47 protein-coding genes and 3 pseudogenes (1 of these 50 running past the window's edge) are annotated in these 57671 nt (G+C 71.7%); 28 read left to right on the top strand and 22 right to left on the bottom strand.

From position 1 onward, the window contains the following. Together LPA42_RS34365 and LPA42_RS05520 are read left to right on the top strand one after the other, a co-directional pair. Window positions 1–71 carry the end of an ABC transporter ATP-binding protein gene (locus tag LPA42_RS34365; protein ID WP_144082531.1) on the top strand. Its footprint begins 1879 nt before the window's first position, so the window shows 71 of its 1950 coding nt (coding positions 1880–1950); its start codon lies beyond the left edge, outside the window; it ends in the stop codon at window positions 69–71. After that, window positions 68–1858: an ABC transporter ATP-binding protein gene (locus LPA42_RS05520; protein WP_077935956.1), complete on the top strand. Its 1791-nt coding sequence runs from the start codon at window positions 68–70 to the stop codon at window positions 1856–1858. Before LPA42_RS34365 ends, LPA42_RS05520 begins: the two co-directional genes overlap by 4 nt. 6 nt (window positions 1859–1864) lie before the next feature. On the opposite strand, the gene LPA42_RS05515 is transcribed toward LPA42_RS05520, so the two are convergent. The 3 genes from LPA42_RS05515 to LPA42_RS05505 all read right to left on the bottom strand — a co-directional run bounded on the left by LPA42_RS05515 (window position 1865) and on the right by LPA42_RS05505 (window position 5088). Beyond that, window positions 1865–3067: a hypothetical protein gene (locus LPA42_RS05515; protein ID WP_077935955.1), complete on the bottom strand. Its 1203-nt coding sequence runs from the start codon at window positions 3065–3067 to the stop codon at window positions 1865–1867. A gap of 117 nt (window positions 3068–3184) precedes the next feature. Next, entirely contained in the window at window positions 3185–4348 is a 1164-nt protein-coding gene (locus LPA42_RS05510; protein WP_077935954.1) for a cytochrome P450, read from the bottom strand. Continuing rightward, window positions 4345–5088 (bottom strand): phytanoyl-CoA dioxygenase family protein, encoded by a 744-nt coding sequence (locus tag LPA42_RS05505; protein ID WP_158229376.1) that lies wholly within the window; start codon window positions 5086–5088, stop codon window positions 4345–4347. The genes LPA42_RS05510 and LPA42_RS05505 overlap by 4 nt, the downstream gene beginning before the upstream one ends. 406 nt (window positions 5089–5494) lie before the next feature. Here LPA42_RS05505 and LPA42_RS05500 point away from each other — a divergent pair, with 406 nt between their 5' ends. The 9 genes from LPA42_RS05500 to LPA42_RS05460 are packed head-to-tail and all read left to right on the top strand — an operon-like array spanning window position 5495 to window position 14669. After that, entirely contained in the window at window positions 5495–6697 is a 1203-nt protein-coding gene (locus LPA42_RS05500) for an aspartate aminotransferase family protein (protein WP_077935952.1), read from the top strand. After that, complete coding sequence (locus tag LPA42_RS05495; RefSeq protein ID WP_077935951.1) at window positions 6694–8232, top strand: beta-N-acetylhexosaminidase; 1539 nt, start codon at window positions 6694–6696, stop codon at window positions 8230–8232. The genes LPA42_RS05500 and LPA42_RS05495 overlap by 4 nt, the downstream gene beginning before the upstream one ends. Next, entirely contained in the window at window positions 8225–9238 is a 1014-nt protein-coding gene (locus LPA42_RS05490) for a Gfo/Idh/MocA family protein (RefSeq protein ID WP_077935950.1), read from the top strand. The genes LPA42_RS05495 and LPA42_RS05490 overlap by 8 nt, the downstream gene beginning before the upstream one ends. A gap of 28 nt (window positions 9239–9266) precedes the next feature. Continuing rightward, window positions 9267–10052 (top strand): LamG-like jellyroll fold domain-containing protein, encoded by a 786-nt coding sequence (locus LPA42_RS05485; protein WP_077935949.1) that lies wholly within the window; start codon window positions 9267–9269, stop codon window positions 10050–10052. Window positions 10053–10078: 26 nt separating this feature from the next. Next, complete coding sequence (locus LPA42_RS05480; protein WP_158229375.1) at window positions 10079–11218, top strand: glycosyltransferase family 2 protein; 1140 nt, start codon at window positions 10079–10081, stop codon at window positions 11216–11218. Next, on the top strand, window positions 11215–12006 hold the full coding sequence (locus LPA42_RS05475) for an inositol monophosphatase family protein (RefSeq protein WP_198956437.1): 792 nt from the start codon (window positions 11215–11217) through the stop codon (window positions 12004–12006). The genes LPA42_RS05480 and LPA42_RS05475 overlap by 4 nt, the downstream gene beginning before the upstream one ends. Continuing rightward, window positions 12003–13001 carry an alpha/beta hydrolase gene (locus tag LPA42_RS05470; protein WP_077935947.1) on the top strand — a complete coding sequence of 333 codons (999 nt, stop codon included), beginning with the start codon at window positions 12003–12005 and terminating at the stop codon, window positions 12999–13001. The genes LPA42_RS05475 and LPA42_RS05470 overlap by 4 nt, the downstream gene beginning before the upstream one ends. 20 nt (window positions 13002–13021) lie before the next feature. Then, on the top strand, window positions 13022–13930 hold the full coding sequence (locus LPA42_RS05465) for an aminoglycoside phosphotransferase family protein (protein ID WP_077935946.1): 909 nt from the start codon (window positions 13022–13024) through the stop codon (window positions 13928–13930). After that, window positions 13920–14669, top strand: a complete 750-nt coding sequence (locus tag LPA42_RS05460; RefSeq protein WP_077935945.1) for an SDR family NAD(P)-dependent oxidoreductase — start codon at window positions 13920–13922, stop codon at window positions 14667–14669. The genes LPA42_RS05465 and LPA42_RS05460 overlap by 11 nt, the downstream gene beginning before the upstream one ends. Before the next feature lie 39 nt (window positions 14670–14708). On the opposite strand, the gene LPA42_RS05455 is transcribed toward LPA42_RS05460, so the two are convergent. The 9 genes from LPA42_RS05455 to LPA42_RS05415 all read right to left on the bottom strand — a co-directional run bounded on the left by LPA42_RS05455 (window position 14709) and on the right by LPA42_RS05415 (window position 28741). Next, entirely contained in the window at window positions 14709–15863 is a 1155-nt protein-coding gene (locus LPA42_RS05455) for a glycosyltransferase family 2 protein (protein WP_158229374.1), read from the bottom strand. A gap of 50 nt (window positions 15864–15913) precedes the next feature. Beyond that, window positions 15914–17893 (bottom strand): translation factor GTPase family protein, encoded by a 1980-nt coding sequence (locus tag LPA42_RS05450; RefSeq protein ID WP_096761568.1) that lies wholly within the window; start codon window positions 17891–17893, stop codon window positions 15914–15916. Window positions 17894–18056: 163 nt separating this feature from the next. After that, window positions 18057–19247 (bottom strand): DegT/DnrJ/EryC1/StrS family aminotransferase, encoded by a 1191-nt coding sequence (locus LPA42_RS05445; protein WP_228986375.1) that lies wholly within the window; start codon window positions 19245–19247, stop codon window positions 18057–18059. Window positions 19248–19312: 65 nt separating this feature from the next. Beyond that, on the bottom strand, window positions 19313–20308 hold the full coding sequence (locus tag LPA42_RS05440) for a TauD/TfdA family dioxygenase (protein ID WP_077935942.1): 996 nt from the start codon (window positions 20306–20308) through the stop codon (window positions 19313–19315). Window positions 20309–20327: 19 nt separating this feature from the next. Further along, window positions 20328–21662: a thymidine phosphorylase gene (locus tag LPA42_RS05435; protein ID WP_077935941.1), complete on the bottom strand. Its 1335-nt coding sequence runs from the start codon at window positions 21660–21662 to the stop codon at window positions 20328–20330. Beyond that, the gene (locus tag LPA42_RS05430) at window positions 21659–22999 is read right to left on the bottom strand and encodes an aspartate aminotransferase family protein (protein ID WP_077935940.1); all 1341 of its coding nucleotides are present in this window, start codon (window positions 22997–22999) and stop codon (window positions 21659–21661) included. The genes LPA42_RS05435 and LPA42_RS05430 overlap by 4 nt, the downstream gene beginning before the upstream one ends. Window positions 23000–23001: 2 nt before the next feature. After that, window positions 23002–23751 carry a thioesterase II family protein gene (locus tag LPA42_RS05425; protein ID WP_077935939.1) on the bottom strand — a complete coding sequence of 250 codons (750 nt, stop codon included), beginning with the start codon at window positions 23749–23751 and terminating at the stop codon, window positions 23002–23004. Then, the gene (locus tag LPA42_RS05420) at window positions 23748–25727 is read right to left on the bottom strand and encodes a non-ribosomal peptide synthetase (RefSeq protein ID WP_198956436.1); all 1980 of its coding nucleotides are present in this window, start codon (window positions 25725–25727) and stop codon (window positions 23748–23750) included. The genes LPA42_RS05425 and LPA42_RS05420 overlap by 4 nt, the downstream gene beginning before the upstream one ends. A 53-nt stretch (window positions 25728–25780) precedes the next feature. Next, on the bottom strand, window positions 25781–28741 hold the full coding sequence (locus LPA42_RS05415) for a type I polyketide synthase (protein ID WP_077935938.1): 2961 nt from the start codon (window positions 28739–28741) through the stop codon (window positions 25781–25783). Between the two features lie 236 nt (window positions 28742–28977). Between LPA42_RS05415 and LPA42_RS05410 the strand changes: the two genes are divergently transcribed. Further along, complete coding sequence (locus LPA42_RS05410; RefSeq protein WP_158229373.1) at window positions 28978–32079, top strand: non-ribosomal peptide synthetase; 3102 nt, start codon at window positions 28978–28980, stop codon at window positions 32077–32079. A gap of 54 nt (window positions 32080–32133) precedes the next feature. Continuing rightward, window positions 32134–33078 (top strand): phytanoyl-CoA dioxygenase family protein, encoded by a 945-nt coding sequence (locus LPA42_RS33770; protein ID WP_077935936.1) that lies wholly within the window; start codon window positions 32134–32136, stop codon window positions 33076–33078. 73 nt (window positions 33079–33151) lie between these two features. Here the strand turns inward: LPA42_RS33770 and LPA42_RS05400 are convergent, their stop codons facing one another. Continuing rightward, entirely contained in the window at window positions 33152–34216 is a 1065-nt protein-coding gene (locus LPA42_RS05400; RefSeq protein ID WP_077935935.1) for an integrase core domain-containing protein, read from the bottom strand. A gap of 694 nt (window positions 34217–34910) precedes the next feature. Between LPA42_RS05400 and LPA42_RS05395 the strand changes: the two genes are divergently transcribed. Continuing rightward, window positions 34911–35387 (top strand): hypothetical protein, encoded by a 477-nt coding sequence (locus LPA42_RS05395; protein ID WP_077935934.1) that lies wholly within the window; start codon window positions 34911–34913, stop codon window positions 35385–35387. Window positions 35388–35394: 7 nt separating this feature from the next. After that, the gene (locus tag LPA42_RS05390) at window positions 35395–38247 is read left to right on the top strand and encodes a M48 family metallopeptidase (RefSeq protein ID WP_158229372.1); all 2853 of its coding nucleotides are present in this window, start codon (window positions 35395–35397) and stop codon (window positions 38245–38247) included. Window positions 38248–38286: 39 nt separating this feature from the next. Here LPA42_RS05390 and LPA42_RS05385 read toward each other — a convergent pair. Continuing rightward, window positions 38287–39179 (bottom strand): annotated as a pseudogene (locus tag LPA42_RS05385) (IS5 family transposase). Window positions 39180–39337: 158 nt separating this feature from the next. Here LPA42_RS05385 and LPA42_RS05380 point away from each other — a divergent pair. Beyond that, window positions 39338–39529: a hypothetical protein gene (locus LPA42_RS05380; RefSeq protein ID WP_077935932.1), complete on the top strand. Its 192-nt coding sequence runs from the start codon at window positions 39338–39340 to the stop codon at window positions 39527–39529. 125 nt (window positions 39530–39654) lie between these two features. Then, window positions 39655–39789 (top strand): hypothetical protein, encoded by a 135-nt coding sequence (locus LPA42_RS33765; protein ID WP_255378718.1) that lies wholly within the window; start codon window positions 39655–39657, stop codon window positions 39787–39789. Window positions 39790–40196: 407 nt separating this feature from the next. Here LPA42_RS33765 and LPA42_RS05375 read toward each other — a convergent pair whose 3' ends face one another. Continuing rightward, a complete protein-coding gene (locus LPA42_RS05375) occupies window positions 40197–40991 on the bottom strand; it encodes a response regulator transcription factor (protein WP_077935931.1) in 795 nt (264 codons plus the stop codon). Further along, complete coding sequence (locus LPA42_RS05370) at window positions 40988–43222, bottom strand: histidine kinase (protein ID WP_228986374.1); 2235 nt, start codon at window positions 43220–43222, stop codon at window positions 40988–40990. The genes LPA42_RS05375 and LPA42_RS05370 overlap by 4 nt, the downstream gene beginning before the upstream one ends. A 119-nt stretch (window positions 43223–43341) precedes the next feature. Here LPA42_RS05370 and LPA42_RS05365 point away from each other — a divergent pair, with 119 nt between their 5' ends. The 3 genes from LPA42_RS05365 to LPA42_RS05355 all read left to right on the top strand — a co-directional run bounded on the left by LPA42_RS05365 (window position 43342) and on the right by LPA42_RS05355 (window position 45660). Next, a complete protein-coding gene (locus LPA42_RS05365; RefSeq protein WP_228986373.1) occupies window positions 43342–44622 on the top strand; it encodes an alpha/beta fold hydrolase in 1281 nt (426 codons plus the stop codon). Window positions 44623–44807: 185 nt separating this feature from the next. After that, the gene (locus tag LPA42_RS05360; RefSeq protein WP_077935160.1) at window positions 44808–44981 is read left to right on the top strand and encodes a putative ATP-grasp target RiPP; all 174 of its coding nucleotides are present in this window, start codon (window positions 44808–44810) and stop codon (window positions 44979–44981) included. 169 nt (window positions 44982–45150) lie between these two features. After that, complete coding sequence (locus LPA42_RS05355; RefSeq protein WP_077935923.1) at window positions 45151–45660, top strand: O-acetyl-ADP-ribose deacetylase; 510 nt, start codon at window positions 45151–45153, stop codon at window positions 45658–45660. A gap of 172 nt (window positions 45661–45832) precedes the next feature. Here LPA42_RS05355 and LPA42_RS33760 read toward each other — a convergent pair. The 4 genes and pseudogenes from LPA42_RS33760 to LPA42_RS05335 form a co-directional block, all read right to left on the bottom strand. Beyond that, a pseudogene (locus LPA42_RS33760) lies at window positions 45833–45985 on the bottom strand (transposase); the annotation flags it as partial. A gap of 135 nt (window positions 45986–46120) precedes the next feature. Continuing rightward, window positions 46121–46324 carry a cold-shock protein gene (locus LPA42_RS05345; RefSeq protein ID WP_013283833.1) on the bottom strand — a complete coding sequence of 68 codons (204 nt, stop codon included), beginning with the start codon at window positions 46322–46324 and terminating at the stop codon, window positions 46121–46123. Window positions 46325–46933: 609 nt separating this feature from the next. Then, complete coding sequence (locus LPA42_RS05340) at window positions 46934–47254, bottom strand: helix-turn-helix domain-containing protein (RefSeq protein WP_077935922.1); 321 nt, start codon at window positions 47252–47254, stop codon at window positions 46934–46936. Window positions 47255–47989: 735 nt separating this feature from the next. Then, window positions 47990–49195: a glycosyltransferase gene (locus LPA42_RS05335; protein ID WP_077935921.1), complete on the bottom strand. Its 1206-nt coding sequence runs from the start codon at window positions 49193–49195 to the stop codon at window positions 47990–47992. Window positions 49196–49422: 227 nt separating this feature from the next. On the opposite strand from LPA42_RS05335, the pseudogene LPA42_RS34710 reads away from it, so the two are divergent. Beyond that, window positions 49423–49761 (top strand): annotated as a pseudogene (locus LPA42_RS34710) (DDE-type integrase/transposase/recombinase); the annotation flags it as partial. A gap of 113 nt (window positions 49762–49874) precedes the next feature. Here LPA42_RS34710 and LPA42_RS05330 read toward each other — a convergent pair. Continuing rightward, on the bottom strand, window positions 49875–50585 hold the full coding sequence (locus LPA42_RS05330; protein ID WP_077935929.1) for a PBS lyase heat domain-containing protein repeat-containing protein: 711 nt from the start codon (window positions 50583–50585) through the stop codon (window positions 49875–49877). A gap of 225 nt (window positions 50586–50810) precedes the next feature. On the opposite strand from LPA42_RS05330, the gene LPA42_RS05325 reads away from it, so the two are divergent. From LPA42_RS05325 to LPA42_RS05315, 3 genes are all read left to right on the top strand, one after another. Beyond that, a complete protein-coding gene (locus tag LPA42_RS05325) occupies window positions 50811–51617 on the top strand; it encodes an SAM-dependent methyltransferase (RefSeq protein ID WP_077935920.1) in 807 nt (268 codons plus the stop codon). Beyond that, a complete protein-coding gene (locus tag LPA42_RS05320) occupies window positions 51614–53467 on the top strand; it encodes a bifunctional diguanylate cyclase/phosphodiesterase (RefSeq protein ID WP_077935919.1) in 1854 nt (617 codons plus the stop codon). Before LPA42_RS05325 ends, LPA42_RS05320 begins: the two co-directional genes overlap by 4 nt. 135 nt (window positions 53468–53602) lie before the next feature. Continuing rightward, entirely contained in the window at window positions 53603–53866 is a 264-nt protein-coding gene (locus LPA42_RS05315; protein WP_077935918.1) for a hypothetical protein, read from the top strand. Between the two features lie 253 nt (window positions 53867–54119). On the opposite strand, the gene LPA42_RS05310 is transcribed toward LPA42_RS05315, so the two are convergent. Then, window positions 54120–54695 carry a TetR/AcrR family transcriptional regulator gene (locus LPA42_RS05310; RefSeq protein ID WP_228986371.1) on the bottom strand — a complete coding sequence of 192 codons (576 nt, stop codon included), beginning with the start codon at window positions 54693–54695 and terminating at the stop codon, window positions 54120–54122. Window positions 54696–54796: 101 nt separating this feature from the next. On the opposite strand from LPA42_RS05310, the gene LPA42_RS05305 reads away from it, so the two are divergent. The 4 genes from LPA42_RS05305 to LPA42_RS05290 all read left to right on the top strand — a co-directional run bounded on the left by LPA42_RS05305 (window position 54797) and on the right by LPA42_RS05290 (window position 57642). Beyond that, complete coding sequence (locus LPA42_RS05305; protein WP_077935917.1) at window positions 54797–55675, top strand: aldo/keto reductase; 879 nt, start codon at window positions 54797–54799, stop codon at window positions 55673–55675. 160 nt (window positions 55676–55835) lie between these two features. Next, window positions 55836–56693 carry an MBL fold metallo-hydrolase gene (locus tag LPA42_RS05300; protein ID WP_077935916.1) on the top strand — a complete coding sequence of 286 codons (858 nt, stop codon included), beginning with the start codon at window positions 55836–55838 and terminating at the stop codon, window positions 56691–56693. Window positions 56694–56695: 2 nt separating this feature from the next. Beyond that, a complete protein-coding gene (locus LPA42_RS05295) occupies window positions 56696–57205 on the top strand; it encodes a MarR family winged helix-turn-helix transcriptional regulator (RefSeq protein WP_228986370.1) in 510 nt (169 codons plus the stop codon). Next, complete coding sequence (locus tag LPA42_RS05290; protein WP_077935915.1) at window positions 57202–57642, top strand: carboxymuconolactone decarboxylase family protein; 441 nt, start codon at window positions 57202–57204, stop codon at window positions 57640–57642. The genes LPA42_RS05295 and LPA42_RS05290 overlap by 4 nt, the downstream gene beginning before the upstream one ends. Window positions 57643–57671: the final 29 nt, after the last annotated feature.

The raw sequence follows: 57671 nt of genomic DNA, 5'->3' as shown, positions 1-57671 counted from the left end.
TCCAGTCCGAGCGCTTCGCCGCCGGTCTGGACGCCGAGGGCAACGTGGTGGATGCGGAGGAAAACCCATGATCGCTTCGCTGCGCGGCTGCCTGAGCCTGCTCCTCGAGTTGTGGCGGGTCGACCGGAGGCGGCTGCTGGTCTCCCTGGTGCTCATGATCGGAAATGCGCTGGCCCTGCCGCTGTCCGCGCTGGCCCTGGGGGCCCTCGTGGATGCCGCCGTCGCGCGCGACACGAACGACGCCGTGACCGCGGCGGCGGCGGTGGCGGTGCTGACCATCGCCGCCCTGACCCTCGGTCACTTCGCCCACATCGTGTACTTCGAGCTCGGTGAGCTCAACACGCTGAACCTCGAACGGCAGCTCGTCGACCTGTCCAACGGGTCGATCGGCCTGGACCACCACGAGCGGCCCGACTACGCCGACCGCTTCCAGGTGCTGCGCCAGGAGATCCCCCGGATGGGCTGGAGCAGCACGACGGCGCTGATGTCCGGCGTCAGCCTGTCGGTGGGCATCGTCATCACGGCGGTGCTGCTGGCGCGGGTCAACCCATGGTTGTTGCTGCTGCCCCTGGCGGCGGTGCCGCCGGTGCTGCTGGGTCGCTCCGCCGAGGCGGTGCTGGAACGCTGTCGCGTCGACACCGCGCACCTGCGCCGGCGGGCGTTGCACCTGTTCAAGCTGTCGGTCGATCCCGGAGCCGGCAAGGAACTGCGGGTCAGCGGTGTGCAGAGCGAGCTGCGCCGGCGACACCTCGCGCTGTGGAACGAGGTCAGCGACCGGCAGTGGCGCGCGGAGTTGCGGGCGGCCGCCCTGCGTACGGCGGGCCTGCTCACGTTCGGTCTCGGGTACGGCGCGGGAACGTTGCTGGTGGTCCATGACGCCGTTGCGGGCCGACGGAGCATCGGGGCGGTGGTCCTCGCGATCACGCTCGCGGTGCAGGTCAACCAGCAGGTGGTGGTGGCGGTGTCGCTGCTGCAGCAGTTGCAGCGGACCGGCTCGGCGCTGGAGAACCTGCGGTGGGCCCGGAAGCTGGTCGGTGCCGGACCTCGCCCGGTGGCCGACGCCGAGGTGCCGCAGCGGATCGAGCAGGGCATCCGCCTGCGTGGGGTGACGTTCCGCTACCCGTCCTCCGACACGGCTGTGCTCAGCGACGTGGACCTGCTGCTGCCGGCCGGGTCGACCGTGGCGATCCTGGGGGAGAACGGCGCCGGCAAGAGCACGCTGGTCAAATTGCTCTGCCGGTTCTACGAACCGGCCGAGGGCGCCATCGAGATCGACGGCACCGACCTGCGGCGGATCCCGGCCGAATCATGGCGACGGCACGTGGCGGCCGGGTTCCAGGACTTCGCCCGGCTGGAGTTCCTCGCCCGGGAAACCGTCGGCGTGGGCGACCTTCCCCGCATCGCCTCGACTGCGGAAGTGACGGTAGCGCTGGAGCGGGCCCGGGGCGCCGATGTCATCGACCGGATGCCCAGTGGTCTCGAAAGCCCGCTGGGCCTTTCCCAGCCTCGCGACGGCGTCGAACTGTCCGGCGGTCAGTGGCAGAAGCTGGCCCTGGGCCGGGCGATGATGCGGACCACGCCGCTGCTGCTCGTGCTCGACGAGCCCACCGCGAGCCTGGACGCGGAGTCGGAACACCAGCTCTTCACCGAGTACGCCACGGCGGCGAGGCGGATCGCCGGGCAAACCGGTGGCATCACCCTCCTGGTGTCGCACCGATTCTCGACAGCCATCAACGCCGACCTCATCCTCGTAGTCGAGGGCGGACGGGTGGCCGAATCCGGCGACCATCAGCAGTTGATGGCCGCCGGTGGCCTCTACGCGGAGCTGTACGGACTCCAGGCCGAGGCGTACCGCTGACGCCCCTCAGCGTTCGGTGTCGCCGCGGCCCGGGGTCGGCACGGCAGCGGACAGCACGTCGCGGTGCGCCCGCGACCACTGCTCGCCGCTGCGCACGCCCTCGACGACGAGGGGCTTCAACAGCCGGCTGGCGACGTCGTACTGCGACTGGGGCAGCACGTTCCGGAACGCACCCATGGCCATGGTGGACAGCGCCTGGTCGGCGACGGGGGTCGTGTAGTCCAGTCGGGATGCGGCGTCGGTGCCGGTGGTGATCTGCGCCGCCCGCATGCCGAGGCTGAACGCGGCGATCCAGAACTCGGTCAGCAGGTAGTCGCCCAGGAGCCGCGTGGCCTCGGCCCGCCCGGGGAACCGGGCGAGAGCCTCGTCGGTCATCGCCGCCAGATCGGCCGCGGAGACGCCGAGGTCCGCGAACACCGGACGGGCCGGGACCTTGCGCCACCGGCCGGGCTTTCCGTCGCGCACCCAGAAGTGCGCGCCGGTGTCCACCGGGGCGTCCGGGTCGAGCGACGGGGCCTCCGGGACGACCCGCATGGCGGACTCCGCGTCCTGGCCCGGCCGGTAGGAGTATGACATCGACGGCATGAGGTCGAGGTCGCTGAGCCCCCGGGAGAGCGTCTGCGCGGTCGCCGCGCCGGGCATCCAGCAGACGGATCGGCGCAGCCCGTGGTGGTCGTTGCCGGTGAGGCTCGGCCCGCTGTCGTGCTCGACGACGTTCGGGACGGCCAGGATGGGGGTGACGCCCTGCGACTGGAGGAAGCCCATCAGCGCCCAGTCGTCCGGCTCCTGCCGGGTGAGCGACTCCCGCAGATGGGTGTCGGCGGAACGCGCCAGGTCGGCCGGCATTACGATGCCCTGACTCGGGATGTACTCGTCGACGACGTCGACCCAGCCGGCACCGGCCAGTGCGGCGATGCGGGCGGCGGAGGCGCTCCAGGCGCCCCACTCGACGAAGAGGCAGATCACCGCGTCGGGCCGGCTCTCCAGCAACGGGAGCAGCGTCTGCACCATGTCGGGAGGCAACTGGACGTCGTCCTGCAGGACCATGTGGTGGGTCGCCCCGGGCCGCACGGCGGCCCACGCCTTCCGGGCAGACCGCAGCGATCCGGCCTCCCCGCACACGCCGTCGTCAGCGCAGATCCGCAGGTCCAGCTCCGGATGCTCGTTGCGCAGCGACAGCGCCATGTCGTACCGGCGCTGGTGGGTCATTACCGCAGCAGACAGCTGTGGCCGCACGACGCTCATCTCCCCCCATGACGAGGTCGGCTGCCGGTGGTCGCCGACACACCGCCTCCACCTTGGATCGCCCCCCCCGGACGAATCGATCTATCTTAGCGTGGCCCGCATCGGCAGGCGGGCCGGACCAGCGACCGCGATGGAGGCCGCCCGGACCGGCGCACCGGCTGCCCGGATCGCCGACGCCGAGTCCAGCACGTGGGAGAGCACGAGCTGCATCTGGCTGCGCGCCAGCCTCGCGCCGAGGCAGAAGTGCTCGCCGGAGCCGAGGGCGAGGTGGCGGTTGGGCGTACGTCCCACGTCGAACCGGTCCGGCTCGGTGAAGATTCGCTCGTCACGGTTGCCGGACGGCACCCACAGAACCACCCAGTCGCCGGCCTCGATGCGCTCTCCCCCGACGGTGCAGGACCGCGTCGCCCGGCGCATGCTGTGGGTGGCGCTCGACGTCCAGCGCAGGATCTCCTCGACCGCCGTGGCCAGCAGGGCCCGGTCCCGGGAAAGCCGTTGCCACTGGTGGGGATGTTCCATCAGGGCGAGCACCCCGCCCGCCAGCGCGAGCCGCCCGTTCTCGGACGCCCCGATCATGTTCTCGCAGTTGAGCAGGATTTCCTCGTCGGTCAGCAGGCCCTTGTCCATCGCCAGGACGAGGGCGCTGACGAGGTCGTCGCGGGGATCCGCCGCGCGGCGATCCATCAGGTCGACCAGGTAGCGCATCAGCTCGGGGTGCGCCACCAACGACACTCCCGCCTCGAACACCTCGTCGGTCCACCGCAGCAGATCGCCGTGGTCCTCGCCGGGCACGCCGAGGATGTGACCGATGACGTTCATCGACAGGGGGGCGGCGACGTCGTGGACGAAGTCGAACTCGCCGCGTGCGAGGGCCGCGTCGAGCAGTTCCTCGACGCTGTCCTCGATGAACCCGTGCAGGTCGCGCACGGCGCGTTCGGTGAAGAAATCGGCGACGACGGAGCGCAGCTCGCGGTGCCGGGGCGGATCGGTGAGCGCGAAGGTGGCGCCACCTCCCGGGTCCTCGCCGTAGCGCAGGGGCCGTAGCAGGACCCCGTGGGCCGAGCTGAAGACCAGGGGATCGCGGTACACCTGGCGGATGTCGTCGTAGCGGGTCAGCGACCAGAAGCCGGGCAGTTCGGAAGGCGGGTGCCAGTGCACCGGAGCGTTCTCGCGCATCCACCGCCACACGGCATGCGGCTCGCCGCTGGCGTGGAACGCGGGGTCGACGAGGTGATCCAGGATCATCGAAGACCGAGCAGGGTGAGCGTCTCCGGGCTGAGGCTCTGCTGGACGTGGGCCGGCACGGTGGTCCAGTCGTAGGGAGACTCGACGTCCGGGGTGGTGAAGGCGTTGTGGATGCTGTGCCTGGGCGCGGTCGACCGGTTGCCCGTGCCGGCGTGGATCAAGTGGGAGTTGTGCAGCAGCGCGGCGCCGCGCGGGGCCAGGACCAGCTGCTCGTCCGGGTGCGGCGCCATCGGATCGGTCATCGTGGCCAGCAGCCGCGTGCGGTCGCGGTGACTGCCCGGTATGGCGCGCGTCGATCCGTTGGTGGCGGTGAACTCGGCAAGGCACCAGATCACGTTGCACTTGTTGAACGGCGGACCGATCGGACGGTCGAAGTCGTGCAACGGCTGGTGGCCCGTTCGCGGATAGACGTGCCGTCCGTTGATCAAATTGACTCGGAGTTCGGGGCCGATCATATGCCGCGCGGCGGCCAGTACGACCGGATGGTTCAGACATTTCTCGAACAAAGCGGAATACAGCAGCAGCATCGGAACGAACCGTACGCCGGGTTCGCCGTACGCGCTGAAGTCACCGCTCAGCCAGATTTCGTCGACCGCTTCGGCGAATCGATCGCATTCTTCGTCGGTCAGTAGACCGGGTATGACGCACCAGCCGTTGACGTCCAGCTCGCGCTTCTGATCGTCTGTCAAGTCGGTCGCCGCCGCAGTGGAAGGTTGATGGCTCAAGCGATCCTCCTGCACAGTCCGTGACGGTGGTCTTCGGCGAGTTTGAGGCAGACCATTACATCATCTCCCGTCATTGTCAATGCTCGGTCCGGATGCCGGAGTGTCGGCCGGAAGCCGTCGCCGACCGGCTGGATCATCGCGCCATCGAAAGATCGCCCGGGTCCGGGGGTTCGTGCTCATCCGGATGTTCCCTCGACGATATTAGATCGGCTACTATCATCGACGCACGACGAATTCTGATGCGCGTGCCGCAGGACGGGGGCCTGATTCGTTGTTGGCTCGGGGGCAGGGCTCTGTGGAACGACCGACCACGCACCATCCAGCGGGACGGCCGGCGGACGCGGCCCGGCGGGCACGGGACCGGGACCGGCGGCACGTATGGCATCCCTGGTCACCCATCGACAACGACAGAGATCAATTGATGTTGTCGCGCGGTGCGGGATACCTCCTGTGGGACGTCGACGGCCGGGAGTACATCGACGGAACGTCCTCGGCGCTGAGCGCGTCCTGCGGGCACGGCCATCCATACATCCGGCGGGCGGTGGAGGCACAGCTCGCCCGGCTGCCGCACTACGACCTGTCCACCGGCAGTCACGAGCCGTCCGGCCTGCTCGCCGAGCGCTTGGCTGGGCTGATGCCCGCCGCATTGTCGCACACCCTCTTCGTCAACAGCGGCTCGGAGGGCATGGAAGCCGCCGTGCTGATTGCGACCTGGTACTGGGCGAACATCGGCCAGCCCCGCCGCCGGGTCGTCTCCCTCGCCCGCGGCTACCACGGCACGACGGTGGTAAGCCGGACCCTGTCCGGCCTGGTGCCCACGGGGCACGGGTTGCGCGACCCCCTGCCGGTCACCCGGGTGGAGCTGCCGGCGGCGCCGGATGACATCCGCCGCCCCGAGCACCTGCCGGCCCTGCTGGCGGCGTTCACCACCGCCATCGACGACGACGCCGACGGGCCCCCCGCGGCGGTCGTGGTCGAACCGCTGCTCAACGTCGGCGGCGGGATCGTGCTGCCGGACGGCTTCCTGCGCGGGCTACGCGAGCTCTGTGACGCGAGCGGGGCACTGCTCGTCCTCGACGAGGTGTTCACCGGATGCGGTCGCACCGGGCGGATGTTCGCCTGTCTGCGCGAGGACGTGGAACCCGACGTCCTCGTGGTCAGCAAGGGTCTCGGCAGCGGATACCTGCCGATCACGGCGGTGGTCACCAACCCGGAGATTCACGCCTCGTTCCGCCGCGATCCGGTCTTCGGCGGCCTGCGGTACGGGCATACCACCTCCGGCCACGCGGTCGCCTGCGCTGCAGCCCTCGCCGCACTGAACGTGATCGAGAGCGAGCGGCTGTCCGAGCGGGCCGAGGTCCTGGGCCGGCGGCTGATCGACGGGTTGGCGCCGCTCACCGGCACCCCCCAGGTGGTCGACGTGCGCGGGCTGGGGCTCGTGGTGACCCTGCAGACCGACTCGGTCGACACGGCCACCTCGCTGGTCACCACCGCCCGCAGCCGGGGCCTGCTCCTGCGGCAACAGCAGGAGAACGTCATGGTGATCCCGCCCCTGATTCTGGACGAGGACGGCGCGGACCAGATCGTGACGCGGATCCTCGGCTGCCTGGCAGAGGCGGCATGACCTCCACCGCACCCGAAACCCCGGCGACCGCCTCGACGGCACCCGGGCGCCCGGCGTCCTCCGCCGCGCTGATCCCCCGGCCCCGGGCGCTCAAGGTCCTCGGCGGGACGTTCGTCATCGGTCCGCACGTCGGCGTCCGGGGTCCCGAACCCGCCGCCGGCCTGGCCCGGGAAGTGCTCGGACTGACGGGGTCCGGCGGTGGGATCGAGCTTCGGCTGACCGACGACGCGAACCTCGGGGACGAGGGATATCGCCTGCTGGTGCGGCCGGACTCGGTCGAGGCCACCGCCGCCACGACGGTGGGTCTCGGCTGGGCGGTGCAGTCGTTGCGTCAGCTCCATCTCGACGGCGTGATCCCGTGCGTCGAGATCGAGGACCGGCCCCGGCTCGCCTGGCGCGGCTCGCTCCTGGACGTGGCCCGCCACTGGTTCTCGATGTCGTTCCTCTATCGCTACGTGGACCTGTTGGCGATGCACAAGCTCAACGTCCTGCACCTGCACCTGACCGATGACCAGGGCTGGCGGGTGCAGATCCAGCGGTATCCGCTCCTGACCGAGATCGGCGGCCACCGCACCGGCTCGGCCACCGCGCACGCGGAGGACTCACCGCTCGACGCGGTGCCGCACGAAGGCTGCTACACCCAGGACGAGCTGCGCGCGCTCGTCGCGTACGGGGAGCGGCGCGGGGTGCAGATCATGCCGGAGATCGACACGCCGGGACATGTCCAGGCGGCCCTCGCCGCATACCCGCACCTGGGCAACGACCCGGGCTGCACCCTGTCGGTCCGCCGGCACTGGGGCATCTCCCGGCACGTGTTGAACGTCAGCGAGGAGTCCGTCCGGTTCGTGTGCGACGTGCTGGACGAGATCAGCGACGTCTTCCCCTTCGGGTTCGTGCACATCGGCGGCGACGAGGTGCCGCCCGACGAGTGGGCGGCCTCGGCGATCGCGGCCGAACGGATCGTCGCCGAAGGACTGTCCGGCCCGGAGATGCTGGCCGGCTGGTGGGCAGGGCGGCTCACCACCCATCTGCGCGGGCTCGGCCGCCGGGCCGCCATCTGGGACGAGACGCTCGACTTCGGGCTGTCCGGAGACCCGCTCGTCTTCGCCTGGCAGGGCGCGCACCGGGTGGGGCAGGCGCTCGCCGCCGGCGCCGAGGTGGTCGCCGCGCCGTACGAGTTCACCTACCTGGACTGGCGGGAGGCGACCACCCCGCACGAGCCCCCGGCCATCGCCGGTGACCTTCCGCTGTCGGTGGTGCAGGGCTACGAACCGCCCGCCGGCGTGCTCGGCCTTCAGGGACAACTGTGGTCGGAGTATCTCGGGACCCCGCAGGCGGTGGAGTGGCGGGCCTTTCCCCGGCTCACCGCCATCGCCGAGAACGGCTGGAGCGACAACCCGGCGGAACCCGACGACTTCCGTGCCCGGCTGTCGGTGCACCTCGGCCGGCTCGACCGGATGGGCGTCAACTACCGCCCCCCGGACACCGGCACCGACCGGGGCGACGCGCGACCAGAGGAGGGCACCGATGGGTGAGCCGCTGCGGCTGGCGGTGGTGGGTTACGGGCAGACCGCCGGCCAGCACACCCGGATCATGAACCGGGAGGGACACCACCTGGTCTGGTCGGTCGGCCGGATGCCGGAACCGACGGCCGCGTTCGCCCGGCAGTACGGGTTCGACCGGCACACCACCGACCTGGCCGAAGCCCTCGACGACCCGACCCTCGACGCGGTGATCGTGTGCACGCCGAACGAGCTGCACGCGCCGCAGGCCGCCGCCTGCCTCGCGGCCGGCAAGCACGTCCTAGTCGAAATCCCCCTGGCAATGAGCTACGCCGAGGGGCGGGACCTGGCCGACACGGCCCGGCGCCGCGGGCTCACTCTGATGGTGGGGCACACGCACCGGTTCCACGGGGCGATGCGGACGGTCCGCGAGGAGGTCGTCAGCGGACGGCTGGCCCCGCACAGCATCACCGCCCGGTACCTGATGATCCGTCGCTCGAACCAGGGCTCCAACGGCTACCTGCGCTCGTGGACGGACAACCTGCTCTGGCACCACGGTCAGCACGCCACCGACACCGCGTTGTGGATGTTGGGCATCGACGAGCCCGGCGGGATCGTCGAGGTGACGCCGATGTTCTCCCGGCCCGACCGCGACCGGCAAGCCCCGCTCGACATCGCCCTGGTGCTGCGGACCCGCCTGGACCAGCTGGTCACGATCTCGCTGTCGTACAACAGCTTCATCAACGTGTACGACTACGTGGTGGCGGGTCGCGAGGACACGTTCGCCATCGAGGCCGGCATGCTGCGCGACCGGGCCGGCGTGCGCTTCGACAACGCCGAGGAGCGCGCCGTGCCCGACTACGGCAGCCGCGTGGACCAGGACCGGGAGTTCGTCGAGGCGGTGCGGGCCGGACGGCCCCCGGCGATCAGCGCCGACTCCGTGCTCCCGGCGCTGGAGGTGTTGCAGCGCGCGCAGGACGCCTACGACGCGCGGCCGGACCCCGAAGCGTTCCACCCCATCGAGAACCTAGCCACCTGAGTCGTCAGATCAACGGAAGGGAACGGCCGTGACCGTGCATTCTCAGTCCGCCCAGTCCAGCTCCCCGGGCGCGTCGCCGCGCACCGAGGGATGGTGGAAGTTCGGGGACGACCTCGCCGCCGGCGTCGAGGACCTGTCCGGCAACGGGCACACGCTCACCGCCACCGGCGGACCCACCGCCGTCGAGGCGCCGTTCGGCGGCGGGGTGGCGCTCGACGGGGCCACCCAGTGGCTGAGCACCGCCAAGCCCGTCCTGCGCACCGACGCCAGCTTCAGCGTGGCCGCGTGGGTCCGCCTGGACGGCGACGCCGTGCAGCCGCCGCCCGGCGAGTTCGCCTGGACCGTGCTGAGCCAGAGCGGCGCCTCCCACACCCCGTTCTACCTGGGACTGCGGTTGATCCAGCAGCCGCAGCCGGACGGCACGACCGTCGGGGTGCCGTCGTGGTGTTTCACTGCCGCGCCGGTCGACGGTTCGACGACCGGCGCGGTGGAGTGGCAGCACGCCCACTCCACGCAGCCCGTCGATGAATCTCAGCTCGGCCGGTGGGTGCTGCTCGTGGGGGTCCTCGACGCCGCCCGGCACACGGCGACGCTGTACGTGCCGAGCACCGGCGACCGCAACACCGTCGACCTCACCGAGAAGTGGCCGTACTGGAACGCCGACGGTGGCCTCCAGGTCGGCTTCGGCCGCTACCTGGCCGACGTCTCCGACCAGTGGCCCGGTTCGGTCGGTTCCGTGCGGGTCTTCTCCGGGGTGCTGACCGAGGATGACGCCGCGGCGCTGCTCACCGGCGACGATCCCGCCGGGGCTTGACCGGCTCTCGGCGTAGGACGGTTCGCGTGAAACTCAGCGTCGCAATTCCCTACAAGCAGCGTCTCGGCAACCTGACCATCGCCCTGGAGGGCCTGGCGCACCAGACGCTGGACCACGCGGAGTTCGAGGTCGTCGTCGGTGCGATGGAATACTCCGAGGAGTACGTGGCGGCGTGCCGGAAGTTCGCCGAACGGATCAACCTCGTCTCCGTCTGCTCGGCCCGGGAGTTCTCCATCCCCCGGGCCCGCAATCTCGCCATGCGACAGGCCACCGGCGAGGTCGTGGTGCAGATGGACGCGGACACGCTCCTGCCGCCCGACGCGTTGGAAAACCTCTACGAACGACACTTCGCCTTCGGCCAGCGGGCGTGCGTCGTGGGTCAGGTCGTGGGATATGACAACAACGGCCGGTCGGTGACCGAGGTGGCCGCCCTGTCCTATCTGGACTATGTCGACGCGCTGGAGCGGTTGGGCGGCTCTCGCGGCCGACCCGAGGACCCCCGTTTCCAGGTTCCCCACGTGCTGCCGTGGGCGTTCGCCTGGACCGGGCTCATCGCGCTGCCGCTCGCCGCCGTGCGCCGGCACGATCTCTTCTTCGACGAGACGTTCCACGGCTGGGGAGTCGATGACCTCGAGTGGGGGTATCGCATCGCGGCCTCGGGCATCCCGATCATCCTGCGCGAGGACCTGTACGCGATCCACCTCCCGCACCCGCGTGACGCCGACGCCAACCGGGTCACCGAGGCGGCGAACTACGGTCGCTTCCTGCGCAAGTGGCCGCGCCCCGACGTCGAGCTGGCGTACGCGTTCGGCGACGTCGACGCGAACTCCCTCTACCAGGGATTCGTGAAGGAGTTGCGGGCGGTGCGGGGCGACCGGTCGTTGGGGCTCGTCCGAGGCGCCGTGGCCGGCCGCGACACCCTGCTCGTCGGGGTGCCGCTCGACGCCCGGGGCCGACCCGACCGGGCCGAACTCCCGGTGCGGTTCGACGCGGACACCGATTCGGAGGTGCTGCCGCTGATCGGGCTGGCCTTGCCGTACGAGGACGGCTCGGTGCGGGAGTGTCGCCTGCTGCCGGCGCTCGACGGTTTCTCGGCGCGTTACCGTGACCGGATCCGCGCCGAGGCCACCCGGGCGGCGCGTTCGGTGCTACCGGCGGCGCCGTGACCGGTGCGTCCGCGCTCGACGTGCCGGCCGTCGACCTGCTGGACGTGGCGCTGCGGGCGGCATACGTCGGCGCCGCCGAGGTGATCGGCCGGATCGGTCGGGTGAGCGGGCTCACCACGAAGAGCAGCCCGACCGATCCGGTCACCGATGCCGACCGGGGCAGTGACGAGGCGATCCGCGCCATGCTCGCCGTGCGCCGGCCCGACGACGGCGTGCTCAGTGAGGAGGGGCCCGATGTCGCGTCCCGCACCGGCCTGCGCTGGGTCGTCGACCCGCTGGACGGGACGGTCAACTACCTGTACGGGATCGCGAACTACGCCGTGAGCGTCGCGTGCGAGCGTTTCGACGGGCAGCGCTGGGAGGCCGTGGTGGGCGTGGTGCACGACGTCGGCCGGGAGGAGACCTTCACCGCCGTACGCGAGGCGGGCAGCCGCCTGGGCGGCCGGGGCATCGCGGTCACCGCCCGGGTCGAGCTGTCCAGCGCCCTGGTGGCGACCGGGTTCTCCTACCGCTCGCGGTCGCGGTCGCGGCAGGCCGCGGTGCTGTCCCGGCTGCTGCCCCGGGTGCGCGACATCCGCACCAGCGGCAGCCACGCCCTCGACCTGTGCTGGACGGCGGCCGGGCGTTACGACGGCTGCTTCGAGGACGAGGTGGGTCGATGGGACTGGGCGGCCGGTGCCCTGATCGTCCGGGAGGCCGGCGGCGTGGTGTCGCCGTTGCGCCACGGCGTGGTGGCCAGCGGCCCAGGTGTGCACGAAGCGTTGTACGCGTCAGTGGAGGAGACATGACCGCGAGCCCCCCGGAGCAGCCGCCGCTCGGTCCACCGCCGTCGTTCGACGCGGAGCTGGACGGTCCGCTGCGGGAGATCCGCCGCCACCGGCCGGTGCCGTTGACCGCGGAACTGATTCCGCACAGCCGGGCCCGCACCGCCGAGAGCCTGCTGGGCGACGACGAGATCCGCCGCCGGTGGCCGTACGACGTACGGGAGCGGCTGGTGCCCGGTCCGCCGGGCGACCCGGACGTGGCGCTGGTGATCTGCCGCCCGACCTGGGTGCCGGGTCCGTGGCCGGTGATCTACAACACCCACGGCGGCGGCATGGTCTCCGGCAGTCATCGCGCCGCCGATCTCGCCGACGAGTTGGCGCGCGCCCAGCAGGTGGGCGCTGCGGTGGTGGCCGTCGACTACCGGCTGGCCCCCGAGAACCCGGATCCGGCCCCGGTGCGGGACTGCTACGCCGGGCTGGTGTGGCTGGCCGAGAACGCCCGCGAGCTGGGGATGGACCCGGACCGGATCGTGGTCAGCGGCAACAGCGCCGGGGGCGGGCTGGCCGCCGGCATCTCGTTGCTGGCCCGAGATCGCGGCGGGCCGCCGGTGCGCGGTCAGATGTTGCAGTGCCCCATGCTGGACGACCGGTGCGACACCCCGTCCGCGCGGCAGATGGTCGGGGTGGGCCTGTGGGACCATGGCTCGAACCTCACCGGTTGGACGGCATTGCTGGGCGACCGGCGGGCCACCGACGCGGTGTCCTGCTACGCCGCGCCCGCACGGGCCATCGACCTGTCGGGCCTGCCGCCCGCGTTCATCGACGTCGGAGCGGTCGAGGCGCTGCGGGACGAGGCCGGCGCCTTCGCGACCCGGATCTGGCAGGCCGGCGGTGAGGCGGAGCTGCACGTGTGGTCGGGAGCCTTCCACAGCTTCGACTGGTGGGTGCCGCACGCCGCCGTCTCCCGGGCGGCGATGGACGCACGTGTGGTGTGGCTGCGACGGCTCTTCAGCCGGTGACCAGGAAACAGAGGACGGACATGGACAACACGCGGATGCACACCGACGAGGTCGTGACCGACGTCGCGCTGGTCGGCCGGCTGATCGCGGAACAGTTCCCCCGCTGGGCCGCCCTGCCGGTCAGGCCGATCACCTCGGCGGGCACCGACAACGCGATCTACCGGCTCGGCGACGACCTGTCCGTCCGCCTGCCCCGGATCGAGGGCGCGGCCGGCCAGATCGACCTGGAGCACGATCACCTGCCTCGGTTGGCCCGGCACCTGCCGCTGGAGATCTCGGCGCCGCTCGAGCGGGGGCGCCCGGCGGCCGGCTACCCGTTCCCCTGGGGGGTGTACCGGTGGCTGCCGGGCCAGGACGCCCACTCCACCGCCCCGGCCGACCCCACCGCGGCGGCCCGGGACCTCGGCGCGTTCGTACGCGCGCTGCACGCCAGCGACCCCGAGGGCGGGCCGCGGTCCTACCGCGGCGAGCCGCTGGACAGCCGGGACGCGCGCACCCGGGAGAACATCGGGATCCTGCGTGACCTCGACGACCACACCTCGGCGACGCGCGGGCTGGACCTCGACGCGCTGCTGCGCGTCTGGCGCGTCGCCCGGGAGGCGCCCGCCCCCGAGCAGGTCTGGATCCACGGTGACCTGCTGCCCACCAACCTCCTCGTCGACCATGGCAGGGTGAGCGCGGTCATCGACTTCGGCTGCGCCGGTCTCGGCGACCCGGCCTGGGACGCGCTTCCGGCCTGGGCGCTGCTGACCGGGCCGGTCAGGGCAGTCTTCCGACAGGCGGCCGGTTTCGACGACGGGGCGTGGGAACGCGGGCGAGGGCTCGCCGTGTCGTGGGCGCTCATCGCGCTGCCCTACTACCGGCACACCAACCGGCTGCTGGCGGGCCTGGCCCGCAGGACGCTGGACGAGGTGCTCGGTGAGTCCTGAGAGCGACCCGCCGCTCGCCCTGGTGACGGGGGCCAACCGGGGCCTGGGCCGCGAGGTCTCGCGGCAGTTGGGCGGGCGCGGGTTCGTCGTGCTGCTCGGCTGCCGCGACGTGGGACGGGGCGGCGCCGTCGCCCGCGAGCTGGCCGCCGAGGGCGTCACCGCCGTCCCGGTGCGGCTGGACGTCACCGATCCGGTCAGCGTGCGGGACGTCGCCGGCCGAATCCGTGTCGACCATGGCGGGCGGCTGGACGTGCTGGTCAACAACGCCGGGATCTTCGTCGGCGCCCGGGCGACGGAGGTCACCGCCGAGCAGTTGCGGCCGATGTTCGAGACCAACGTGCTGGGCGCCGTCACGCTCGTGCACACCATGGCGCCGCTGCTGGCCCGTTCGGCGGCGCCACGCGTCGTCAACGTGTCCAGCACCACCGCGTCGCTGACGTTGACCGCCGACGGCTCCGACATCCCCGGCGACGCCACCGTCCGGATGGGCTACGCCGGCACCAAGGCGGCGTTGAACATGCTGACGGTCCAGTACGCGGCGGCCTTCGCCGCCGACCCGGAACTCGCGCACGTAAAGGTGAACGCCGCGGCGCCCGGCTACACCGCCACCGACATGAACGGCCACCGTGGCACCCGACCGGTCAGCGAGGGCGCCCGGATCATCGTCGACCTCGCGATGCTCGGCGCGGACGGTCCCTCCGGAGGCTTCTTCAACGACCGCGGCGTGCTGCCCTGGTAGCGCGGGCGCCGGGCCGGCAGCGACCCGGCGCCCGACGGCTCAGCCGACCTGCTCGGCCACCCGCTTCGCCTCGCGTAGCACCGCGTCGCGGTACTTCTGAGCGAGCTTGTGCACCGGCGGCAGCACGCGGCACTGCGCGAACGTGCCCGAGCGATAGGGCAGGGCGAGGCCGAGTAGCGGCAGGACCTGCTCGTACGGGCCCTGCCCGAGCCACCCGGCGACCTCCGGGTCGACGGGTTGGCCGCTCGCCTTGTCGAGCAGGGCTCCCACGGCGAGGACCTCGGCGCCATCCACGCGGCCCCGCACCACCCCGAGGGTCGACCCGCCGGCGGCGCTGTCCACCTCGCGCCGGGCCTCCTCCCACAGCCGGTTGGCGTCGTCCCACCCGAAGCTGCGGGCCAACTCCACGTCGAGGGTGGGCGACTTGGTCAGGAAGTGCCGCATGTTGGCCTGGTACGACTCCTGGTTGGCCGCGGCGTCGCGGCGGTGCGGCAGGTGGATGCCCCAGATGTCGCGGCTCATGATGATTGGCGTGCCGGTGGCCTGGATCCGGTAGCCCCACTCCTGATCCTCCGCGCCCCAGCCGCCGAAGGCCTCGTCGAAGGTCAGCCCGTGCCGCCGGATGGTGTCGGTGCGCAGGGCCGCGAGTCCACCCCACACCAGGGTCCAGATCAGCGGCAGCGGCTCGACCAGGATCCGGTCGTCCGGCTTGTCCACCCCCTCCACCTCCATCTGGAGGGTCTTCTGCCGCAGTTCCTCGTACGGCGGCACCCGGACGTCGTCGACCTGCACGTCGCTCTCAGTCAGGTCGTCGTCATAACCCAGCATCTGGCCGAGCACGCAGACGTCATGGCCGTCGGCGAAGTACTGCCGGTAGAGGGTCTCCAGGCAGCGGGGCGGCAGGATCATGTCGACGTCGATGGAGACGGTCACCTCACCGGTGACGACCGGCAGCGCCTGGTTGCGGGCGCGGGAGACGTTCCACTCGCCGCCGGTGGTCACGGTGACGATGTCGAGCCGGTCGGCGAACTCGGCCGCCACCGCCGCGTACTCCGGCGAATACTCGATCGCCCCGATCACGACCTGGAGGTCCGGTCCGCTCAACGTCTGGTCCGCCAGCGCGGCGAAGGCATTGCGGACGTTGGCCAGGCGCTGCCGGTAGGGAATGAGGACACTGATCTTCGGCTTGCTCACGACTCTCCTGTTCTGTCGGGCTACCCGACCGGGCCGGCGGCCCGACCGGTTCAACGACGCATCGCCAGCAGATACCTGGCCCGTTCCAGGGGGTTGATGTCGGTGCGCGGCCGCTCCGGCGGGGTGCCCACGACCTGCTCCCAGCGCTCGAAGGCGCTCTCCAGCACGCCCTCCCCCCGGGTCAGGGACGGCAACTGCTGCTGGAGAGCATGGATCGAGGCGGCCGGGATCTCGCCCTCGACCGTGCTGAGCTCCCCCCCGATGGTCGGCACCTGGGGCACCGCCCCGTACTTCGTCAGCACCTGCAGCATCGAGGTGTAGAGGTCGGTCGGCATCTCCAGCCGGAACCAGTGCAGCGGCTCGTGGACGGTGGTGCCGGCCTGCCGCAGCGCCGCCATCAGCACCAGCGGCGTCAGGTAGCGGAAGTCGGTGGCGGTGCTCGACATCGACTTGTCGAAGCTGCCGTGCGAATGGCTCTGCCGGGCCAGGTAACCCGACCGGTGGAGGGTGACCGCGCAGTCGATCACCTCCCATCCGTGCAGGCCCTGCCGTAGCGTGCCCTGCACGGCCTCCTCCACAGCACGGAAGAAGGCCAGCGGCATGGAGCCGAGCTCCACCCCGAGCCGGAACGTCACACCGGAGCCCAGCGGACCGCGTTCCACCCGCAGGCCGACCGTCGCCAGGTACGGGTTGTCCCCCACGCGCAGCACCTCCACGGCCTCCCCGGTGCCGACCGGACGCTCCACACAGATGGTGGTGGTCTCCCGGAAGTCCACGTCCACACCGAAGTCTCCGGCCAGCGTGGCCTGGATGACCTCTTTCTGCACCTCGCCGTAGAGCGAGACGTAGGTCTCCTGACGGATGTCGTCCTGGCGCAGGTTGATCAGGGGGTCCTGCTCCGCCAGCAGCCGCAGGGCGGCGTTGAGGGTGCCCTTGGCGGCGGAAACCCGCGGCACGATGACGGTCTCCAGGGTCGGCGGAGCGAACTGTCGTTGGTCGGTGCCGTGTCCGTTCCGCGTCCCGATCGTGTCGCCGATGCGGATGTCGGCCAGGCCCCACAGCTTGCCGATCTGGCCCGGCCCCAGGGTGGCGCTGCGCTCCGTCGCGCCGTTGGTGAACAGCACGATGCCGGTGACCTTGCCGCCGCGCCCACGGCCGAAGTCGACGCGGCTGCGGACGTGGACGGTGCCGGAGAACACCCGGACGTAGGCCACCTTCTCGCCGGAGGCCTCTCGGTCGATCTTGAACACGGTGGCGGACAGGTCGCCATCGGCGTCGCCGTCGAGGCCGGGCAGCAGTTCGGCGATCGCCGACATCAACACGTCGGCCCCCTGCCCGGTGATCGCCGAGCCGAAGAACACCGGGAATACCTGGCAACGCGCGATCTGCTTGCCCAGCTCCTTGCGTAACAGGGCGTATGGCAGGGCGCTGTCGTCCGCCACGTAGGCCGCGATGATGCCCTCGTCGTGGGTGGCGAGCACGTCGACGAGCCGGGTGCGGAACTCGTCGTCCGGACCGTACGGCTGGAAGCGGGCCTGCGGGCCGCCGGGTTGACTGACGTAGCCCATCGGCACGACGTCGGGGGTGAGCCGGTCCATGACATCACGCAGGACCCGCTCCGGATTGGCGCCGGTGCGGTCGATCTTGTTGACGAACAGCAGCAGCGGGAGGTCGAGCCGCCGCAGGGCGCGCATCAGGATCCGGGTCTGCGCCTGCACCCCCTCCACGGCGGAGACCACCAGCACGGCACCGTCCAGAACACCGAGCACCCGCTCGACCTCGGCGATGAAGTCGGGGTGGCCCGGAGTGTCGAGGAGGTTCACCTGGGTGTCGCCGATCATGAACGACGCCACGGCCGACCTGATGGTGATGCCGCGCTGCCGTTCCAGCTCCATCGAGTCCGTCAACGTGCTGCCCGCGTCGACGCTGCCGAGCTCCGTCCGGACGCCCGCGAGATGCAGCAATCGCTCGGTCAGGCTCGTCTTACCCGCGTCGACATGCGCGAGGATACCCAGATTCAATAAGGCCACAGCGGTTCCCGTCTCAGGCCGGCACCGGTCCTCGATCCACGAATTCCCACATCAGGGTAACGCCGTCGGGTCCGCCCGCGGAGCGGCACCCGGCGGCGCGCGGTCGCCCGGATATCCGCGTCGACGACAATACGCCACGGGGTCGCGAACCCGGTTGCCCGGCCTATCGCCCCAACCCCCGTATGACCTTGCCGAATGCGGTGACGATGTCGGTCATGTCCTCCGGCGTACCGAGAAAGGTGCTGTGGTGCGAGGTCACCGCGTGCGCGGCCAGGTATTCGGCACCGGTGAACGCCACATCGCGGTGCCGGGCCCGGAACCGGTCGGCGAGGGTACGCAGGGCCGGTTTTGTCCACGGTTGGAGCATTCGGTTGCGCTGCAACGGCACTGTCGGTGTCCGCCACAGGACACCCAGCTCCGCAGTGAGGGCTGCGGCGAAGTCGGCATTCGTCACGCCGGCGGGCAACGGATCGACCACCAGGGCCACCTCGTAGATCGAGCCGACGGTCTGTTCCGGACGGTGCCTCAGGGGGCGCACCCCATCGACCTGGTCCAGCAATCCGAGCAGGGTCGCGTAATTCGCGTTGCGGATGCGCTGCTGCTCGTCGAAGGCGGTGAGCTGGCCGCACAGAACGGCCGCACCGAATTCGCCGAGCGCGAAGTTCACACCTTGCACCGTGCAGCTCTGCGTCAATTCGACGCCGCCCGTCCCGGGATCACGCACCGCCCTACGTGAATCGGCCCGCAGTTCTTCCAGCCGGCCCGCCAGCGCGTCGTCGTCGGTCACCACCGCCCCGGCCTCACCGGCGGCGAGGACCTTCGAGTTCTGCATGCTGAAACAGCCGATCCGTCCGATCGTCCCGGCCGCCCGCCCGTTCCAGCGCGCACCGTGGGCGGTCGCGGCGTCTTCCACCACCACGGCACCGCAGGCCTGCGCGGCCGTCACCAGGGCGGGCACGTCGGCCATGCCGCACGCCCAGTGCACCGGCAGGACGACCCGGGCGTCGGGCACCTGGTCGAGGGCCGAGGCGTCGAGGCAGCCGGTGGTGGGGTCGACGTCGGCCAGTACGGGCAGCAGCCCGGCCCGCAACGCCGCCGAGGCGCTGGCCACCCAGGTCAGCGCCGGCACCGCCACGACGTCGCCGTACTCCAGGCCCAACGACTCGAAGGCGATCACCAGCGCGCTGGACCCGTGGTCGACCGGGACGCAGTGGCCGACGCCGAGGTAGTCGGCCCAAGCTGCGGCGAAACGGCGTTCGAAGAGTTCGTGGCCAGGTTCGTGCGGGCTGCTGACCGACCACCGCCGGCTGTGCAGGGCCTCGGTGAGCAGTTGCGGTACGGCCGGAGCGGCCACCGGCCACCTCGGCCACGCCCGACCCGGCGGTCGCACCGGCTCGCCCCCGTGGATCGCCAGATCGCTCACGGTGCGGCCCACAGTGTGGTCCGGCGGATGCCGTCCGTTGCCGCCACCGCGTCGTCCGACGGAGGCGGGGACGTCCGCGCGACGGCGGCGGGCGAACGTCGGGCGGCCCCGACCGGCCGGGTGGGCCGCTGGAGGAACAACCCCCGGTAGACGCAGCGGTGCCGGTCGGGTGAGTCGCGGTAGGCCAGGCGCCCGTGCGAGATGCGGGTGTTGTCGAAGACGATCGCCTGCTGTGCGGCGAGCCGCCGCTCCAGGTGGAAGCGGGATCCCGGCATGGAGGCGCGCAGCAGGAATTCGACGCTGCGGCGCAGGTCGTCCTCCGCGACTCCGGCCGGAGTGGCCCACCGGTCCGTGTCGGTGACCGAGTACCCGCACGCCAGCTGTCCGTCCTGGACGGTGAACGCTGGGCCGACGTGGGTGTCGGTGCACCCGCCGATGTTGGCCTGGCGGATCAGGGCGCCGGGCGTGGCCAGCGCCACGGCCGCCGCCGGATCCACGGCCATCAGCTCGGCGTAGGCGGCGGAGGAGTTGAACAGGATCGTCTCTCCCCCCGCCTCCGCCACAGACTCGCACAGCAGCACGGACGCCTTGACGAACCCGATGTCCTGCAACGTCCCGTCGCAGTGGAAGCGCTGCCCGACGGTGCGGCCGAACGACGGATGGTCGCCGTCGCCGGTGCCCGCGTTCGCCGCCGCGGAGATCCGGGAGACGGCTGCGGCGTCCGAGTCGCCCATCGTGTAGAGCGGCGGCACGAAGGGCTCGCCGAGGCCGAGCGACAGGCCCAGCGCCAGCACCGCGTCCCGGTCGAACGGTCCGGAGGCCAGCTGCATGATGGCGAAGCCGTGCCGGTCGTACCGGTCGACGATCTCGTCGAACGCCTCCGGTGCGACCTCCCCCGTCCCCGCGACGGGTACCGGGTCCGGCGGCACCCCGTCGAAGGTCACCCGTACCGAACTCGTGGCTGCCCGCAGATCATCGACAGCTACGGTCATGGTCCCTCCCTGTGTGACGTCATGCCGCGCCAGCCTCGACGATCCGATGGACGATCGGGGCGTCCTCGGGGCGTTCGGCGCCCACGGCGAAGGCTGACCGGACGAGAGCGAGAGCGGTGTCCGGGTCGCCCTTCGTGTGGTGGAGTTCGGCTAGCGGGCTGCCGGCGGTGACGCGGTCACCGACCCGGCGGTGCAGGACCACACCCGCCCCGTGGTCGATCGTCGCGTCCCGAAGGAGACGGCCGGCACCCACGTGCAGAGCGGCGGTGCCGACGGCCCGCGGGTCGACGCCCGTGATCCAGCCGGACTCCGTGGCCGTCACCGTGGTCCGGTGCGGGGCGGTCGGCAGCCGGTCCGGGTCGTCGAGGCAGCGGGTGTCCGCGCCTTGGGCCCGCGCCCAGCGGCGGAAGATATCGTACGCCGCCCCGCTGGCGATGGCGTGATCCACCTGCGCCCCGGCGGCCTCGTCGTCGAGCGTCGGATCCGCGAGCTGCACCATCATCCGGGCGAGGATCCGGCACAGCGGAGTGAGACCCGGCACGTGCTCGCCGTGTAACGCCGCCACGGCCTCGCGCACTTCCAGGGCGTTTCCGACCGCGTACCCCAACGGTTGGCTCATGTCCGTGATCGCGGCCCGGCACCGCAGGCCGAACCCGGTGGCGATGTCCACCATCGTCCGGGCCAGGTCGACCGCGTCGCGGGGGTCCGGGGTGAGCGCCCCGGCGCCCGTCTTGACGTCCAGCAGGAGGCCGTCCGCCCCGACCGCCGCCTTCTTGCTGACGATGCTGGCCGCGATCAGCGGTATGCTCTCGACCGTGGCGGTGACGTCACGCAGGGCGTACGTGGCCCGGTCGCCGGGGGCCAGGTCGGCGCTCTGCCCGGTGATGACCATGCCCACCTCGAGCAGGAAGCGGCGCACGTCGTCGGCGGACAGGTCGAGGCGCAGACCCGGCAGCGACTCCAGCTTGTCGACCGTCCCGCCGGCGTGGCCCAACCCCCGGCCGCTCATCTTGGCCACCCGCCACCCGCACGCAGCCACCACCGGCACGACCACCAGGCTGGTCTTGTCCCCCACCCCGCCCGTGCTGTGCTTGTCCAGCACCGGCCGGGGGACGCCGCCGAGGTCCAGCGACCGCCCGTCGGCGACGTACGCACGGGTCAGCGCGACGGTGTCCGTCGAGCCCAGGCCACGGCAGGCGACGGTGGCCAGCCACGCGGACATCTGGTAGTCCGGGACCCGGCCGGCGAGGTAGTCGGCGACGAGCGCCTCGACCTGGCCCGGCTCGGCGGGCTCACCCGCCCTGGCCCGGGTGATCGCGTCCAGCACGCGGGTGGAGGGATGCGTGTCGCTCATGACATGTCCCGGTGGGCGCGGTGGATTCGCTCCGCCACCGCGTCGATGCCGGCCTCGTCGATGACCAGCGGCGGGATCGCCATGACGGCGTCGGTCGGCCTCCGCAGCAGCACACCGTAGGCCCGTCCCCGGTCCAGCAGCGCCGTGGCCGCCTCGGGGGAGGCCATCTGCAGGACCACGGTGAGGCCCAGGCCGCGTACGTCGACGACCTGGCCCCGGCCGTTCAGCGGGGTGAGCTGCTCCAGCAGGCGGGCGCCGAGCCGCGCGGCCCGGTCCACCAGTCCCTCCTGTTCGAGGACTTCGATGGTGGCCAGGGCACCGGCACAGGCGACCGCATGGCCGGAGGTCGTGTGCCCGTACCGCAGGCCGCCCGCGACCGGATCGGCCGCGAAGCTGTCGTAGATGTGCCGGCGCGCAGTCAGGGAGGCGATCGGCAGGTATCCGCTGCACAGGCCCTTGCCGGTGACGAGGATGTCGGGCTCGATCCCCTCGTGCTGGAAGGCGAACATCCGCCCGGTCCGGCCAAAGCCGGTGAAGACCTCGTCGAGGACGAGCAACGTACCCGTCGAGTCGCACAGCTCGCGTAACCCACGGAGGAAGCCCTCCGGCAGCACCACGGCCCCGCCCACGTTCAGGAACGGCTCGACCACCACGGCCGCGGGCCGGTCGGCCGGGTCGTCGCCGATGGCCGCCGCGAACGCGTCCAGCAGGCCGCCCAGTGACTCGGGCCGGCGCAGGACCACCGGCTCCGCCGGCAAGTCCACGAAGGTGACCGGCGCCGAGGGCGCGAAGGGGTGCAGGGACCGCGGCAGTCGCGACATGGACCTGGTCAGCAAGGTCGCGCCGTGGTAGCTGCGGGAGAAGGTGACCAGGCGGGTCCGCGGCCGGCCCACGTGCGCCCAGTACGAGGCGGCGATGAAAACGGCGGCCTCGATAGCCTCGGAGCCGCTGTTGACCAGCAAGGTGCGGGACAGGTCCGGGGACAGCAACGAGGCGATGCGCTCTGCCAGCCGACCCGCCGGTTCGTGTCCGCCCATCGAGAGGTCGAAGTGTTGGAGCCGGCCGATCTGGTCCCGCACCGCGGCGACCACGTGGGGGTGGGCGTACCCGCAGGTGGCGTTGAGCGCCGCCGAGCTGGCGTCGACGTAGTGCCGACCGTGCACGTCCCACAGGTGGTAGCCCTGTCCACGCGCCATCATCAGCTCGGTGCGGTCGGCGTCGACCGGTGACCAGGTGTGCCAGAGATAGCGGCGGTCCCGCTCGCGCGCGGCGTCCCGGGCGGCGGTGGCGACGAACGGCTCGTCGGCGTACGGGTCGATGGCCACGGTCGCGTCCATGCTCACCGCCCCGCCGCCGACCCGGCCCGCAGGGCGGAGCGGACGACGTCGACGGGTGGCTCGTTCACCAGGTAGAAGTGATTGCCCCGCACCGACACCTCGCGGTGCGCGCCGGTGGTGAGCTCGCGCCAGGGCCGCCGGTCGGCGTCGGTGTCAATGTCGCCGACCACGGTGGTCACCGGGCAGCCGAGCCGGGGCGTCGGCTCCATCCGGTACGCGTGGAACATCCGCCCGTCGCTGCGGATGTACGGCAGCACCAGCTCCTGGAAGATCGGGTCCTCGGCGAGTTCGGCGTCGGTGCCGCCCAGGCGGACCAGGCGGGCCAGGATCGCGTCGTCGTCCTCCTCCTCTTCCGCACCCCGGAACGCCGGCTCGTCGGCGGGGACGTCGCGCGATCCGGAGGCGATCAGATGGGCCGGCTCGACGCCGGCGGCCCGCATCGCGCGGGCGGTCTCCAGGGCCACCACCGCGCCCATGCTGTGCCCGAACAGGACCATCGGTCGATCGGCCAGAGGCACGAGCGCTTCCGCGATGTCCCGCGCCAGGGGGACCAGGTCGGTGGGTTCGGGCTCGTCGATACGCTCGCCCCGCCCGGGGTAACGCACCGCGAGCACCTCGCACTCCGGTAGCCGCCGACCCCAGTCACGGAAGAACACCGCCGACCCACCGGCGTGCGGGAAACAGACCAGTCGGCGTGGCGCCCCCGCGTTCGGGACGGCGACCTCCAGCCAGCGGGAGGAGGATCCGCTCATGGCGTGGTCTCCTGTTCGGTACGGGCCGGCCGGCTTCGGGCGAGACGGCCGCGGGTGTGGACGGCGGCGTGACGGGTCCCGGCCGGCACGGCACGGCCGGGCCGGAAGACCATCTCCGCCTGGGCGGCGATCGTGGTGTGCCGGAACAGCGCCACCACCGAGGGGCGGATGCCAGTGTGCTGCTCCAGGGCGTCCTGCAACCGGAACATCGCCATGGAGTGACCACCCAGGTCGAAGAAGTTGACGTCGGTGGGCACCTGGCTGATCTGGAGCACCTCGGCCCAGGCCGCCGAGATCTGGGCGGTGAGGTCGCGGTCGCCCGGAGGCGCGGGCGGCGGATTTCCGGCTCCCGCCGGCCCCGGCCCGGCGGCAGGAGCGGCTGTGCCGGCCAGCGTGTTCAGCTGGCCGCGGTCCACCTTGCCGCTGACGGTGAGCGGGAGCCCGTCGACGAACCGGAACCGGGTGGGCACGGCGGCGACCGGGAGCCGGTCGGAGAGCTGGTGCCGTAGCGCGAACGCCGTGGCGCCGTCGTCCGCGACGACGAACGCGGTCAGCTCGCCCTCGGAGTCGACGACGGCGGCTGCCTCGCCCACCCCCGGACAGGCGCGCAGGCTCGCCTCCACCGCGCCGAGCTCCACCCGGTGGCCGCGCACCTTCACCTGATGGTCCCGGCGGCCGATGAAGTGCAGGGTGCCGTCCGCGTCACGGCGGACCAGATCGCCGGTGCGGTACATCCGCGCCCCGGGGACACCGGCGAAGGGGTCCGGGAGGAAGGCCAGCGCGGTGGCTCCAGGGCGGCCCAGGTAACCGCGGGACACCCCGCCCCCACCGACGAACAGTTCGCCCTCCTCGCCGGGCGGGACGGGCCGCAGGTCCGGGCCGAGGACGTACACCGAGGCGCCCGGAACCGGACCGCCGATGGAGACCGGGCCGGGGCCGTCGAAGCGTCGGTAGGTGGCCCAGACCGTGGTCTCCGTCGGTCCGTACTCGTTGACCAGGACGACCTCGGGGTGAGCGGCGAAGTGCCGCGTCACGACGGACTGCGGTAACGGCTCGCCCGCGACCACGACCGTACGCACCGATCTGAGTCGATGCAGGCCGCCGCGGGCCGCCGCGTCCAGCAGGCGGGCGTAGAGCGAGGGGAGGCACAGCATCTGGGTCACCCGGTGTTCGTGGACCAGGTCGGTCAGGCGGTCGGGGTCACGCATGTCGTCCGGCCCGGCGACCACGAGGGTGCCGCCGGCGCTGAGCGTGCCCCACAACCCAGCGACCGAGGAGTCGAAGGCCAGCGGTGACACCAGCAGGAATGTCGGGGCGCCGGGGTAGACGGCCCGGCGGGCGAGCGTGGAGGCGGCGAGCTGACCGTGCTCGACGAGGACCCCCTTGGGCTCGCCGGTGCTGCCGGACGTGTAGATGACGTACGCCGGTCGGGTCGGCGGGACCGCCCCCTCGCCCTCGTCCGCCGGGGGGACCGGGCGCGACCCGCCGGCCACGTCCGCCGAGTGGTCGCCCCAGGCGGCGTCGACCCGCGGGAGCGCCCCGCCCAGCGGGCGGTTCCGGGTGGCGGCCGACGTCACCACCGCCACGACACCGGCGTCGGCGAACATGGCACCGAGGCGGCGGCCCGGGTCCGAACGGTCCACCGGAACGTAGCCGGCATCGGCCCGGAACACGCCCAGCACGGCCGCCACCATGGCGACCGACGGCTCGACGAGGACTCCGACGAGCTGGCCGGGCCCCACGCCGGCCGCGCGCAGGCGCAGCGCGATGTCGTCCGCCCACCCCAGCAGCTCCGCGTAGGTGACGGCCTGTCCGTCACCCACCACGGCTACCCGGTCCGGGTGGTCCGCCGCCTGCCGCGCCACCAGGCTCGGCACTGGTGCGGGCGCCGTGACGAGCGACCGGGCGCGCTCGCCGTCGGGGCGATCGGCCTGACCGGCCGAGGGCACCTCGGTGGGTGGGGACGGTTGCGTCACAGGTTCCTCCGTCTTGGAACGGTTCGTTGACGTGGGGCGACGGTCCGCCCGCGTCACGGCTCGTCGGTTCGCACGCCGGTCAACGCCGGTTGTTGGATCCGGCGCTGCTGCCGGACGACCTCGGTTTGCGCGCCCAGCGTCCTGGCCGAGAGCATCGGCCGCACCGGGAGCCGGATGCCGAACTCCTTGTTCACATGGCGGGCGAGGTGGGTGATGAGCAGGGAGTCGCCGCCCAGGCTGAAGAAATCGGCGTCCTCGCCCGGGTCCGAGCAGCCGAGCAGGCGGGTCCACAGCGAAGCCATCACGGTTGCCGTGTCGTCCACCGGGGCGGCGCCCGCCGGCCGGTCCGGCACCGGCGGGGCCGGTGGGGCCGGCGCGGGTGCCACCGGCGCGGCGTCCACGGCGGCGGCCTCGGGCAACAGCCAGGCGGGGCCGGCGAACGGGTAACTGGGCAGGCGGGTCCGGGAGCCCGGCCCGCACAGCGCGTGCACGTCGACCGGCTGTCCGCGCGTCCAGAGCGTCGCCAGGGCGCTGAGCACGTCGTCGGCCTCCGGGCCGGGCGACAGCGGTACGGCGGTCAGCCCGGCCAACCCAGCCGGCTCCGACAGCGTGCGGCCCGGCCCGATCTCCACCGCGATCGCCCCCGGAAACGCCCCGCCGATCCCGGCGAGCGCCTCGGCGAACCGGACGGTGGAACTGGCCTGCCGAGCGAGCAGGTCCGCATCGACGGCGGCACCCCGGGCAAGCAGCTCGCCGGTCGCGTTCAGCGCGACGGGCATCATCGGCGGGCACAGGTCGGTGGCGGCCAGCACCCGCGCCAGTTGGGAGACGGCCGGTTCGACGAGGGCGGAGTGGAAGGCGCGGTTGGCCGAGAGCCGCCGCCAGGGCACCGCGTCGGCGAGCCACCGCACGAAGGCGTCAACCTCGTCCGTCGTACCGGACACCGTGCTGGCATTGGCTGAGTTGGTCGCGGCGAGTGCCAGTCGGCGGCCCGACCGCCCGATCAGGTCACGGGCGCGTTCCCCGTCGCAGCGCAGGGCCAGCATCGCCCCGGGCGGGCACTGTTGCATGGCACGCCCCCTGGTACGCACGAAACGGGCCGCCGCCCGCAGGCTCATCATCCCGGCGAAGCAGGCGGCCGTGGCCTCGCCGAGGCTGTGGCCGGCGACCGCCACGGGGGCCACCCCCATCTCCCCCAGGGCGGTGCCGGCCGCGTACTGCATGGCGAACAGCGCCGGCTGGGCGAGCTCGGTCTCGGCGAGCTCCGCCGCTGGGGTCGTGTCGTCCAGCAGGGCTCGGTGCGCCCGTGCCGCCAGTTCCGGCTCGAACTCCGCCAGGCAGGCGTCGAGGCGGTCGGTGAAGCCGGGCAGCGTCTCGGCCAGCGGGAGCGCCATCCCGGCGTACTGCGTGGACTGCCCGGGAAAGAGGAACACGACCGGAGCCGGGCCGGTGCCGGGGCGGGTGCCGCGTACGACCCCGGTCCCGGTGCGCAGCCGCTCCCGTGCCTCGGCGGCGGACCGGCCGGTGAGCGCGAGCCGTTCGGCCAGCGGGGTGCGACCGGTCGCCAACGTCACCGCGACCTCGCCCATGTCGGGGGACCCGTCGGCGAGGAAATCGGCCAGCTCCGCCGAGGACCGGCCGAGGGCGGCGGTGTCCGTGGCGGACAGCAGCAGCACCCGGCCGACGCGCCGCACGGGACGTCTCACCCGCTGCGGCGCCGGCGCCTGTTCGACGATCGCGTGCACGTTGGTGCCGCCGATGCCGAAGGCGCTGACGCCGGCCCGGCGCGGCCGGCCGGCGGTCCACTCGCGGGCCTCGATCGGCACCCGCAGCGGCGAGCCGTCGACCTCCAGCATCGGGTTGTACCGGGCGAACCCGGCCACCGGCGGGATGACGCCCCCTCGGACGACGAGCAGGGCCTTGATCAGCGCGGCCAGTCCGGCCGCGGCGTCGAGGTGGCCGATGTTGGCCTTGACCGCGCCCAGCGCCACCTGCCCCGGGGAGGCGCCCTCGGCGGTGAGCGCCGCGGAGGCGGCCGCCCATTCGATCGGGTCGCCCACCCGGGTCCCGGTGGCGTGCGCCTCCAGGTAGCCGATCGACTCGCCCGACACGGCGGCGTTGGTCAGCGCCGCACGGATCGCCGCTTCCTGCCCACCCACCGAGGGCGCGTAGTAGCCGACCTTGGCCGCGCCGTCGTTGTTCACCGCGCTGCCGAGCACGACACCGTGCGGCGGCGGGTCGTCCCGGCCCACGTCCGCGAGGCGACGCAGCACCACGCAGGCCACGCCGGACCCCGCGACCACCCCGTCGGCAGCGGCGTCGAACGGTCGGCAGTGGCCGGTGGAGGAGAGCACTCCACCGGGGATGTGCAGGTAGCCGGCCTGCGGGAACGCCACGCCGGCGGCCACGACGACGGCTTGGTCGCACTCGCCGTCCAACAGGGACCGCACGGCGAGATGAACGGCCACCAGTGACGAGGAACAGGCGCACTGCACCGCGACCGCGGGTCCGGTCAGATCGAGCTTGTAAGCAATGCGGCTCGCCATGAAGTCCGGCTCGGTGCCGTGTAGGACATCCTCGATGGTGGTGGGGTCGAGCGGACCGTTGGCCATGATCCGGCGCAGATATCCACTGCCGTTCATCGATGCAAAAATCCCGGTTGTCAAACCGCCGCCGCCGACTGGCGGCACGCCCGCGTCCTCCAGGGCGGACCACACCGCCTCCATCATCAGCCGATGCTGAGGGTCCATTGTCTGAGCCTCGCGCGGAGGGATCCTGAACAGCGTATTGTCGAACCGGTCGGCATTGCCCAGAAAGCCGTGAACGGGCACATAGTCGGGGTCTACGAGCAGCTCGGCGGCGACGCCGACAGCACGCAGATAGGGTCGGTCGAAGCGTCGGACGGACACCTTTCCCGCAGTGATCGCCGACCACCAACGCCCAATGCTGGGAGATCCGGGAACCCTGGCGCACATTCCCACCACGGCGACGTCGAAGGAACGGTCCCGGCTCATCTTCCCCCTTATGCGCCGCTCATCAGAGCCGATGTGGACGCGCGCGAGAGGTCAGACGCCCGATCCTCCTGTCGAGGCTCTTCGGCCGCGCCCCCACCTGTGGCCGCGATCCATGGTGCCCCATTCAAATGATCAAATCTATACTTTCATCGATGTTAGTTTGCTATGCTGACGCTCCTTAACGGACAAAGCGGCGACGCCCGGGGGAGGTCGTGCTGTCAGACCACAGCGGAGCGGTGCGGGGACGAGGCACCCCGGCGGGGCTCCACGAGACGGTCGCCTGGTGGGCGCTCACTCGGCCGGACGCGCCCGCCGTCGTGTCCGCCGAGGGCCACCCCACGACCTACCGGGAGCTGGATCGAGCGGCGCACGCGTGGGCGGCGGACCTCGCGGCGGCCGGTGTCGGCCCGGGTGTCCGGGTGCCCGTCCTGCTGCCCCGCGGCGCGCCGCTGGTCACCGCCATCGTGGCGGTGCTCAAGACCGGCGCGGCATACAGCCTGCTCGACCGGGACTGGCCGGCCGAGCGGCTTCGCGAGGTCGTGGCACTCCTGCATCCCACGCTCATCGCCGCCGCCGGGGATCCGGCCGCGGCGGCGCTCGGGGTTCCGACGTGGACGGTGCTGCGTGGGCCGATCCCGGCCGCCGACGGCTTCCGGCCGGCCGAGGTCGGCGGGGAGGCGCCGTGCTGCGTGTTCTTCACGTCCGGCAGCACCGGTCAGCCCAAGGGCGTGCTCGCGCCGCACCGGGCCGTCGCCCGGCTCTTCCGTCCCGGCACGTTCGCCGAGTTCTCGACCGACACCGTGATCCCGCTGGCCGCCGCCCTGCCCTGGGACGCGTTCTGCCTGGAGCTGTGGGCCGCGCTGCTCAACGGCGGTACGGCCGTCGTCGTCAGCGAACCGTACCTCTCGGTTCAGGCACTGCGTCGCGCGATCGAGGCGCACGGGGCGAACACGGCCTGGTTCACCAGCAGCCTGTTCAACCTGATCGTCGACGAGGACGTCGCCGCCTTCGCCGGGCTCCGGCAGGTCATGACCGGTGGGGAGCGGCTCTCGCCGCCGCACGTCCGCCGGTTCCTCGTCCGGCATCCGAGCGTCGTCCTCCTCAACGGCTACGGCCCGGTGGAGAGCACCGTCTTCGCGACCACCCACCGGATCACGGCCGCCGACTGCGACCGCCCGGACGGCATCCCGATCGGGCGCCCGGTGCCCGGCACGGCGGTGTCGGTCCTCGACGGCGACCGGCCGTGCGACGTCGGCGACGTCGGCGAGATCTGCCTGTCGGGTGATGGCCTGGCGCTGGGCTACCTCGACGATCCCGAGGCGACCCTGGCCCGCTTCCCGCACGTGTCCGTCGGCGGCGCCCGCGTCCGGGTCTACCGCACGGGCGATCTGGGTGAGTTCGACGCCGACGGGGTGCTGCACTTCCGGGGCCGGCTGGACCGCCAGGTGAAGGTACGTGGCCACCGGGTCGAACCGGCAGAGGTGGAACGCCGGATCGAGCGCCTGTTGCCCGGCGTGCGGCACTGCCGGGTCGTGGCCCGGCAGGCGGCGCAGGGCACCGAACGGGAACTGGTGGCGTTCTGCGTTCCGGCGCGGGCCGGGGACCCGCTGGCCGGAGCGCTCGACGTTCTCCGTCGGACCCTGGCACCGCAGCACCGTCCAGCCGCGGTGCTCCCGGTCGACCGCTTCCCGGTGACCGCCCACGGCAAGCTGGACGAGCGCGCGCTGCTGGCCGTCGCCTTGGACGCGGCGGATCGGCACGACGCCCCGCCGGGCGACCAGGCGGCCGCCCCCCGGCCACCGGCCGACGACCCCGTCGTACGCGAGGTCGCGGAGACCTTCGCGGCGGTCCTCGGGCGGGTGGGCGTCCCGGTGGACGTGCCGTTCGCCGAACTGGGCGGCAGTTCGCTGGCGGCCGGGCGGGTCTGCGCCCGACTGTCCACCGCGCTAGGCCGTCCGGTGCCCGTGTCCTGGCTGCATCCGAGCCCGAGCGCCGCGCGGCTGGCCGAACGGCTGCGCGCCGGCCCGTCGCCGGCCGCACCCGCGTCCGTGGCTGGCACCGCCGATGAGAACGGTGTGCCACTGACCGCCATGCAACTGGTTCACCTCATGCGCGACCTGATCGACGACGCGGACCGGACGAACCTGTGCCTGCTCTTCTGGGTGGTGGAGGGCGACCTGAACCCCGGCGCGTTGGACGCCGCTGCGGCGGCCGTGCACGACCGGCACGAGGCGCTGCGGGCGGTGTACGACCTAGACTCCCGGCTCGCCATCGTGCCGGCGGACGTGCCGTCGCCGCCCCTGGAGGTCCTCCCCGCCGCGCAGTCGACCGAGGCCGCGATCCGGTTCCTGCGCGACGAGTTCGGCAGCGCCTTGGCCCCGCAGGACGGCGACGTGTGGCGCGTGGGCGTGGTGCCGGTGACCGACACCCTCGCCGTCATCGGCTGCGTCGTGCACCACGTCGCCTTCGACGGTTGGTCGGAGGCGGTGCTCGCCCGTGACCTGGGCCGGGCGTACCGCGTCGCACTGGGGTACGGGGGCGGGAGCGGGGAGGGGACTGCGCCACCGTCCCTGCGCGAAATCCACCGCGAGCGGGTACGGCGGACGGCGGTCACGGCCGCGCGCGATCACCACGACCACCTGACCGCCGAGCTTCTCGGGGCACCCCCCGTCAACTGGCCGGCGGTTCCCCGGCCCCCTGACGGAGCGCGGGTGGCCCACCTGACAGGCGTTCTCGGTTGGCGGGAGCTGGCGGAGCTGGACGCCGTGGCGGCACAGGTCGGCGCCACCCGGTTCGCGGCGCTCATGGCCCGTTGCGGCCGGGCGATCAGCGAGGCGACGGGACAGCCGGACGTGACGGTTGGCGTGCCGGTGGCACAGCGCGACGTGCCGGGCCTGGACCTCGCCGTCGGCTGCCATCTCACTATGGTCTGCGTGCGGCTGCGAGGGGCGGCCCTCGACGGCACGACCGAGGCCGTGCGCGCGACCGGGCACGTCGTCGACCGCGCGCTGGCCGCCCAGGATGTGCCGTTCGACGAGCTGGTCCGGTTCGCCCGACACCGGGGAGACAGATCACCACTGTTCCAGGTCCTCGTCGCCATGCAGGACAACACGACGCCGGAGCTGACCCTGCCCGGGGCCCGGACGACGTTCGTCCGCCAGCCGTACCTGGACCTCCCGTTAGACCTGCACGTCGAGATGTGGCCGGCCGGCGACGACGGGATGCCGGTGGTCGTCTCGTACCGACCCGCCGCCGTTCCCGCGCATATCGGGCTGGACGTGCTCGCGGCCCTGACCGGCCGCCCCGGGCGGACGGGTGACGGGGGGGACGTGCGGTGAATCATCAACGATCGATGCAGCCGATGTGTCGACGCGCGGAAGTGAGGTGGCCAGGTGCCGATCGATCACATTGGCGTGATGAGAGAGCTCGCCGAGCTGCGTTCGCTGGCGGCGAAGAAGGTGGAACAGGACCGGCTGCCGACCGACCTGGAGGCGGCCCGGCACGTTCGGGCGCAACTACGTGAGCTGGATCTGGACCGTTACGCGATCGACCTGGAGACGAAGGGCTATACCGTGCTGCCGCCGGGAACCGCCGCCCCGCTGGAGTTCTGTGCACGCCTGCGGGAAATGGTCCTGGAGATCGACCGGCAGGACCGTTCGGAGCCCCTCGACGCAGGCCACCCCCGGGGTCGACTGTTGTGGCACCTCCTGCCCCGGGACCGGATATTCGAGGAGGCGCTGATGGCCCCGGCGCCGCTGGCGCTGGTGGCCTACCTGCTGGGCTACCGGGCCAAGCTCGGTCAGTGCACCGCGGCGATCAAGGACCAGACGTCGAGCGCGCCGTTCGCGTTCCACGCCGATCAGAGCCGTAAGGTCCCGGCGCCTTGGCCGAGCGACGCGCAGTACTGCACCGTCACCTGGGCCCTGACCGACTACACCAGGGAGAACGGCGCGCTCTGCGTCTTGCCCGGAAGCCACAAGCTGTGCGCCGACGTGCCGGAGTCGCACCTGATGATGCACGACCACCCAGACGTGGAGGTCGTCGAGGCGCCAGCCGGATCGGTGATTCTACACCACGGGGCCCTGTGGCACGGCGCCGTGCCCCGCACCGCCCAGGGACAGCGGGTGACGCTCATGCTGCCGATGGTCCGCTTCCACCTGTTGCCTCAGGAGCTGTTCTGGGCCTCCACCACGCCGGAGATGATCGAGCGGAACTCGTCTCGGTTCTCCGCCCTGATGGGCCTGCTCGGATCCTGGCCGTGGGGTGCCGACGGACCCGACACGAAGTACCCCCGTCCCAGCTGGCTGACCACGCGGGGGGAGAACCGGTTCGCCTGAGTAGCGGAGCCGGCGGGGGTGTACCGTGCCAAAACTGCGTTAACTGCTGTGAGCTGGGGTTTTGAAGCTCGGTTCAGGCTGCTCGGTGGTACTCGTTGATCACGCCGCCAAGGCGTTGTCGGCGTCGTATCGGGGCGTCCATCGCGATGACGACGGCTGGGTCGTGGTTCGGTGACAGTTGCTGTCGGCCTTGATGCGGTCGGTGGTTGTTGAAGTGGTCCACGTACTCGCCGGCCACGGTTCGGGCGTGTCGTTCGTCGTAGATCAGCAGCCGGTCGGTGCACTCTTCGCGGAGGCTGCGTCCCCAGCGTTCGATGTAGCAGTTCGCCTGCGGTGTCTGTGCCGGGATCTTGACCACGGTGATGCCCTCGGCGGCGAAGACCTCGTCGAACGCTGCGCTGTACTTGCCGTCCCGGTCTCGGATCAGGAAACGGTACCGGCTGGTCTGTTGGTCGAGGCCCATGACGAGGTTGCGGGCCTGCTGGACGACCCAGGCGTGATCCGGATTGGCGGTGACCCTGAGTAAATGGACGCGGCGAGTGGCCACCTCCATCACCACCAGCACGTACAAGCGTCGCAGCAGGATCGTGTCGACGTGGAAGAAATCGATCGCCAGCAGGCCGTGCGCTTGGGCACGCAGGAACGTCCGCCAGCTGGTGTCCACGGTTCGCGGTGCCGGGCCGAGCCGCCGGGAGGCGAGGAGGCGGCGGATCGTGCCCGCGCCGACATGATGGCCCAGCCGTAGCAGCTCGCCCTGGACGCGCCGATGTCCCCATCGAGGCTTCTCTCGGGCGAGGCGTCGGACCAGGTCGCGGATCTCGTCGCTGACCGGCGGCCGCCCGGCCTTGCGTGGGTGGGTCCAGTGGCGGCGCAGCAGCCGCCGGTGCCAGCCGAGCAGCGTGGCGGGGGTGACCAGCCGGTGGGCCCGGACGGCGGTGGGCAGTAGACGGGCCAGGGCCGACAGGACAGCCCGGTCCGGCCAGGCCAACCGGGGCCGGCCGTTCAGCTGTCTGCGCAGCACCGCCACCTCATGGCGCAGGGCGAGGACCTCAGCCAGCAACGCGGTGTCGCCTCGGACCAGCAGCCCCAGAGCGCCGACCAGCCGGATCATCATCAGATGCACCAGCCGAACCACCATACCGATGATCCTCGACGCGAACCGGGACGTCCCAGCTCACCGTGTGTGCGGCGAGTTTCTGGCACGGTACAGGCTGCCATCCACTGTGGTCAGTGTTGTGGATGTTGCCCAGCTGGGTAGACGTTTGGGTGGTCGGTCGTGGTTGACCTGGGCGGGCATGGGTGCCGAACAAGGGTCGGGACAACGGCCAGGCCAAGGTTCGCCGGTGACTGCCGAAAGGTCCACGTACCTGATTCCCGCACTTCTGACCAGCGCGGCGGAGCCCCCGGGGGCACGCCGGGCCGTCGGCATGACGGGCCACCTCACGCGTCCCGCCGGGACCTACCGGTGGTACGTGACACGCAACGCTGGCTGGACACTGCCCACGGCCCGACACGTCAACTGGTTGACGACTTCGGTGGCTGCCCATGCGGCTGCACCCTGGATCACCGCACCGTGCTGGACATCGCTCTCGCGTCGCTGCCCCAACGGGACCGTACCCCAGTGTGTCCGGGTTTCCCAGGCCGGCTGCTGGGGCTCGTCGTTGTGCACGACGATGTCGACGTGCTCGGTCGGGCGGACGGTAGCGGAGTAGAGATGTTGGGAGGGATGTAGCGCTCGCGCCAGCGTCGTTGAGTAGTGGTGGGGCAACGGGTTTGCGCGACGCTGTGATACTCATGAACATAACTTTCCCTAGCTCCAGGGGAGGAAGCGCATGGGGCTTCTGGTCCGCGAGGTGGTACACGCGGTCATTGCTGAGGTTGCTCCGGAAGAGCTGCCCCTTGTCGCAGGGCTCAGTCAACTGGACGACGCAACGGTGATCAGGCGGCTTCGCCGCAGCGGAAGCCGGCGTGAGCAACTGGGCTTCGGGCTGGATGACATGCTGGTGTTGATCACACCGGTGGTGTGGCTGGTGCTGGACCAGATCGCGCAGAAGATTGCCGGCGGTGCGGTGAACGGCTCGACGCGACGGCTCAAGGTGCTGTTCCGTAAGGTTGTCCGGCAGAAGACCGCCCAGGTCGCTGTTCCGCCCCTCGCCCGGGAGCAGCTTGCCCAGGTTCGCCGTCAGGTGATGGAGGCCGCTCTCCGGGTCTGCCTGGAGGAAAAGCGGGCGGCTGCAGTGGCTGACATGGTCGTGACCCAGCTCGTCTTAGCCGATGCCGGGCCGCAAGCCTCGGATGAGCCCGGATGAGCATCCCATGACGACAGACCGTGCGCTGACTAGCGGTACCAACGCAAGGTTCGCGTTTCTCGTCGTACTGATCCTGGTATCCAGCGGCACGATGATGCTTGATGTCAGCGCGAGCCTATACGGCGCGGCCGGGCTGGGCTGCGGGCCGGTGCCGGTCGATACCAGCTCTCTTGGCCGGACCGGGAACCTGATCGGCGTCCTCTATGACATCCTTTACGACCACCTTTCCGACGAGTGCCTGGCCCGTTTTCAGTGGGCGCCGCCTATCCAGCTGGTCCTAGCCTGGCCTGCCGGTGTATTGGCCCTTGCCTGGGGGCTGTTCCGGTTTCTGTCGCGATGGAAGGCCCGGCCGGGCCGGGTTGTCCCGCTAAGTGCTTGCGACCAGGACGGCGAGATCGCCGCACTGCTCGAACAATTGGCGACAGAGACAGGGCTGATCAACTCGCCAAAAGCGGTCGTCAACCCTGCCGCCATGTCAGCGAACGCGGTGGTGTTCGGCAGCGATAGCGAACCAGTGGTCTGCCTCAACGCCGGGCTGCTTACCCGCAGAACCAGCGACCCACAGGTGTTCCGGGCGGTGCTGTTACACGAACTGGCGCACGTTCGGCACAAGGATGTTACGGCTGCCTATGCCACGGTTGCCCTGTGGCGGGTGTTTTTGGCCCTGGTCCTCGTCCCCTACGCGGTATGGGGTGCCATGCGGCTGGCCGCCATCTTTCCGACGCCTTACTGGCCGAGCCACGCGCCGGCGGCAATCCGCTATCTGGCCATTCCCGCATTCTTGACGGTCCTGGTCTACCTTGCCCGCTATGACGTGCTGCGGGTACGGGAGGTCTATGCCGATCGGGCCGCAGTCGAGCTCGGTGCCAGCCCGCAAGGCTGGGCTGGCCACAGAGGAAGCTCAAGCAACAGGATGGTGGCCTCGTTCACTGAGCTGTGGCAGACCCACCCGCGCTGGGACCGGCGCCGGGAGTCGCTCGCCGATCCGGCTGCCTTGATCGGGGTGCGCGGGCTGCCAATGTTCCTCACCGGAGCGTCAAGCACGGTGATCACTGTTGCCGTAACGTCCTACCTTATGGCGTATCGCCTGGGGTTTCATGGCTTGTTCGGGCCGTGGCCAGGCTCCGCTGTATACGTTCTGCAGTTGCTGGCGGGCCCTGCAATGGTCAGTGCAGTGGCCGGAATCGCTCTTTGGCGAGCGGCCGCCTATGCCGTGCTCACCTCGCGCTCAGCACCGTCCGGCGTGGCTGCCGGGATTTGGCTAGGCGGCGGCATGGTCGCAGGCGAGCTTCTCATGGGCCAGATCACCGGAAGTCAATGGCTGCCAGCCCGGCCAGAGACACTCGTCTTCCCACTGATCGCTGGGGCAGCGTTTGGCTGGTGGACCACCCGGTGCGCCGGCCTGTGGGCGAGTGTCTGGCGTGGACGGACCCTGTTCCCACCGATGGTGATGACCCTGACCGCGGGATTTCTGCTGCTGGCATCGTGGGTGCAATGGTGGCAGTACACCGGCTTGCTTTACTCGGCCGGAGTACGGTTCAACCCGAGCCTGGGCCGCGAGTTCCTCACGCGGGTAGATCCGGAGATCGCCGCGAGTCACCCAATCATGATGGCAATGGTCAATATCACGACGACGCTGCTGGCGGCTGTTCCGTTGTGGCCCTTGCTCATATTGGCGGCCGTCGCGCTGACGCTGACCCCGCTCCTCGCGTGGACGGTGCGGCCATCGGCTGGGGCGCCACGATGGGCGGACGGTGCTGGTCCTTGGCAGGCCGCTGGGCTCGTGAGGCTGCGCCAAGTATTCCTTCCCGTCGCGTTCGGTGGTCTCGTCGCCTGGACGGCTGTCGCTGGCGTGCAGGTGTACCTGCGCGGCTGGCATATCCCGCCGGGACACCGGTTCGGCCTATTCATCCTGATCCAGGAGCAGTTGATGGTCCTGGCTATGGTGCTGCCAGCGGCGGCGGTGGCCCTTTCGGTGAGCGCGACGGTGGCCAACCACAGGCTGGTCCTCGCCATGGCTGCAGCCCAGGCCACCGTCCTGCTGGGTTTTGTCGGGCTGTTCCTGAACGCGTCGTTGGAGGGTTGTGTCGACGCGCTTGCAGTCTTCCGGGACACGTGCGGCTGGCGGCCCGGATCCGCCTGGGGGAATCTCGGCAGCGCTCTGGGTATGGCTTTGGTGCTCGCCGCTGGGCTGGCAATCGTGGTTACCGCCCTTACTGCCCTATTACGACGCAACAACGCCGTTCAGCGCGGCGCAAACCCCGTTGCACGTGACGTTTCGCGGCAGGGCGTGGCGGTCTACTGCGTGATCACGGTCGCCGTGGTCATGCTCGTGATCGTCCTGAGGACGGGTGACCCCGGGGGGACGGAGGCTGCTAGCTCTACGACGGCGGCAGAGCAGGGCAGCGCGACGCTGCCGACGACCCGCCAGATGCGCGAAGACCTGCTGCCGCATAGCCACTTTCCGGTACCACGCCAGGTTGCGACGGCCGTCGCAACCTGGCGTGACCAGGGCGGCGACGTGCTGCTGCGGCACCTCATCGATCAATGGGTCCGGCTGCACCGAGTGTGGCAGGGGTCAGCGCAAAAGTTCGGAGTCGGCCGGGTTGACCTCGCGCAGATGAGGCCGGTGTGCACAGACCTCCTGACGGCCGTGCGGGCAGCCTCGGGTTCTGCGCCGATTCCAGAACCCGAGGCACAGCGCGAATGGAAACGAGCCTTGTCCCTCGCCGAAGCTGGTGGCAGCGCCTGCGAGCAAGTCAGTACGGACGACCCGCCCGACCCGCAGTTATTTGCCGACCTCGTCGCGGCGCGAGACGCCACGAGGCTGGTCCTAGATCGCCTTAACTCGATGTCCTGAGAGGGCGTTCGATTTGTTCTTGATCTACTAGGCCGCGTTTCAGAAGCGGGGTAGCCATTCGTTGATCGCTGCGATGTGCACGGTGGCTTCGTAGCGGACGGCGAGCTTGTCGTACCGAGTGGCTACCCCGCGGTGGCGTTTCAACCGGTTGATACCGCACTCCACGGCGTGTCTCTGCTGGTAGGTCACCGGGTCGAACACCGGTGGCCGGCCGCCCTTGGAACCCTTCTTCCGTCGGTTGGCCGCCTGGTCGGCCTTGATCGGGATGGCCGCCTTGATGCCCCGACGGCGCAGGTACTCGCGGTTGGCCCGCGAACTGTAGGCCTTGTCCGCCAGAACCCGATCCGGACGGGTGCGCGGCCTGCCACCCTCGGGCCTGGGCACCCGGATACCGGCCAGCACCGGGACGAACTGCGGGCTGTCACCACGCTGCCCGGCGGTCAACACGAACGACAGCGGCTTCTGCCCCTGCTCACAAGACAGGTGCAGCTTCGTGGTCAACCCACCCCGCGACCGGCCCAACGCATGGTCGGCCGGTTCCTCACCCACCCCGCCGGGTGGTTCCTTCTGCAGGTCTGCTCTCCTGCGGGCTCCGGCGGCGTGCTGGCGCTGGTGGAGTCCACGCTGACGTCCCAGGTGATCGCACCGACGGCGTCAGCGCAGGCCTGCAACCCGGTCACGATCCGCTGCCACGTGCCGTCACGCTGCCAACGCCGGTACAGCCCGTACACGGTCTGCCAGGGCCCGTAGCAGTCCGGCACGTCCCGCCACGGCGCCCCGACCCGCGTGCGCCACCGAATCCCGTCGATGAGCTGCCGTCTTTTCCGCTTCGGCGGCCGACCCGGCTTCTTGCCCACCGGCAGCAGCGGCTCCAGGGCCGTCCACTGCCGGTCGGTCAGGTCATGCCGCCTCGTCGCCGGTATCGTGGCCACGAGGTCTCCGGTCTGAAGTTCGTCTTGGTCGATGAACTACCTACCGGAGACCTCTTCACATCCCGATCAACGACACACCACAGCCACACCCACCAGCGCACCCACCTCTGAAACACGGCCTAGGGGCGCTCAACGACACGACCGAAGGGGAGGCCACAGTGACCTTCGCGGACGTCGATCTCCGGTCGCCGGTGGTGGGTCAGCCGGCGCACTTCACCGACCCGACGAACGGCTCCAGCCAGCCGATGGTGGAGCTCTACTCGTACGATCCGATCGCGCACTCCGCGGTGGCTCAGCCGGTGCTCGTGATGGCCAGTGCGGACTACTGCAAGCAGTTCAAGATCGACTGAGCGATATCAGGTGCAGCGACCCGTACCAGATCGTCGAGAGCCACACGAAGCTGACGATCCCGGTCCGGTCCGCGCCGAAGCTGACGTCGTGGGAGAACGTCGGCGGCGGGGACGGCATCGTCTCGGTGCATGCCGGCGCCGGTCACTGGATCTCTGCGTCCGAGCTCACGAAGTGGCTGACCGGAAAGCAGGGTGGCCTGGTCGCGGTCACCACCACCAACGGCGAGGTCACCACGCTGACCAAGATTGACAACCCCTGACCCGGTTGCGTCGCGGTCCCGGTCACCAGCGCGTCCGGGTCGGCGATCTGCCCCCAGGGCGCGCTCTGCCGCCGTCAAGGCGCGGCAGCATCGGAGGCGACTGCTCACGTGCGCTGCCCGACGTGCAGATCGACTTGGCAGCTCTGATCGTCGACGAGTACGACACGCCCTCGCCGCAGGAGATGCGGGTGGCGTCGGCGACCCAGAGCCGGTTCGGCCTGTCGGCGGTGAACTGACGGTTGACCAGATCCGGTGCCGGCGTGTGCCGGGGATCCTGCTTCGTGGAGCCGCCGCGCCAGCCTCGCCGCAGGAACGCACCAGAGAGCCGATCTCCGACAGCCGCGCGTGACTCAGGGAGTCGACGGGGCGGTAGGGGCCGGGTGCGGCATGGCCGACCGGCCGGACCTTCATCCGAGCAGCCGGCCCTTCGACGGTGGAGACCCGTGGTGCCCCGACGATTCCGGGGCCTGCTGCTCGCGTACCCCCGGGCGGATCAGCCCGCCCTCGTACGCCGCGATCGTCGCCTGCACCCGGTCGCGCACGCCCAGCTTGCCCAGGACGACCGCCACGTGGTCCTTGACCGTCGACGCGCTGATGCCCAGGACCGCCGCGATCTCGGCGTTGGACAGCCCGCGTGCCACCTGGTGCAGCACCTGCGTCTCGCGGGGGGTCAGCCCGCCGAGGCGTGCGGCGTCCTCGGGCCCGGGCCCGGTCGCGAACCGGTCGATGAGCCGGTGGGTGACCCCCGGGTCGAGCATCGCGTCCCCGGCGGCGACGACCCGGACGGCGTCGACGACCCGCTGCGGCTCCGCGTCCTTGAGCAGGAACCCGGCCGCTCCGGCCCGTAGCGCCGCGAACACGTACTCGTCGAGGCCGAACGTCGTCAGCATGACGATCCGGGTCGCCCGATGCCGCTCCCCGATCGCGGCGGCCGCCGCGATCCCGTCGGCGCAGGTCGGCCGGCCCGAGGGCGGGCCCTCCGGGCGGAGCCCCCGCACCGAGGCGGCCGGACCGGGGGGCCGGCGGGCTGGCATGCGTACGTCCAGGACGGCGACGTCGGGAGTGGTCGACGCGACGAGCGCGACGGCCGAGTCACCGTCGTGGGCCTGGCCGACGACCGCGATGTCCGGCTCTGCGTCGAGGATCGCGGCGATGCCGGCGCGCACCGTGGCCTCGTCGTCGGCGACGATGACCCGGATCATCGCAGCGCCTCCGGCAACCAGACGCGGACCGTGGTGCGGTCGGTGTCGACCGCCACCGAACCGCTGGCCGCGTCCGTCAGATCCCGCAGCGACCGCAGCACCTCCGCACCGACGGGCGGGCAGCGGCGGACCTCCAGGCCGATCCCGCCGGCGACGTACGTCACCGTGGCCACCGCGCCGTCGGCGATGAGCGCCGCGCCCGCCCGGTGCGCGGCCACCTCCAGGGGCGCGGGCAGGGACCGTGGCTCGCCGACGAACCGCAGCGCCGACCGGCGGCGCGCCGCCAGGTCGGACAGGGCGGCGACGGCGGGCGGCGGGTCGGGCCGGTCCTGGGGCAGCCCGTGCAGCAGCCGTCGCAGGGCGACCAGGCCGGCGCGGGCCTGCGCCGCGACCTCGTCCAGCCGGCCCGCCTCGGCCGCGGCGAGCGCCGAGGTGGCGTGCAGCCGCGCGCTCGCGCGCAGGTCGTCCACGATGCGCGCGCGCTCGCCCCGCGCCGCGCTGTCGGCGTGCCGGCGCACGGTCTCCCGTGCGGCGGCCTCGGCGGTCGACCGGCGGGACCGCCGCGTCGTCACCAGCCTGCCGGCGAGCCAGGCGGCGACCAGCGGTATCGCGAGCACGACGCCCAGCACCGCACCGGCCGCGGCACGGTTTCCGGTGATGTCGGCGCCCGCGCCCAGGGCCACCCCGCCGACGGCGGCCACCGCCAACGGCGCGGCGAACCCGAGGCTGGCTGCGGGCCGGTAGGCGCCCACCGCGTACACCAGCGCCAGCTCGACCCACCAGCACCACAGGAACGTCTCCGCCGGGTCGTGCCGGGTCCAGCCGGCAGCGGTGCCGGCGAGCCAGGCGACCTGGACCGTCAACGCCGCGACCAGCGCAGCGCCGGGCGCGAGCCGGCGCCACGCCAACGGCAGCGCGTGCAGCACCAGCAGCGCGACCAGCAGCGTCGCCGGAATCGGTGCGGCCAGCGGATCGGGGCCGTCCCCGCCCGGCAGCAGCACCGTGCCCGTGGACAGCCCGAGCGCGAGGACGACCATCGCCCCGTCCCGGACCGCCGCGCCGGCCCCGGCCCACATCCGGACGCCCGGCGGCGCTCCCGTCGTCGCCCGGACGGGCGGCGTCGCTCCGGTCCCTGGCGCGGCGCCCGGTGCCGCCCCGGGCCGCCACGGCAGCCGGGCCCGGACCCGCCATCCCGGACCGGCCGGCCCGGCGTCGAGGTCGCCGCCGACCGCCTCGACCCGGGCGCGGAGCCCGGCGATGCCGAGCCCGCTGCCCACGTCGCCGGCCGCGCGGCTGCCACCCCCGTCGAGCACCGTCACGGTGCACCCGCCGGGGTCGGCGGTGATCCGCACCGTCGCCGCCGCGCCCTGCGCGTACCGCATGAGGTTGGTCAGCGCCTCGCGGACGATCAGGTGCGCCAGGGCCGCGACCGCCGGCGGGACGACCCGCGCGGTGCGCTCGTAGCGCACCCACGGGTGGCCCGCCACCAGCTGGTCGACCGCCTCGATGCCGACCTCGTCGTCCCGCCCCGCCGACGCCACCACCCGGTCCAGGTCGTCGACCGCCGCCTGCCCGGCGCCGATCGCGTGTTCGATCGCCCGCTCCCGCAACACCGGGTCGGCGAGGCGCAGCGCCGCACCGGCGGACACGAGGATCGCGGTCAGCCGGTGACCGGCCACGTCGTGCAGCTCGGTCGAGAGCCGCCGGCGTTCCTGCGCGACCGCGAGCGGCGCGAACCCGTCCACGGCCGCCCGGAAGGTCTCGGCCGAGGCCCGGTCGGCCAGGACCCGACGGCGGAACCGCCCGACCGCCCACACCCCGGCGGCCACGGCCCCGAGCACGAGCGCGGTCGCGACGGTGGCCCGCGCCGACGCGCCGGAGGCCGCCGCCGTCACGGCGAACCCGGCCACCACGGCCGCGACGCCGGCCGCCGAGACCGCCGCCGTGCGGTGCACCACCAGCGCGTACGCCGTCAGCAGCACCGCGGCCGGGCCGGCCGGGGCGGCCCCGACGACGGGGGCGGCCAGCGCGGTGGCCAGGGCGGCACCGGCCAGCGCCGGGCCGGGCACCCGCCGGCGGTAGAGCAGCGCGACCACGGCGACCACGGCGACGGCGCAGACGCCGGGCGCCAGCCGCGGGTCCGGCCGGGTGGCGAGCCACCACAGCGCCTGCGACACCGCCACGGCGCCGGGAGCCCAGGTGTCGCCCAGGTCAGGGGCCCAGCGTCGCATACCCCGATGGTACGGGCCGCCCGGCCGGTCGGGACCCCGCCGCGAGGCGGGGGTGGGGCGCGTGGAAGCCGTCCTGTGGCACGACGCGCCTGCGCCCGGCACCGGCCAGCATGATCTTCATGGTTCGTTCCCTTGTTCGCCGGAGCATCGGCATCCTGCTGCTGCCGGTCGCCGTGGCCACCGCCGTGACCGTGGGCGGCGCGGGCTTCGTCGCCACCGCGCTCGTCACCGCCTGGATACCGCTGCTGTGCGCGGTGGGGCTCGTGTTGCTGGGCACCGTCGCCCAGCTCCTCGCCCGGCCCGCGTTCGCGCTGCTCGGCGTACGACGCCGGAGCCGCGCCGCGACGGCGCTGGCCGCCGCGGTCACCGTCGCCGTCGCCGGGCTCGCCGCCGTGACCGTGTTCCGGCCCGGCCCGCACCCGGCCGCCCCGCCCCCGCCCGCCGGCGTCCGGTTCTGGGACCTGCCCACCGGATCACGGATCGCGTACGTCCACGCCGCCGCCTCCGGCACGCCCCGCTCGACGCCCGTGCTCTTCCTGCACGGCGGCCCCGGCACCCCGGGGGAGGGGGTGCCCGCCGTCGGTGCCCTGCTCACTGCCGACGGCTTCGAGGTCTACGCCTACGACCAGCTCGGTGCCGGCCGGTCCACCCGGCTCGCCGACGTCACCGGCTACACCGTCGCCCGGCAGGTCGCCGACCTCGACGCGATCCGTGTCGAGCTGGGCGCCGAGCGCGTCGTTCTCGTCGGGCAGTCGTGGGGCGGCTCGCTCGCGGCGCAGTATCTCGCGGCCCACCCGCAGCACGTCGCCCGGGTCGTGTTCACCTCGCCCGGCCCGATCTGGGCGGGCGCCTACCCGGACGGCGGAGGCGGCGACCCCTGGGCCCGGATGCCGGCCGAGCAGCGTCGGCAGCGCGACGAGCTGTTCGCCTCGCCGCGGGTCGTCGCCCAGGCGGTCCTGCAGGGCGTCAACCCGAACGCGGCGCACGCGCTCGTCGGCGACGACGAGGCGGACGCGCTGATACACGCCGTCGCCGTGCTCGGCAAGGACACCGCCCGCTGCCCCGGTTCGGCACCCGCCGAGGTGCACGACAACCACCAGGGCTTCTACGTCAACCAACTGACGGTCGAGGACTTCGCCCGCATCCCCGATCCGCGGCCCGCGCTCCGGCAGGCCCGGGTGCCGGCGCTGATCATGCGCGGCGAGTGCGACTTCGTCCCGTGGGAGGAAACGTACGAATACCGGCGCACGTTGCCGCAGGCGACCCTGGTCTACCTGCCGCACACGGGACACGACATCACCTCCGGCCAGCGGGAGGCGTACGACGCGCTGCTCCGCGCGTTCCTGCGCGACGAGCCGCTGCCGCTGCCGGCCTACACCTCGGCCAGACCCCCGTCGTGAGTCGGACCCCGGCGACGATCGCTCCAGCGCCGGCCCGGCCGCGCGTCCGGCGGACACCCGGCCAGCCAAGACTGGGGATCCCGAACCAGGGAGATCCCTGGTCCCAGGCGGTTCCCGGCGGCCACACACTGGCGTTCGTCCGGCCGAGCAGCCGGGCGCTCCCTCAGGGTGAACAGGGGTACGACATGAGGCGCAAGACCGTGCGGATCGACACGATTCCGGCCGACGGCGTGGAACTGGCCGACGAGCAGCTCGCCCGAATGCTGGGTGGCCTGCCGAGGCGGGACGCCGGGGGTTCGTCGAAGACCATCGACGACATCCCCAGCGGGGGCCGGAACGACACCGACAGCGACTTCTGATCGGCCGCCGTCGCCGGCCCGCCCTGTCCCGGGCCGGTCGGCGACGGCCACCCCGCCGGGGGCACCGATGACGGTGCGGCGATGACCGACTGGTCGGATGACCTCACGCCCGCGGCTGGCGCGGCGGGAGCGGTCATGACGTCGTCGCCTGATGTGCCAGGATGCTGCTGTGGTAGCGATCGAGGTCGCCCTGGGTGACATCACGCGGGAGAACGTGGACGCCATCGTCACGGCCGCGAACGAGTCGCTTCTGGGCGGCGGTGGTGTCGACGGCGCGATCCACCGCGCCGCCGGGCCTCGCCTGGCCCGGGCGGGTGGTGCAATCGGCCCCTGCGAGCCGGGCGACGCGATGCCGACCCCGGCGTTCGACCTCGACCCGCCGGTGCGGCACGTCATCCACACGGTCGGGCCGGTCTGGGAAGGCGGCGGCAACGGTGAGGACGAGGTCCTGGCCTCCTGCTACCGCAGGAGCCTGCAGGTCGCCGATGAGCTCGGCGCCCGGACGGTGGCTTTCCCGGCGATCGCGACCGGCGTGTACGGCTTCCCACCCGAGCGGGCGGCGCGGATCGCCGTGGCAACGCTCGGGTCCGTACCGACGAACGTTCAACGGGTACGACTCGTCGCCTTCGACGAAGACACCCGGGATCAGCTACAGGCCGCGATGACAGCCACAGGATGACCTTGAGACGGGTGCGTTGCGCAGTTCCGCAAGCAGGCTGGGCTACTGCCGGCCGGCTGAAGGTCTTGTGGTCGCGGATAAGTGCCCAGAGAACATCGACGCGTCGTCGCGCGAGGGCGAGAATGGCTTGCCGGTGGTTCTTCCCTTCGGCACGCTTCTTCTCGTAGTAGGCCCGGGAGGTGGGGCATTCTCTGGCGGCGGTGAACGCGGCCATCCACAGAATGTGCCGCAGTCTCCGGTGGTATCGGCGGGCAGGCCGATGGTTCCCGGAAACAGTGCCGGAGTCGCGGGAAACCGGCGCCAGGCCGGCATGAGCCGCGAGTTTGGTGGGGCTGTCGGATCCGCACCGAGATGGCCGGCCTTCTGCCGATCAGACGGTCTTCGCGATGCTGTGGTGAGCGCATGAAACGCCAAACGGCGGCCCGCTGAACCAGTCGGGCCGCCGTTCAGAGAATGTGGATCAGAGCGGGCGGATGTTTTCCGCCTGCGGGCCCTTCTGGCCCTGGGTGATGTCGAACTCCACCTTCTGGTTCTCGTCGAGGCTGCGGAAGCCGCTCGCCGAGATGGCGGAGAAGTGGGCGAAGACGTCGGCGCCGCCGTCGTCCGGGCTGATGAAGCCGAAGCCCTTGTCGGCGTTGAACCACTTCACGGTGCCTGTAGTCATGTCTGCTCCTTCGCAGGCTGTTGGCGACCGCACTGTGCGGTCGCTTACGCCGCCGCGTTGATCACCCGCGTCGAAACGACACGAAAAACGAAAAGCGCCTGGATGGGTTTCAATGCCCCATCAGGCGCCGGGAAACGTCTACGGAAATCAAAACTGCAACTCGGTTACTGTAGCACATGATCCGTCGTCGGCCAGATGGCGGCGGGGTGGGCCGCTGAGCTTGCTTCTCTGCGGAGGCGCCTTCGGATCCACGCCGTGCTCGGCGACCCGGCGCGGCTGGCGATCGTGGACGCCCCCTGGTGACGCCTCTTCCGACAGCAACGCCACGTCGTCGGTGCCGCGAGCGGTGTTCCACCCGCCACCCACGTCGTCCGTTCCGCCGCTGGCCATGATCGGACGCTACCCGCCGCCGACCCGGCGTGCCCTGGCATGCCGGCCGACGTAGGACGGCGACGCCTCGGACCGCCGGTCACGCACAGCATCCCGGTCGCCGGCCGGGATGTGAGGAGGTGCGACGAGCGGGGGTGCCAGGACCGAGCGGGGACGGGAACCTTCGCCTGGCCGGCTGGCTCATCGCCCGCCGACCTCGCACGAAGGGTGTGGGGCTGGTCAGTCCTGTCGCCGCGGCCCCCGCTGCTGCTTCTCGTTCTGCCGGAGGGCTTCCTCGAGTTGGTCCTCCAGGATGATGATCCGGCAGGCGGCCTCCAGGGCGGTGCCCTGGTCGACCATTTCACGGGCCCGGGCGGCCAGACGCAGCTGGTAGCGGGAGTAGCGGCGGTGGCCGCCGCTGGAGCGGTGCGGGTTGATCAGTTTCGCCTCGTCCAGGCGACGCAGGAAGTCCTGCGTGGTGCCGAGCATCTCCGCGGCCTGACCGATGGTGTAGGCCGGAGTGTTCTCATCGCCGAACATGTCTTCGGGGGTTCGCCCCATGTCACCTCCACGTCGAGGGCCCCGGCGCTTGCGCGCCGGGGCCCAGGGTTACGGGTCAGAACACCATCTACCGACCGGAACGTCGGCTTGTCGTATCCGCACCAGCCGTCACTGACGGCTTCGGGTGCGAGGATCGCGTATGCGTGACCGGAGACCACCTCTCGTTCGATGGAAGCTGCGGTGTCCGCCGAGCCTGGAATGACGGCTGCCGGCGGGCGATCCAACGGTGTACGGCCCTCCCTTTCCTCTGCTGCTTCTTTCCCTTGCTGTCGTGCGGTCTGCCGGTGCCGGAGCCCACGCGACTTCATGGCCCCGACACGTGCGGCGGACATCAGCTGGAGCCCCGAAGAGAACCCTGGCCCCACCTGCGCCCGGCGTGCGTTCCGCCGGGACTGACGTGCTCCTACTGCCTACTGCATCTCGGGAGGGAACGGTGAAGCTTGTCCCCCTCCTCGCCGCCCGTCGTGACCTCACGGCCGGACAGCCCGTCTGCGTCTTGACGGATCTTTCCCCTCGACTCGAAGAAGAGTATGCCGGACCGACGAAGATGTCTAGGCTCCAAAGCCCAGATTTCCTGACCTCCAGCCATCAGGAAGGCTGGCTCGGCGCGAGACAGTTTCCGCCGGTCGGGAAACGGCGCGATCCAGCGGATGCGGCCGTCAGCGATTCAGTACGTCCCGCCGACGCGCCTGCAACAGGCGCGTCGGCCCCGCCAGAAGTGGACTGGCGCGGGCGTCAGAGGTCGAGGATGAGGTTCGCGGCCACCGCGGCGCCGTCCGGGCGGATGGTGGCGGCCGTCGCGGCGGCGCGGGACCGGGTCTCGGGCGACAGGGCCTGCCCGAGGGCGGCGGCCAGGGACTCGACGGTCGGAGACGGGCCGGAGTGGGCGGCGCCGATGCCCAGGGCAGCGACGCGGGCGGCGAAGTACGGCTGATCAGCCATCTGCGGAACCAACACCTGGGGTACGCCCGTCAACGCGGCCGTCGTCGTGGTGCCGGCGCCGCCATGGTGTACGACGGCGGCGCAGCGCCGGAACAGCGCCCGGTGGTTGACTTCGGCGACCACGCGGACATCGTCCGCGACGGCGGACGGGGTCAGGCCAGCCCAGCCGCGGGAGACTACGGCGCGACGGCCATGGGCGCGGATCGCGGCCAGGGCGACCTCCGCGGCGTGCTGCGGTGCGGGCATGCTGCCGAAGCCGACGTACACGGGCGGGTCGCCGGCGTCGAGGAACGCCCTCAGACCGGAGTCGAGCGGACGCGGGTCGGGGACCATCCAGGCGCCGGTCTGCACCACGTCGACGGGGTTCGCGCCGTCGGCTGGCCATGGGGCCAGGGTCGGGTCCGCGGCCAGCCACGGGTCCGCGGTGAAGACGTGGTCGCGGACGTTGTCGACCGGAGACAGGCCGATCGCCGCCCGTTCACGGTTGAGGGCGGCGCCGAAGACCGCGTTGTAGCCCTCGATCGCCAGCGCGTCGAGCTCCTTCCAGTCCGTGACGTCCGGCGGCAACGGCCGGGTCGGCGCTGACTGCGGGCGGTGGGCCGGCGACGGCAGGAAGATCGGGCAGTACGCGGCGTAGACATAACGGACGCCCAGCCGCTCCGCCACCGACTGCACGCTCGCCGTGACCGGGAATAGGCCCGTCGCCACCATGACATCGCAGCCCTCGGCGGCCGCTGGGAGCTCGGCGAACTGCTCGGCCATCAGCTCGGCGGCCTTGCGCGGCACGTCCGGCACCGTGGTCGGGGCCGGCCCGTGCACCATCTCGCGCACCGACTGGCCGATCGGCACCAACTCCACCCCGAACTGGTCCAGCCGCTCGGCGCAGTCCGGCGGGGCGCACACCCGCACGCCCGCGCCCGCCTCCCGCAGCGCGATCGCCAGCCCGACCAGCGGCTCGACATCGCCACGGCCACCGAATGTCGACAGCAATACCCGCATGCCGCAACCCCCATCTCCACGCGGATTCCAGTTACGGACAGCGATTCTGCGCGCACCCCCGGGCCTTGCCGCAAGCCCCCGGGTGCGGTATATGTTAGTTATGGCAGGGGGATGCGACTCCTTGCCGTTTTTGTTGCGCTTCTCCTTGCCGCGGCTTCCCCTGTCGCCAGGACGGGCCCTGCGATGCTCATGGGCGGGACAGTGCGCGGCACCGGCTGGTGTTCAAGCCGAACGCTTTATGGGTCACCGACATCACCCAGCAACACACCCAGGCCGGCTGGGTGTACTGCGGGGTCGTGCTGGACGCGTTTGCCCGCCGGGTCGTGGGCTGGTCGATCGCCGACCACTGTGCTCCGAGCTGGTCATCGACGCCCTGGACATGGCACAACCCGCCCAACACCAGCCCTCGGCCAGCTGAGCACCGTGCCAACGAGAACCGTCCCAGTCGATGCAGGAGGGCACGTCGGAGTCCTACGCGTCGGGTCACGGAACACCTCCACGGTGTCGAGTCCCGGGCCCGGCGTCGTCCCCCGGGAGCAGGAGTCCGGCCACCGCGTCCGCGGTAGCCGGGCGGGGCGGCCGTACCGCCGGGACAGGACGTCGTCCGACCGGACGTGGCGTGCCGTCGTGCCGGTACGCGACGACACCGCGGTGGCGGCCCGGGCGGTCCCCGGCGCTGTCAGAGCAGTCTCGCGAGTCGCTTCTTCTTCCTGTTTTCCCGGACGATCCAGGCCACGTCGCGGTCGTCGACGGCCGCCAGCGCCTGGAAGCGCGGCAGGCCGGCCGCCGGATCGGCGGCCACCGCGACACTCCAGCAGTAGCCCAACGCCTGGCGCAGCGCGCGGACGCCGTCGTCACGCCGCTGTTCGGCCGAGAGGCCGGCCAGTCCCGTGGTCGCCCGTTCGCACAGCGCGACGGCGCGGGCGGCGGCGTCCGGGGCGGTCAGCAGGCGCGGTTCGCACACGCCCGCGACCACCGCCCGCCGGAGCAACGGGTGCGGGCGGGCGGCCCAGGCCGTCGCGAGTTCGAGCAGGCGCGGCAGGTCGGCGTCGCCGAGCCGCTGCAACGCCAGGGCCACCGCCTCGCGCACCCGCCAACGGGCGTCGGTGGCATGGTCGCGTAAGCGCGCCTCGACGTCCGCGCGTGTCCGTGCGTCCGTGGCGGTGGCCAACAGCCGGCCGAGCCCGAGCACCCCGCAGAACACCAGGTACTCGTCGTCCGTGGAGATCAACCGATCGAACGAGGTCAGCTCGCCCTCGTCGGCGACGGCCTCGGCGAGTGCGATGTTGGCGCGTGGACCGGGCAGCCCCGAGTGCTCCCGGAGGAAGTCCGGCCAGCGCGCCGGATCGAACCCGCGCAGCTCGGCCCGGTACTGATCACGCCGGCCCACCACCGCAGCGTACCCCGCGTGACGTCCACGCCGGGCCGGTCCGGCCGGATCTCGGGGCGGTCCGGTCCCCGCGTGCCGGCACCGTGGCGTCGCGCAGTGGTTCGGCGCGGCGATCCCAGGCCGGGCGGCGGGCGGGCGGCGTGATTTCGGCGCGATCAAACGAATCGGTAAACTCCGATTACAGTGGCGGCGGCCACGTGAACGTGGTGGTGAGGAAGGGCGGCGATGGAACGGCCGGAGTGGGCGCCAGCAGATGTTGATCTGAGTCGGCCGAGCGTGGCGCGAGCCTACGACTACTGGCTCGGCGGCTCGCACAACTTCGAGGTCGACCGGGAGTTCGCCCGCCAGGCATTGGCGGCGGTGCCGGACCTCCGCCTGGTCGCGCGGGCTAACCGCGAGTTCCTGCACCGCGCGGTGCGGTTCATGCTCGACGAAGGGATTCGGCAGTTCCTGGACATCGGGTCGGGCATCCCGACGGTGGGCAACGTGCACGAGATCGCCCAGGAGGTGGATCCGGACACCCGGGTGGTCTATGTGGACATCGATCCGGTGGCGGTGACGCACAGCACGCACATCCTCGCCGGCCAGCCGAACGCGATCGCGCTGCTCGAAGACCTGCGCCACCCGGAGGCCATCCTGGGCCACCCGGAGGTCCGCCGGCTGCTGGATCTCGACCGGCCGGTCGGCCTGCTGCTCGTCTCGGTCGTGCACGCCGTCCCCGACCACGACGACCCGTACGGGCTGATCAAGCGGCTGTGGACGGCGCTGGCCCCGGGGAGTTGCGTGGCGATCAGCCACGTCACCACCGACAGCCGGCCGGACGAGATGGGCGAGGGCACCCGGCTCAGCGGCCGGACGAACACGCCGGTCACCGCCCGCACCCGCGCCGAGGTGGAGGACTTCTTCGCCGGCCTGGAACTGGTGGAACCCGGCGTGGTGTGGTCCCCTCTGTGGCGTCCCGAGTCGCGGACGGATGTCGGGGAGCACCCGGAGCGGATGAGTTTCTACGTCGGAGTCGGACGCCGCGGGTGAGCGGTCGGTCCGGCGCCGACGGCCTCGACGACGGGCGTCGCCCCGGCGTCGGGGAGTTCGTCACGGCGTGGGCTGGGGCCCTGCACCGGGCCCACTACGTGCCGATCAGCGCCGGGCGGCGGCGTCGCATCGTGACCGGGCTGGCGGACCGTCTGGTCAGCGCGGTCCTCGCCGATTCGGCCGAGCCCGGCGACGGCCGGCGGATCGGCGAGGATCTGGTGGCGGTCGGCTTCGGGTCGCCGGAAGCGCTCGGTGGGACAATCGCGGTCATCGGCTCGCGGTTCCTCGGTGAGCTGGGCCTCGCCGCCGACCCCACCCGCGCCGCCCGGCTGAACGGCCTGTTGGCCGAACTCGCGGCGGGCTTCGCGGCGGCCGCGCACGACCGCAGCCTGAGAGCCCAGGACACGGTCCGGCTGGCCGCGTTGGCCGCCCGCAACCAGGCCGAGGAGGCGCTCAGGGTCAGCGAGGCCAGGTTCCGCCGCTTCGCCACCCACGACCAGTTGACCGGGCTGCCCAACCTGACGTTGTTCACCGAGCGGTTGGGCCGGTTGTCCGCCGCCGACGAGCCGATCGACCGGGTCGGTGTCTGCTGCCTCGACGTCGACGACTTCGCGGCGGTCAACGACGTGCTTGGGCATCAGGTGGGCGACCTGCTGCTCCGCGAGATCGCCGGTCGGCTCGGCGCGCTCACCGACCGGCGGATCGACCTGGTGGCGCGGCTGGACAGCGACCGGTTCGCGATCCTGGTCCGCGACACCACCTGCGCCGAGGACACCGTCAAGATCGCCGATCAGGCGCTCGCCGCGCTCGCCGCCCCGTTCCGCGTCGACGGCACCGAGGTGCCCCTGACGGCGAGCGCGGGAGTGGCCGAGGGCGCCGTCGCCGACGGCGCCGCCGCGGCCCTGATGCGCGCCAGCGAGATCGCGCTGCACTGGGCCAAGGCGGACGGGAAGGCCACCCTGCGCCAGTTCGACCAGGATCGCAGCACCGCCGACGCCGCGCGTTACCGCCTGTCGGCGGCCATGCCGGCGGCGCTGCGCCGGGGCGAGTTCGTCGCCGCCTACCAGCCCATCGCCGCCCTGCGGTCCGGACGGCTGGCTGGGGTGGAAGCCCTGGCCCGCTGGCAGCATCCCCAGCTCGGCCTGCTGAGCGCCGCCCGGTTCATCGAGCTCGCCGAACGCACCGGCGCCGTGGTGGCGCTCGGCGGGCAGCTGCTGGAGCAGGCGTGTCGACAGGCCAGCCGTTGGCAGCGGATCCAACCCGGCCTGTACGTGAGCGTAAACGTGTCGGTGCGCCAGCTCCGCCAGAACGGCCTGGCCGGGGCGGTGGCGCAGATCCTCGACCGGACGGGGCTGCCGCCGCACCTGCTCCAGCTCGAAGTCACCGAGCAGGCCGTGATCGATCTGACCGGCGTGGTGACGGAGACCCTGGCGGCGCTGATGAAGATCGGCGTCCGGATCGTCATCGACGACTTCGGCATCGGCTATGCGAACCTGGCCAATCTCCGCTCCCTCCCCCTGCACGGCCTCAAACTCGACGCGAGCCTGACCCGTTCGTCGGCGCAGCCGGCCAGGCGGCCGGGGGCCCGCCGCCCCGGCACGGACGACGAGTTCCTCAGCACCGTCGTGTCGCTCGGGCACAAGCTCGGCCTCGTCGTGACCGCGGAGGGCATCGAGACCGCCCAGCAGGCCGACCGGCTGGCCGCGACCGGGTGCGACAACGGGCAGGGCTGGCACTTCGGCCGCCCGGTGCCGCCCGACGAGATCACCACCGGCATCGTGGCTCAGCAGCACCGCGACGCCGTGCCACCAGACACCGGGCTGCCGGCGTCTCCGGTCCAGCGGCGCTGACGTCGCCGGCGGAGCCCGGTTTCGCGCGCCCCTCGACAGGTGTTCGCAGCGCGTCTCCGCGTCGAGTCGCCAACCTGACAGCCGGCACTGAGCACAGGCACGATCATCGACCCGCCGAACGGAAGGAGCACCGACGTGCCCGCCTCAATCAAGCGCATCCGAGACAACTGGAAGGTGCAGTCCACCAAGAAGGACAAGGGATTGACCCTCACCGTGACTGTCACCGCCTACGACAACGGCATGGTCGAGGTCGACGGCGTGCCCATCAACGCCGCACCCGCCTACGACCAAGGGCACGGATGGCTGGTGGCCGCCGAGACGGTGGTGGCGACCCTCGTCGAGTTCCGTAAGGACGCGGTCAAGCGCCAGAAGGACAAGAGCAAGGGCACGCCCGGCTGACGTTCGCCCCGAGCCGTCCGCCGACGTGACCACGGCGCTGCGCCGCTACTCGCCATGCCCGAGGCCGCGTCGGCGGCCTGCGGACTCGCCGATCGGGTCAGGCTGCTGCTACGGCAGGCGTCCGCCGGCCCGGACCGGCGGTGTTTCCCTGCGCGCTCTCAGCCCTGCCGTCGCCGCCGCGGCAGCGCGCGGATCGCATCGCGGCGGAAGAGTGCGTCGCCTCTTCAGGCAGGTAGGCCATGGAGTAGACCCTTCAGGAGGGGTCGCGGGCGAGTAGGCCGTCGACGAGGAGTTGCAGCATCCGGCTGGCCTGGTCGATGTCGGCGGCGGTCAGCATGATGCCGGCCATGCTGGCGGACACGTCGGCCGGTTGGACGTCGGCACGCAGGCTGCCGTCGGATCGGCCGGCGTCGAGGATGGTGGCGATGGCGCCGTCGAGGTGTTCGCGGGTCTGGCCGGAGTTGATCGCACCGCTGGCGATCACCGCGCGTAGGGCTTCGGCCATGCCGTGTTTGGTGGCGACGAAGTCCTGGTAGCAGCGCATCCATTCGCGCATGGCATCGGCTGGCGGGTGGTCGGCCACCAGTTGCGCGGCGACGGCGCAGAGGTGGGTGAGTTCGCTGCGGTAGACCTCCTCCACCAAGGCTTCCCGGGACGGGAAGTTCCGGTAGAGCGTGCCGACGCCGACTCCCGCCTCGCGGGCGATGGTCTCGATCTTGACAGGGTCCGGACCGGTGGTGAGGGCGCGCTTGGCGGCCTCGATGATGCGCTGCCGGTTGCGCTGGGCGTCCCTGCGCGCGCCGGGGCGTCGCTCGATCTCGGAAACCATGATCACCTCATAAGCGGAATCGCTTCCGCTTCTGCTAGGGTCGAGCTGAGACAAGCGGAGCCGATTCCACTTGCGGTCATCGTATCGGGAGGTCCACCACCATGACCACATCGCAGGTGTACGCGCACGGAAAGCTGGGCGATCACGAGGTCCTGCGGGTCGGCTTCGGCGCCATGCAGCTGGAAGACGCCGACCCCGCGGATGCCGTCACGGTGCTGCGCCGCGCGGTCGAGCTTGGCGTCGACCACATCGACACGGCCCAGTTCTACGGCACAGTCAACGAACTGATCAGGACCGCTCTGCATCCGTACGCCGACAGCCTGCGGATCGTCACCAAGGTCGGCGCGGTGTCCCACCCGACCGAACGACTGGTCGCCGCCCAGCAGCCGGCGCAGCTACGGGCGTCGGTCGAGGAGAACCTGCGCACCCTCGGCACCGAACACCTCGCCGTGGTCAACCTTCGCCGGGCCGACGCGCCGCCGGGCATCACCGTCACCGGCGACCAGGTGGTCGACCTGGACAGCCAGCTCGCCGAGCTGATCGCCCTACGCGACGAGGGGAAGATCGGCGGCATTGGCCTGAGCCACGTCAGCCTCGCACAACTGCGGCAGGCCCTTCCGGCCGGCATCGTCTGCGTGCAGAACCTGCACAACGTCGTCACCCGTGGCCAGGAGGACGTGCTGACCGAATGCGCCGAACAGGGCATCGCCTGGGTGCCGTACTGCCCGCTCGGATCGGCCTTCGACTGGCTGCCCAGCGTTACCGACGACCCGGTGGTCATCGCGCACGCCCGACGCCTCGGCATCACCCCGGCCCAGGCCGGGCTGGCGTGGCTGCTCGGGCACAGCCGGGCCACACTGCTGATCCCCGGCACCCGCAACCTCGCGCACCTGGCCGACAACATCGCGGTCGCCCGGATCGGGCTGGACCAGGAAGCGACGACGGCCTTCGACGCGCTGGCCCAGGACACGACCGCCTGAGAGGAGAGCGGGAGCACGCACACCCAGCCCTTGAGGTGGTCGCCGGCGGCGCCGAGGCGCCAGGAGGGCGTCCACGCCAACCGGGACGCAGGACGAAGGCCGAATACTCTTGACTCGGATAGTCTTGACTCGGACGTTCTTGGATCGTACGGTTCCGAGTATGGTCATCTCACCTTCCGCGTACTGGACAGGCCGGCTGCCCGAGGCGAATCCGCCGGCGGACATGGCGCTGCACCGTCTGCCCACCGGCACCTATACGACGCGAGCGGTGTTCGCCGTGACCGGAGGGTCGGTACGGGACAAGCGGGATTTCGCGGCCACCGCCGTGCTCATCTCCCACCCGAAGGGCGACCTGCTCATCGACGCCGGGTTCGGCGAGCACGTGGCGGAGCACATCACGATGCTGGCGCGCATGGAGCGTGCTCCCTACCATCTCGGCCGGACCGCGGCGCAGCAGCTCGATGCGGCCGGCTATGACCGGTCCCGGCTCCTGGGCGTGCTCGTCACGCACGTGCACTGGGATCACGTCAGCGGCCTGGACTCCCTGCGGGTGCCGGTGTGGATCAACGAGGCCGAAATCCGCTACGGCGCCGACGACTCGCATGGCAGGGTGTTCCGCGCGGTGTCGCAAGGCCTGGAGATCCGGGAGTACGCCTTCGACGGCCCGGAGTATCTCGGCTTTCCGGCGAGCTTCGACTTCTACGGAGACGGCTCGGTGGTCGTGGCCCTCGCCGCAGGGCACACCTCGGGTTCCGTCGTCGTGTTCGTCACGCTGCCCACCGGGAAGCGTTATGCGTTCATCGGCGACCTCACCTGGCAGATGGACGGCATCTCCCGTGGTGCGCAACGCCCGTGGTTGATGCGCCGCGTCGCCGATGTCGACGCCAGGACCGTCCGGGTCGGCCTGCAGCGCAGCATCGCCCTCAGCCGCGTGTTGCAGGTCGTTCCGGCCCACGATGTCGCCGCCTACGACAGCATCCCGCTCCTGCCGTCCCGGTTCCCGGGCGTGACACTGTGACCATGCCTGCCGCACCCACCCCGGGCCGCCCCGAGCCGACGACCGACGACGCACCGCAGCGCCCCACTCTGGGACCGGGGCCCGACTCCGAGCTCACGTGGCTGCTCCACCGGGCGGCCCAGCGGATGCACGCACTCGTCGGCGCGGAAGCAGAACGCCACGGCCTGTCGCTGCGCGACCACATCGTCCTCAGCGCTCTGCACAAGACCGCCGATCTCACCCAGGTCGAACTCGGGCAAGCCCTCGGCATGGACAAGACGACTCTCACTGCGGAGATCGACCGGCTCGAGCGCATGGAACTCGTCTCACGGCGCGTCAACCCACGAGACCGGCGGGCCCGCATCATCGCCATCACCCCGAAGGGCGATGCGGCGCGCGCGGCGATCGCGGCCGGCGCCGAAGCTCGCGAGGCCGACGCGGTCCGGCCCATCCCGGCGGCCGAGGTCACACAGCTGCGACGGGCCCTCTACCTCATCATCGGCTCAGCCGAAGACCCGGGATCGTGCATATGAACGCTTCCGACAACGTGGCCGACCGCATCACCGCCGGCCGCGCCGTGTACGCCCGCAACCTCGGCGTCCCCGAGGACGAAGCCGAGAGCATGCTCGCGGCGCGAGCCGGCGCACAGTACGCCCGGGAGGCCTTCCTCGCGGCCGGCGGACCCGGATGGTCCGGAACGGAACTGACCGACCGCGACCGCAGCGTCGCCGTCATCGCCGCCCTCGTCGGCCAACACGTCGTCGATGCCCGGCTGATCACCTACCTGAACGCCGCACGCGCCGCCGGCGTCACCGAAGAGGGCCTGGCTGAGTTGATGGTGCTGCTGACCGCCTACCTCGGCCAGCCGGCGGCATCGGTCGCCATGGCCACCGTCCTGAGCACGGCGCCGCTTGCTGTCCTACCCGGAGCCTCGCCCTCATCGATCAGCGACCCCACTGACCCGGCCTGACCTACAAGATCAGACCGGAAACAGCTCAT

Source organism: Micromonospora sp. DH13 (assembly GCF_020873825.1).
GTDB lineage: Bacteria > Actinomycetota > Actinomycetes > Mycobacteriales > Micromonosporaceae > Micromonospora > Micromonospora haikouensis.
This window is presented reverse-complemented; position numbering and strand designations above follow the sequence as displayed.

What these genes read in the sequence shown, in the direction of transcription:
- LPA42_RS05470 (WP_077935947.1), top strand. Translation starts at nt 12,003, where the DNA reads ATGACCGCGAGCCCCCCGGAGCAGCCGCCGCTCGGTCCACCGCCGTCG.
- LPA42_RS05370 (WP_228986374.1), bottom strand. Translation starts at nt 43,222, where the DNA reads ATGCGACGCTGGGCCCCTGACCTGGGCGACACCTGGGCTCCCGGCGCC.
- LPA42_RS05390 (WP_158229372.1), top strand. Translation starts at nt 35,395, where the DNA reads ATGACGACAGACCGTGCGCTGACTAGCGGTACCAACGCAAGGTTCGCG.
- LPA42_RS05300 (WP_077935916.1), top strand. Translation starts at nt 55,836, where the DNA reads ATGGTCATCTCACCTTCCGCGTACTGGACAGGCCGGCTGCCCGAGGCG.
- LPA42_RS05375 (WP_077935931.1), bottom strand. Translation starts at nt 40,991, where the DNA reads ATGATCCGGGTCATCGTCGCCGACGACGAGGCCACGGTGCGCGCCGGC.
- LPA42_RS05510 (WP_077935954.1), bottom strand. Translation starts at nt 4,348, where the DNA reads ATGATCCTGGATCACCTCGTCGACCCCGCGTTCCACGCCAGCGGCGAG.
- LPA42_RS05340 (WP_077935922.1), bottom strand. Translation starts at nt 47,254, where the DNA reads ATGGGGCGAACCCCCGAAGACATGTTCGGCGATGAGAACACTCCGGCC.
- LPA42_RS05365 (WP_228986373.1), top strand. Translation starts at nt 43,342, where the DNA reads ATGGTTCGTTCCCTTGTTCGCCGGAGCATCGGCATCCTGCTGCTGCCG.
- LPA42_RS05435 (WP_077935941.1), bottom strand. Translation starts at nt 21,662, where the DNA reads ATGAGCGACACGCATCCCTCCACCCGCGTGCTGGACGCGATCACCCGG.
- LPA42_RS05290 (WP_077935915.1), top strand. Translation starts at nt 57,202, where the DNA reads ATGAACGCTTCCGACAACGTGGCCGACCGCATCACCGCCGGCCGCGCC.
- LPA42_RS05335 (WP_077935921.1), bottom strand. Translation starts at nt 49,195, where the DNA reads ATGCGGGTATTGCTGTCGACATTCGGTGGCCGTGGCGATGTCGAGCCG.
- LPA42_RS05415 (WP_077935938.1), bottom strand. Translation starts at nt 28,741, where the DNA reads ATGAGCCGGGACCGTTCCTTCGACGTCGCCGTGGTGGGAATGTGCGCC.
- LPA42_RS05310 (WP_228986371.1), bottom strand. Translation starts at nt 54,695, where the DNA reads ATGGTTTCCGAGATCGAGCGACGCCCCGGCGCGCGCAGGGACGCCCAG.
- LPA42_RS05500 (WP_077935952.1), top strand. Translation starts at nt 5,495, where the DNA reads ATGTTGTCGCGCGGTGCGGGATACCTCCTGTGGGACGTCGACGGCCGG.
- LPA42_RS05295 (WP_228986370.1), top strand. Translation starts at nt 56,696, where the DNA reads ATGCCTGCCGCACCCACCCCGGGCCGCCCCGAGCCGACGACCGACGAC.
- LPA42_RS05360 (WP_077935160.1), top strand. Translation starts at nt 44,808, where the DNA reads ATGAGGCGCAAGACCGTGCGGATCGACACGATTCCGGCCGACGGCGTG.
- LPA42_RS05440 (WP_077935942.1), bottom strand. Translation starts at nt 20,308, where the DNA reads ATGACCGTAGCTGTCGATGATCTGCGGGCAGCCACGAGTTCGGTACGG.
- LPA42_RS05465 (WP_077935946.1), top strand. Translation starts at nt 13,022, where the DNA reads ATGGACAACACGCGGATGCACACCGACGAGGTCGTGACCGACGTCGCG.
- LPA42_RS05495 (WP_077935951.1), top strand. Translation starts at nt 6,694, where the DNA reads ATGACCTCCACCGCACCCGAAACCCCGGCGACCGCCTCGACGGCACCC.
- LPA42_RS05325 (WP_077935920.1), top strand. Translation starts at nt 50,811, where the DNA reads ATGGAACGGCCGGAGTGGGCGCCAGCAGATGTTGATCTGAGTCGGCCG.
- LPA42_RS05490 (WP_077935950.1), top strand. Translation starts at nt 8,225, where the DNA reads ATGGGTGAGCCGCTGCGGCTGGCGGTGGTGGGTTACGGGCAGACCGCC.
- LPA42_RS05395 (WP_077935934.1), top strand. Translation starts at nt 34,911, where the DNA reads ATGGGGCTTCTGGTCCGCGAGGTGGTACACGCGGTCATTGCTGAGGTT.
- LPA42_RS05515 (WP_077935955.1), bottom strand. Translation starts at nt 3,067, where the DNA reads ATGACCCACCAGCGCCGGTACGACATGGCGCTGTCGCTGCGCAACGAG.
- LPA42_RS05345 (WP_013283833.1), bottom strand. Translation starts at nt 46,324, where the DNA reads ATGACTACAGGCACCGTGAAGTGGTTCAACGCCGACAAGGGCTTCGGC.
- LPA42_RS05425 (WP_077935939.1), bottom strand. Translation starts at nt 23,751, where the DNA reads ATGAGCGGATCCTCCTCCCGCTGGCTGGAGGTCGCCGTCCCGAACGCG.
- LPA42_RS05520 (WP_077935956.1), top strand. Translation starts at nt 68, where the DNA reads ATGATCGCTTCGCTGCGCGGCTGCCTGAGCCTGCTCCTCGAGTTGTGG.
- LPA42_RS05430 (WP_077935940.1), bottom strand. Translation starts at nt 22,999, where the DNA reads ATGGACGCGACCGTGGCCATCGACCCGTACGCCGACGAGCCGTTCGTC.
- LPA42_RS05400 (WP_077935935.1), bottom strand. Translation starts at nt 34,216, where the DNA reads ATGGTGGTTCGGCTGGTGCATCTGATGATGATCCGGCTGGTCGGCGCT.
- LPA42_RS05305 (WP_077935917.1), top strand. Translation starts at nt 54,797, where the DNA reads ATGACCACATCGCAGGTGTACGCGCACGGAAAGCTGGGCGATCACGAG.